Source organism: Nocardioides sp. WG-D5 (assembly GCF_054031175.1).
The window spans coordinates 1,441,780-1,499,059 of sequence record NZ_CM132928.1 but is presented as its reverse complement, the minus strand read 5'-3'; the positions used below and the strand labels follow the sequence as shown (position 1 = coordinate 1,499,059).

49 protein-coding genes, 1 tRNA gene and 1 pseudogene (2 of these 51 running past the window's edge) are annotated in these 57,280 nt (G+C 69.6%); 37 read left to right on the top strand and 14 right to left on the bottom strand.

Annotated features, from left to right (window positions below):
- The 3 genes in view from ACWZJV_RS07265 to ACWZJV_RS07255 are tightly spaced (at most 27 nt apart) and all read left to right on the top strand, a layout consistent with a single transcriptional unit that may run on beyond the window.
- Nucleotides 1-504 carry the 3' portion of a hypothetical protein gene (locus ACWZJV_RS07265; RefSeq protein ID WP_457180781.1) on the top strand. The gene continues 285 nt to the left of window position 1, outside the view, so 504 of the gene's 789 nt are visible here — the last part of the coding sequence; its start codon lies beyond the left edge, outside the window; the stop codon is at nt 502-504.
- A 17-nt stretch (nt 505-521) separates the two neighbouring features.
- Nucleotides 522-1,310, top strand: coding sequence for an alpha/beta fold hydrolase (locus ACWZJV_RS07260; RefSeq protein ID WP_457180779.1), 789 nt, complete (start codon nt 522-524; stop codon nt 1,308-1,310).
- A 27-nt stretch (nt 1,311-1,337) separates the two neighbouring features.
- A complete protein-coding gene (locus ACWZJV_RS07255; RefSeq protein WP_457180777.1) occupies nt 1,338-3,029 on the top strand; it encodes an FAD-dependent oxidoreductase in 1,692 nt (563 codons plus the stop codon).
- 12 nt (nt 3,030-3,041) lie between these two features.
- On the opposite strand, the gene ACWZJV_RS07250 is transcribed toward ACWZJV_RS07255, so the two are convergent.
- Nucleotides 3,042-3,704 carry a response regulator gene (locus ACWZJV_RS07250; protein ID WP_141795508.1) on the bottom strand — a complete coding sequence of 221 codons (663 nt, stop codon included), beginning with the start codon at nt 3,702-3,704 and terminating at the stop codon, nt 3,042-3,044.
- Nucleotides 3,701-4,648, bottom strand: a complete 948-nt coding sequence (locus tag ACWZJV_RS07245) for a sensor histidine kinase (RefSeq protein ID WP_457180775.1) — start codon at nt 4,646-4,648, stop codon at nt 3,701-3,703. The genes ACWZJV_RS07250 and ACWZJV_RS07245 overlap by 4 nt, the downstream gene beginning before the upstream one ends.
- Before the next feature lie 101 nt (nt 4,649-4,749).
- Between ACWZJV_RS07245 and ACWZJV_RS07240 the strand changes: the two genes are divergently transcribed.
- On the top strand, nt 4,750-6,039 hold the full coding sequence (locus tag ACWZJV_RS07240) for an SLC13 family permease (RefSeq protein ID WP_457180773.1): 1,290 nt from the start codon (nt 4,750-4,752) through the stop codon (nt 6,037-6,039).
- Here ACWZJV_RS07240 and ACWZJV_RS07235 read toward each other — a convergent pair.
- Entirely contained in the window at nt 6,018-6,572 is a 555-nt protein-coding gene (locus ACWZJV_RS07235; RefSeq protein WP_008362181.1) for a CGNR zinc finger domain-containing protein, read from the bottom strand. The genes ACWZJV_RS07240 and ACWZJV_RS07235 overlap by 22 nt on opposite strands.
- A gap of 38 nt (nt 6,573-6,610) precedes the next feature.
- Here ACWZJV_RS07235 and ACWZJV_RS07230 point away from each other — a divergent pair, with 38 nt between their 5' ends.
- Nucleotides 6,611-7,573: an EamA family transporter gene (locus ACWZJV_RS07230; protein ID WP_196873194.1), complete on the top strand. Its 963-nt coding sequence runs from the start codon at nt 6,611-6,613 to the stop codon at nt 7,571-7,573.
- A gap of 63 nt (nt 7,574-7,636) precedes the next feature.
- On the opposite strand, the gene ACWZJV_RS07225 is transcribed toward ACWZJV_RS07230, so the two are convergent.
- The 4 genes from ACWZJV_RS07225 to mce all read right to left on the bottom strand — a co-directional run bounded on the left by ACWZJV_RS07225 (nt 7,637) and on the right by mce (nt 12,240).
- Nucleotides 7,637-8,839 (bottom strand): AI-2E family transporter, encoded by a 1,203-nt coding sequence (locus ACWZJV_RS07225; protein ID WP_008362183.1) that lies wholly within the window; start codon nt 8,837-8,839, stop codon nt 7,637-7,639.
- On the bottom strand, nt 8,836-10,002 hold the full coding sequence (locus tag ACWZJV_RS07220; protein WP_196873195.1) for a flotillin family protein: 1,167 nt from the start codon (nt 10,000-10,002) through the stop codon (nt 8,836-8,838). The genes ACWZJV_RS07225 and ACWZJV_RS07220 overlap by 4 nt, the downstream gene beginning before the upstream one ends.
- A gap of 318 nt (nt 10,003-10,320) precedes the next feature.
- A complete protein-coding gene (gene ccrA / locus ACWZJV_RS07215; protein WP_008362188.1) occupies nt 10,321-11,661 on the bottom strand; it encodes a crotonyl-CoA carboxylase/reductase in 1,341 nt (446 codons plus the stop codon).
- 129 nt (nt 11,662-11,790) lie between these two features.
- Nucleotides 11,791-12,240: a methylmalonyl-CoA epimerase gene (gene mce, locus ACWZJV_RS07210; protein WP_008362190.1), complete on the bottom strand. Its 450-nt coding sequence runs from the start codon at nt 12,238-12,240 to the stop codon at nt 11,791-11,793.
- Between the two features lie 144 nt (nt 12,241-12,384).
- Between mce and ACWZJV_RS07205 the strand changes: the two genes are divergently transcribed.
- From ACWZJV_RS07205 to ACWZJV_RS07190, 4 genes are all read left to right on the top strand, one after another.
- Nucleotides 12,385-13,572, top strand: a complete 1,188-nt coding sequence (locus tag ACWZJV_RS07205) for an acetyl-CoA C-acetyltransferase (RefSeq protein ID WP_196873196.1) — start codon at nt 12,385-12,387, stop codon at nt 13,570-13,572.
- A gap of 12 nt (nt 13,573-13,584) precedes the next feature.
- A complete protein-coding gene (meaB, locus tag ACWZJV_RS07200; protein WP_457180768.1) occupies nt 13,585-14,529 on the top strand; it encodes a methylmalonyl Co-A mutase-associated GTPase MeaB in 945 nt (314 codons plus the stop codon).
- Nucleotides 14,530-14,616: 87 nt separating this feature from the next.
- Complete coding sequence (locus tag ACWZJV_RS07195; RefSeq protein WP_008362196.1) at nt 14,617-15,123, top strand: PH domain-containing protein; 507 nt, start codon at nt 14,617-14,619, stop codon at nt 15,121-15,123.
- A 23-nt stretch (nt 15,124-15,146) separates the two neighbouring features.
- Nucleotides 15,147-16,100 (top strand): co-chaperone YbbN, encoded by a 954-nt coding sequence (locus ACWZJV_RS07190; RefSeq protein ID WP_457180766.1) that lies wholly within the window; start codon nt 15,147-15,149, stop codon nt 16,098-16,100.
- Here the strand turns inward: ACWZJV_RS07190 and ACWZJV_RS07185 are convergent.
- Complete coding sequence (locus tag ACWZJV_RS07185) at nt 16,073-16,999, bottom strand: LysR family transcriptional regulator (RefSeq protein WP_457180764.1); 927 nt, start codon at nt 16,997-16,999, stop codon at nt 16,073-16,075. The genes ACWZJV_RS07190 and ACWZJV_RS07185 overlap by 28 nt on opposite strands.
- A gap of 46 nt (nt 17,000-17,045) precedes the next feature.
- Here ACWZJV_RS07185 and ACWZJV_RS07180 point away from each other — a divergent pair.
- Nucleotides 17,046-17,909, top strand: a pseudogene (locus tag ACWZJV_RS07180) (EamA family transporter); the annotation flags it as partial.
- Between the two features lie 24 nt (nt 17,910-17,933).
- On the opposite strand, the gene ACWZJV_RS07175 reads toward ACWZJV_RS07180, so the two are convergent.
- Nucleotides 17,934-18,677, bottom strand: coding sequence for an NUDIX domain-containing protein (locus ACWZJV_RS07175; protein WP_196873200.1), 744 nt, complete (start codon nt 18,675-18,677; stop codon nt 17,934-17,936).
- Nucleotides 18,678-18,824: 147 nt separating this feature from the next.
- Here ACWZJV_RS07175 and ACWZJV_RS07170 point away from each other — a divergent pair, with 147 nt between their 5' ends.
- Nucleotides 18,825-19,706 carry an RNA polymerase sigma-70 factor gene (locus ACWZJV_RS07170; protein WP_008362203.1) on the top strand — a complete coding sequence of 294 codons (882 nt, stop codon included), beginning with the start codon at nt 18,825-18,827 and terminating at the stop codon, nt 19,704-19,706.
- A 28-nt stretch (nt 19,707-19,734) separates the two neighbouring features.
- Nucleotides 19,735-20,889: an MFS transporter gene (locus ACWZJV_RS07165; RefSeq protein ID WP_457180761.1), complete on the top strand. Its 1,155-nt coding sequence runs from the start codon at nt 19,735-19,737 to the stop codon at nt 20,887-20,889.
- Between the two features lie 60 nt (nt 20,890-20,949).
- Here ACWZJV_RS07165 and ACWZJV_RS07160 read toward each other — a convergent pair whose 3' ends face one another.
- Nucleotides 20,950-24,369: a M36 family metallopeptidase gene (locus ACWZJV_RS07160; RefSeq protein WP_457180759.1), complete on the bottom strand. Its 3,420-nt coding sequence runs from the start codon at nt 24,367-24,369 to the stop codon at nt 20,950-20,952.
- Between the two features lie 140 nt (nt 24,370-24,509).
- Here ACWZJV_RS07160 and ACWZJV_RS07155 point away from each other — a divergent pair, with 140 nt between their 5' ends.
- The 6 genes from ACWZJV_RS07155 (at nt 24,510) to ACWZJV_RS07130 (ending at nt 29,855) form a co-directional block, all read left to right on the top strand.
- Nucleotides 24,510-25,289 carry an enoyl-CoA hydratase/isomerase family protein gene (locus tag ACWZJV_RS07155; protein ID WP_457180757.1) on the top strand — a complete coding sequence of 260 codons (780 nt, stop codon included), beginning with the start codon at nt 24,510-24,512 and terminating at the stop codon, nt 25,287-25,289.
- 5 nt (nt 25,290-25,294) lie between these two features.
- Nucleotides 25,295-25,630, top strand: coding sequence for a hypothetical protein (locus tag ACWZJV_RS07150; RefSeq protein WP_457180755.1), 336 nt, complete (start codon nt 25,295-25,297; stop codon nt 25,628-25,630).
- 111 nt (nt 25,631-25,741) lie between these two features.
- The gene (locus ACWZJV_RS07145; protein WP_196873205.1) at nt 25,742-26,533 is read left to right on the top strand and encodes an electron transfer flavoprotein subunit beta/FixA family protein; all 792 of its coding nucleotides are present in this window, start codon (nt 25,742-25,744) and stop codon (nt 26,531-26,533) included.
- 23 nt (nt 26,534-26,556) lie between these two features.
- Complete coding sequence (locus ACWZJV_RS07140; RefSeq protein WP_008362213.1) at nt 26,557-27,510, top strand: electron transfer flavoprotein subunit alpha/FixB family protein; 954 nt, start codon at nt 26,557-26,559, stop codon at nt 27,508-27,510.
- 213 nt (nt 27,511-27,723) lie between these two features.
- Entirely contained in the window at nt 27,724-28,926 is a 1,203-nt protein-coding gene (locus tag ACWZJV_RS07135) for a phospholipase D-like domain-containing protein (RefSeq protein ID WP_457180753.1), read from the top strand.
- Nucleotides 28,927-28,949: 23 nt separating this feature from the next.
- Nucleotides 28,950-29,855: a phosphotransferase family protein gene (locus ACWZJV_RS07130; protein ID WP_457180751.1), complete on the top strand. Its 906-nt coding sequence runs from the start codon at nt 28,950-28,952 to the stop codon at nt 29,853-29,855.
- 201 nt (nt 29,856-30,056) lie between these two features.
- Here ACWZJV_RS07130 and ACWZJV_RS07125 read toward each other — a convergent pair whose 3' ends face one another.
- Nucleotides 30,057-30,482 (bottom strand): endo-1,4-beta-xylanase, encoded by a 426-nt coding sequence (locus tag ACWZJV_RS07125; RefSeq protein ID WP_457180749.1) that lies wholly within the window; start codon nt 30,480-30,482, stop codon nt 30,057-30,059.
- Nucleotides 30,483-30,530: 48 nt separating this feature from the next.
- Between ACWZJV_RS07125 and ACWZJV_RS07120 the strand changes: the two genes are divergently transcribed.
- From ACWZJV_RS07120 to ACWZJV_RS07095, 6 genes are all read left to right on the top strand, one after another.
- Nucleotides 30,531-31,781 carry a glutamate-5-semialdehyde dehydrogenase gene (locus tag ACWZJV_RS07120; RefSeq protein WP_008362217.1) on the top strand — a complete coding sequence of 417 codons (1,251 nt, stop codon included), beginning with the start codon at nt 30,531-30,533 and terminating at the stop codon, nt 31,779-31,781.
- A 30-nt stretch (nt 31,782-31,811) separates the two neighbouring features.
- Complete coding sequence (locus ACWZJV_RS07115) at nt 31,812-31,973, top strand: hypothetical protein (RefSeq protein ID WP_196873210.1); 162 nt, start codon at nt 31,812-31,814, stop codon at nt 31,971-31,973.
- An 11-nt stretch (nt 31,974-31,984) separates the two neighbouring features.
- Nucleotides 31,985-32,665, top strand: a complete 681-nt coding sequence (nadD, locus tag ACWZJV_RS07110) for a nicotinate-nucleotide adenylyltransferase (RefSeq protein ID WP_457180746.1) — start codon at nt 31,985-31,987, stop codon at nt 32,663-32,665.
- Complete coding sequence (gene rsfS, locus ACWZJV_RS07105; RefSeq protein ID WP_008362220.1) at nt 32,662-33,036, top strand: ribosome silencing factor; 375 nt, start codon at nt 32,662-32,664, stop codon at nt 33,034-33,036. The genes nadD and rsfS overlap by 4 nt, the downstream gene beginning before the upstream one ends.
- Nucleotides 33,037-33,043: 7 nt before the next feature.
- Nucleotides 33,044-33,682, top strand: a complete 639-nt coding sequence (locus ACWZJV_RS07100) for a histidine phosphatase family protein (RefSeq protein ID WP_457180744.1) — start codon at nt 33,044-33,046, stop codon at nt 33,680-33,682.
- A 63-nt stretch (nt 33,683-33,745) separates the two neighbouring features.
- Nucleotides 33,746-33,818, top strand: a tRNA-Ala gene (locus tag ACWZJV_RS07095).
- Nucleotides 33,819-33,946: 128 nt separating this feature from the next.
- On the opposite strand, the gene ACWZJV_RS07090 is transcribed toward ACWZJV_RS07095, so the two are convergent.
- Complete coding sequence (locus ACWZJV_RS07090; protein WP_457180742.1) at nt 33,947-35,389, bottom strand: amidase; 1,443 nt, start codon at nt 35,387-35,389, stop codon at nt 33,947-33,949.
- Nucleotides 35,390-35,578: 189 nt separating this feature from the next.
- Here ACWZJV_RS07090 and ACWZJV_RS07085 point away from each other — a divergent pair, with 189 nt between their 5' ends.
- Nucleotides 35,579-37,126 (top strand): AbgT family transporter, encoded by a 1,548-nt coding sequence (locus tag ACWZJV_RS07085; protein WP_457180740.1) that lies wholly within the window; start codon nt 35,579-35,581, stop codon nt 37,124-37,126.
- A gap of 14 nt (nt 37,127-37,140) precedes the next feature.
- Here ACWZJV_RS07085 and ACWZJV_RS07080 read toward each other — a convergent pair whose 3' ends face one another.
- Nucleotides 37,141-38,124 (bottom strand): Lrp/AsnC family transcriptional regulator, encoded by a 984-nt coding sequence (locus tag ACWZJV_RS07080; RefSeq protein WP_457180738.1) that lies wholly within the window; start codon nt 38,122-38,124, stop codon nt 37,141-37,143.
- A gap of 72 nt (nt 38,125-38,196) precedes the next feature.
- Here ACWZJV_RS07080 and ACWZJV_RS07075 point away from each other — a divergent pair, with 72 nt between their 5' ends.
- From ACWZJV_RS07075 to ACWZJV_RS07050, 6 genes are all read left to right on the top strand, one after another.
- Nucleotides 38,197-39,204, top strand: coding sequence for a 1-aminocyclopropane-1-carboxylate deaminase (locus tag ACWZJV_RS07075; protein WP_008362227.1), 1,008 nt, complete (start codon nt 38,197-38,199; stop codon nt 39,202-39,204).
- 52 nt (nt 39,205-39,256) lie between these two features.
- Nucleotides 39,257-41,605, top strand: a complete 2,349-nt coding sequence (locus ACWZJV_RS07070; RefSeq protein ID WP_457180735.1) for a transketolase-like TK C-terminal-containing protein — start codon at nt 39,257-39,259, stop codon at nt 41,603-41,605.
- A gap of 186 nt (nt 41,606-41,791) precedes the next feature.
- Complete coding sequence (locus tag ACWZJV_RS07065) at nt 41,792-42,919, top strand: sugar phosphate isomerase/epimerase family protein (RefSeq protein WP_008362229.1); 1,128 nt, start codon at nt 41,792-41,794, stop codon at nt 42,917-42,919.
- A 124-nt stretch (nt 42,920-43,043) separates the two neighbouring features.
- A complete protein-coding gene (locus ACWZJV_RS07060; RefSeq protein ID WP_457180733.1) occupies nt 43,044-46,412 on the top strand; it encodes a PQQ-dependent sugar dehydrogenase in 3,369 nt (1,122 codons plus the stop codon).
- Between the two features lie 149 nt (nt 46,413-46,561).
- Nucleotides 46,562-47,464 carry a formyltetrahydrofolate deformylase gene (gene purU / locus ACWZJV_RS07055; protein ID WP_008362231.1) on the top strand — a complete coding sequence of 301 codons (903 nt, stop codon included), beginning with the start codon at nt 46,562-46,564 and terminating at the stop codon, nt 47,462-47,464.
- Between the two features lie 30 nt (nt 47,465-47,494).
- Nucleotides 47,495-49,999, top strand: a complete 2,505-nt coding sequence (locus tag ACWZJV_RS07050) for a GcvT family protein (RefSeq protein ID WP_457180730.1) — start codon at nt 47,495-47,497, stop codon at nt 49,997-49,999.
- Between the two features lie 70 nt (nt 50,000-50,069).
- On the opposite strand, the gene ACWZJV_RS07045 is transcribed toward ACWZJV_RS07050, so the two are convergent.
- Entirely contained in the window at nt 50,070-50,747 is a 678-nt protein-coding gene (locus ACWZJV_RS07045) for a GntR family transcriptional regulator (RefSeq protein ID WP_457180728.1), read from the bottom strand.
- Nucleotides 50,748-50,873: 126 nt separating this feature from the next.
- Between ACWZJV_RS07045 and glyA the strand changes: the two genes are divergently transcribed.
- The 6 genes in view from glyA to ACWZJV_RS07015 are tightly spaced (at most 12 nt apart) and all read left to right on the top strand, a layout consistent with a single transcriptional unit that may run on beyond the window.
- Nucleotides 50,874-52,169, top strand: coding sequence for a serine hydroxymethyltransferase (glyA, locus tag ACWZJV_RS07040; RefSeq protein ID WP_457180726.1), 1,296 nt, complete (start codon nt 50,874-50,876; stop codon nt 52,167-52,169).
- Entirely contained in the window at nt 52,169-53,386 is a 1,218-nt protein-coding gene (locus ACWZJV_RS07035) for a sarcosine oxidase subunit beta family protein (protein WP_196873217.1), read from the top strand. The genes glyA and ACWZJV_RS07035 overlap by 1 nt, the downstream gene beginning before the upstream one ends.
- Before the next feature lie 12 nt (nt 53,387-53,398).
- A complete protein-coding gene (locus ACWZJV_RS07030) occupies nt 53,399-53,689 on the top strand; it encodes a sarcosine oxidase subunit delta (RefSeq protein ID WP_457180724.1) in 291 nt (96 codons plus the stop codon).
- Nucleotides 53,686-56,595, top strand: coding sequence for a sarcosine oxidase subunit alpha family protein (locus ACWZJV_RS07025; protein WP_457180722.1), 2,910 nt, complete (start codon nt 53,686-53,688; stop codon nt 56,593-56,595). The genes ACWZJV_RS07030 and ACWZJV_RS07025 overlap by 4 nt, the downstream gene beginning before the upstream one ends.
- Nucleotides 56,588-57,220, top strand: a complete 633-nt coding sequence (locus ACWZJV_RS07020) for a sarcosine oxidase subunit gamma (RefSeq protein ID WP_457180720.1) — start codon at nt 56,588-56,590, stop codon at nt 57,218-57,220. Before ACWZJV_RS07025 ends, ACWZJV_RS07020 begins: the two co-directional genes overlap by 8 nt.
- On the top strand, nt 57,220-57,280 hold the start of the coding sequence (locus ACWZJV_RS07015) for an L-serine ammonia-lyase (protein ID WP_457180718.1). The gene runs 1,313 nt beyond the window's last position; 61 of the gene's 1,374 nt are visible here — the first part of the coding sequence; the start codon lies at nt 57,220-57,222; the stop codon falls past the right edge of the window. The genes ACWZJV_RS07020 and ACWZJV_RS07015 overlap by 1 nt, the downstream gene beginning before the upstream one ends.

Below are 57,280 nucleotides of genomic sequence, written 5' to 3'. Positions count from 1 at the left end.
GACGTCAAGCAGATCACGACGATCGTCGAGGACGGTCGCTACGCGATCGCGTGCGTCAAGGCGCGGGTCGCCGGGGAACCGCTGCCCAAGCGCCGCCCGCCGTGCTTCTTCGACCCCCGCCACGGCCTCTCGGTCGAGGACGTGGCCTGGGCGCCGCCGGGCGGCACCACTCGTGACGTACCTGCCTGCGCGCTCGACGCCGAGCGCGTCAAGGCCGGCGCCGAGCCCGACACCCGCAAGGTGATGGTCGGCAACGAGCGGGTCCCCTACTGGCAGGGTGGCCCGGCCTACCGGCCCTACGCCGCCGGCTACTTCGGCGCCTTCTCGCCGATGGACTGGATGTTCGCCGGGCTGATGTTCAGCGCGTTCGGCGGCTTCGACGCCTTCGGTGAGATCGGTGAGGGCATGGGCGACGCGATCGGCGGGATCGGCGAGGGCATGGGGGACATGTTCGGCGGGATCGGCGACGGCATCGGAGACATGTTCGACGGCTTCGATTTCTGAGCCCTTACGATCCTCCGGTGACACTTCATACGCTCGAGCTCGGCGAGTCCGGCAGCCGCGTCGTCTTCCTGCACGGACTCTTCGGCCAGGGCCGCAACTGGAACACGCTCGGGAAGCAGCTGGCGGACAAGCATCGGGTCACGCTCGTCGACCTGCCCCACCACGGCCGCTCGCCGCAGCCCGACACCTTCGACTACCTCGACGTGACCGCGGCCGTCGCCGAGCTCCTCTCTGCTGATGACGGAGCCGACGACCCCGCGACCGTGGTCGGCCACTCGATGGGTGGCAAGGTGGCGATGCTGCTCGCGATCACCCGCCCCGAGCTGGTCGCGAAGCTGGTCGTGGCCGACATGTCCCCGGTCGTCTACGAGCGCGTCGGCGCCTTCAAGACGTACGTCGACGCGATGCAGGCGCTCGAACTGAGCCGCATCACCCGGCGCGAGGAGGCGGACGCGGGGATGCAGGAGGCCGTCCCGGACCCGACGATCCGCGGCTTCCTGCTGCAGAACCTGCGCCGCGATGGCGACGGCTGGCGCTGGGCGATGAACCTGGACGTGCTCGGGCGCGACCTCGACCGCATCGGCGCCTGGCCGGCCGAGGAGCTGAAGGCGTACGAGCCCTACGACGGGCCCGTGCTGTGGGTGGCCGGCGAGCTGTCGAACTACGTCACCGACGACTACGCGCCGGCGATGAAGGAATGGTTCCCGCGCTACCGCAAGGTGACCATCAAGGGCGCCGGTCACTGGGTCCACTCCGAGAAGCCGGAGACCTTCCTCGCCGCCCTGCGTCAGTTCCTCGGCGACTGAGCCGCCGCGGCGTCTACGCTGTGCGGCATGGAGCGCGACAGGCCCGTCATCGTGCTGGTCGGCGGCGAGCACGCCGACCTCATCGAGCAGGAGTTCAGGGCACGCTACGACCGTGACTACCGGATCGAGCCGGTGGTGGGCTTCGCCGCGGGCCTGGACAGAACGCGCGAGCTCGTGGCCGAGGGCGCGCAGATCGCGATGGTCGCCGCCGAGCACGTGCTCGACGAGGGCACCTCGATCGAGCTGCTGCACCGCATCCCGGGCATCGTGGCGACGGCACGCCGGGTCGCGCTGGTCTCGTGGGAGGACTTCTCCGATGCACTCGACGACCTGCGTGCCGCCGCGCTCGAGCGCGAGATGGACACCTTCGTCCTCATCCCGCGCGGCCCGCGGGACGAGGAGTTCCACACCGCGCTGATCGAGCTCCTCTCGGAGTGGGGATGGTCGGTGGGCAGGCCTCTGGTGACCGTGACCGATGTCGTCGCCGAGCCGGGCGACCGCGACGCGGCGGCGATCCGGGACCTGCTCGAACGGATGGGCTTCCCGAACCGACTGCTCGAACCGGGCGATGACGAGGCGCAGGAGCTCATCGAGGCCGCCGGCCCGGGGGCACAGCTGCCTCTGGTCCGTACGTTCCGGGGCCAGGTGGTCTCCGGGGCGACCGCGGCGACGGCGGCCGAGGCCATCTACGGCGGGTTCGACGAGATTCCCGAAGGTGTGATCGCCGACGTCGCCATCGTGGGCGGCGGACCGGCGGGCCTCGCTGCGGCCGTCTACGCGGCGTCGGAGGGCTTGGCGACGGTCGTCGTCGAGCGCGACGCGATCGGCGGCCAGGCGGGGTCGAGCTCCATGATCCGCAACTACCTCGGCTTCCCCCGCGGCATCTCGGGGATGCGTCTCGCCCAGCGATCCCGCATCCAGGCCAGCCGGTTCGGGGCACGCTTCTTCTCCGGGCGGCCGGTGACCGGGATCGAGCCCGGCCCGGCCGACGAGCCGGAGCACCAGCACGTGCACGTGCGCGGCGCCCAGTTCTGCGCGCGAACGGTCGTGCTCGCGATGGGCGTGACCTACCGGCGGCTCGGGGTCGCCGGCGTGGACGACCTGGTGGGTGCGGGCGTCTACTACGGCGCCGCGACGTCGATGGCGCGCGAGATGCAGGGCCGTGAGGTCTTCGTGGTGGGCGGCGGCAACTCGGCCGGACAGGCGGCCATCCACCTCGCCAAGTTCGCGAAGGCCGTGACGATCCTGGTCCGGCGGCACGACCTCGCGGAGACCATGTCGGCCTATCTGGTGCGGGAGATCGACGCGACCTCGAACATCCAGGTCCGGCCCCGCACGATCGTCGCCGACGGTGGGGGAGATGGCCAGCTGGAGTGGCTCCTGCTGGAAAACCTGGACACCGGCGAGGACACCAAGACCTCCGCCGACGGCCTCTTCTGCCTGCTCGGAGCCGAACCCGACTGTGCGTGGCTGGCGGAGGGGGTGGCCCTCGACGAGCACGGGTTCGTCCTGACCGGCCGCGACGTGCCGCGCGAGGAGTGGGTCGACGGCAGCCCGCCCGCGAGCCTGGAGACGACGGTGCCGGGTGTCTTCGCCGTCGGCGACGTACGCGCCGGGTCGATGAAGCGGGTCGCCTCCGCGAGCGGCGAGGGTGCGTCCGTGCTCCCGCTGGTGCACGCCCACCTGGCGCGACTGCGCGCCCGGGAGTTCGGCGCCTGAGCCGGTGAGACCTCAGGGCTCGATGAGGCCTGCCCTGATCGCGTACCGGGTCACCTGGGTGCGGTCGCGCAGGCCCAGCTTGGCGAGGATGTTCTCGCGGTGCCGCTCGACGGTCTTGTAGGAGATCGTCAGCTCGCGGGCGATCTCGCGGGTCGAGTGGCCCTCGGCGATGAGCTTGAGCACCTCGTCCTCGCGCTCCGTCAGCACCGTGCGTGGAAGGCTCTCGCCCCGGTTGAGGCGGTCGAGGTAGTCGCGGACGAGCGCGCTCATCGCGCCGGGGTAGACGAAGGCCTGGCCGCTCATCGCGGTGCGGCACGCCTTGACCAGGTCCTCGTCGGCGACCGACTTGAGGACGTAGCCGCTGGCGCCGACCTTGAGCGCCTCGAAGAAGTACTGCTCGTTGTCGTGCATCGAGAGCATCAGCATCTTCGGTGGCGTACGCATCCGGACGATGCTGCGAGCGGCCTGCAGCCCGGTCATCCGGGGCATCGCGACGTCGAGGATCACCAGGTCGACCTCGACGTCGCGCAGCGCGGCGACGGCCTCGGCGCCGTCGGCCGCCTCGGCGACCACCTCGAGGTCGGGCTCGGCGTCGAGGATGAGGCGTACGCCGCGGCGTACCAGGGTGTGGTCGTCGGCCAGCAGGATCCGGATCTTCGCAGGCGTCGGGGTCACAGCGGCACCTCCAGGACGACGGTGGTGCCGCGGCCGGGAGCGCTGGTCACCCGGAGGTCGGCACCGACGAGCAGGGCCCGCTCCCGCATGCCGCTGATCCCGGCGCCGGCGACGAGGTCGGTGCTGCCGCGGCCGTCGTCGGACACGGTGAGGACGACCTTGTCGCCGACCTTGCACAGGGACAGCTCGGCGGTGGCGGCGTGGGCGTGGCGGACGACGTTGGTGAGCGCCTCCTGGGCGACCCGGTAGATCACCAGCTCGCGGTCCTGGGGCAGCTCGGGCAGTCCGCGCCCCACGGTGCGGCGTACGCTCGTGCGGCCGAGCGCGCCGACGTCGGTGGCCAGCGCAGCCAGGGCGGCGTGCAGGCCGAGGTCCTCGAGCACGCCCGGTCGCAGCTGCCGCGCCACCCGGCGTACGTCGTCGATACCCGTGCGCGCGGACTCGCGCACCGCGGCCAGATCGGGTCGCACCGACTCGGGCACCTGTCGCTCCAGACCCTTGAGCCCCAGGAGCACGACGGTCAGCGACTGGCCGACCTCGTCGTGGAGCTCCTGGGCGATCCGGTGCCGCTCGGCCTCCTGGGCGGCGAGCGCCTTGGCGTTGCTGGTGCTCCGCTCGGTCTCCAGCCGGTCGAGCATCGCGTTGTAGCTGGCCACCAGGCGGGCGCCGGCACCCTTGCCCTGCGTCGTCAGGCGCTGGTCGGGGGAGAGGTGGTCCACCGAGTCCATCGTGCGGATCACCCGGTCGATCGGGGCCAGGCTGCGCAACAGCAGGAGCGCGTTGAGGGTCGCCATCAGGACCAGCCCGACCGCCAGCACCACCGCCTCCGAGGCCAGGACGCGCTCCGAGACCCGGGCCGGGGACAGCGCCAGGACCAGCGTGCCGACGCAGAACACCGCCCAGTTGGTCAGGCAGACCCGCCAGTAGAGGGGTAGATCGCTCATGCCCCAACCCTGACATGCTCTCTGGCCTGGACTTATGGGTGGCAGCACCCATTCGGATCCGGCGGGCGGTCGCGGAGAGTCGAGAGCATGGAGCTCAACGCATGATCGTGTACGCAGCGGTGGCCGTCTTCATCATCACCTACGGCCTCATCGCCACCGAGCGCGTTCACCGCGTCGCCGCCGCCCTGGGTGGCGTCGCCGCGATGGTCGCGCTCGGGATCATCAGCGCCGAGTCGGCCTTCTTCAGTCATGAGACCGGGGTCGACTGGGACGTCATCTTCCTGCTCTTCGGGATGATGGTGATCGTCGGCGTCCTCAAGCAGACGGGCCTGTTCGAGTTCCTCGCGCTGTGGGCGGTCAAGCAGTCCGGTGGCCGCCCGGCGCGCCTGGCGACGCTGCTGATCCTGGTCACCGCTGCGCTCTCGCCGATCCTCGACAACGTGACCACCGTGCTGCTGGTCACGCCGGTGACGCTGTCGGTCTGCGAGCGGCTGGGACTGCGGCCGATGCCCTACCTGATCTCGCTCATCCTGGCCGCCAACGTCGGTGGCACCTCGACCCTGATCGCCGACCCGCCCAACATCATCGTGGCCAGCCGGGCCAACCTGACCTTCGACGACTTCCTGATCCACTCGCTGCCACTGTGCCTGATCCTGCTGGTGGTCCTGATCGGGCTGGTCCGGGTGCTCTTCCGGCACGACTTCCGTGGCCGCGTCGACCTGGACGGCCTCATCGAGCCGCCCGCTTCGGCGATCCCGGACCGGGGGCTGCTCTACCGCTGCCTGGCCGTCCTGGCCCTGGTGATGCTCGCCTTCGGGCTGCACACCGAGCTCCACCTCGACCCCTCGCTCGTCGCCATGCTCGGCGCCGGCGCGATGGTGGTCGTCTCCCGGACCAGGACCGAGGCGTTCCTGGAGGAGGTCGAGTGGTCGACCCTGGCCTTCTTCATGGCCCTGTTCGTGCTGGTCGGCGGCCTGGTCGAGGTCGGCGTGATCGGCTCCCTGGGCACCTTCGCCGCCGACCTGATGGGCGACAACGAGCTCGCCGGGGTCACCGGGCTGATGATCGGCTCGGCCGTCGTCGGCGGGTTCGTCGACAACATCCCCTACACCGCGGCGATGGTGCCGATCGTGGAGGAGATGGTGGCCGCGACGCCGTCCTCGGGGGCCGACAGCCCGCTGTGGTGGGCCCTCGTCTTCGGCGCGGACCTCGGCGGCAACACGACGGCGGTCGCCGCGGGTGCCAACGTGGTCGTGCTCGGCCTCGCCGCCAAGGCCGGCCATCCGATCAGCTTCTGGAAGTTCACCAGGTACGGCATCGTGGTGACGATCGTGACCCTGGCCGTCGCCTGGGTCTACGTCGCACTGCGCTACTTCGTGCTCGCCGCCTGACGCTCCCGGTAGGCGGCCACCGCGTTGCGGTTGGTGCAGGTCGGCGAGCAGTAGCGCTTCGACCGGTTGCGGGAGAGGTCGACGACCACCCCCGCGCAGCCGTCGTCGGCGCAGATCGAGAGCCGGGACAGCTCATCGGCGCGGATCACGTCGACCATCGCCATCGCGGTCTCCACGGCGATCCGCGTCGCCAGCGGGGCGTCGGGCTCGGTGGCGTGGATGTGCCAGTCGTACGTCGTGTGGCGGACGAGCTGGGGCGTGGCCCGGTGCTCGGCGAGCAGCGCGTTGGTCAGCCGCACGGCCTCGTCGCCCTCGGCGGTGAGCAGATCGCGCAGCCGGATGCGCAGGGCACGGACCTCGTCGAGCTCGGCGCGGTCGCGGTCGTGCCGCCCCGTGTAGTCGTACGTCACGAAGAACTCGTCGAGCGCCGCCACGGTCCTCAGCTCGTCGACCGAGCCGGGGGAGAGGGCGAGGGTGTTCGCCAGCGCCGCGGCCGCCTGGAGGCCTACCTCGGTGTCATGGGTGAAAACCATGTTGACACATTACCGCGTCGCTGGGATCGTCATGTGTCATGACGACTTTGACCAATGACGAGGCGGTGCCGCAGAGCACGACGAAGACGCCGCTGGTGGCGGCCGGACTGCTCTTGGCGGTCGTCTCGGCGGTCACGTTCAGCCTGTCCGGGCCGCTGGGACGCGGCCTCTTCGACACCGGCTGGTCGACCGGCGGCGTGCTGGTCTTCCGCGTCGGTATCGGCGCCCTCGTGCTGGCCCCGTTCGCGGTGCGCTCGCTGGCTGGCCGGTGGCGGAACATCGCCGCGAGCTGGCGGGTCGTGGTGGCGTACGCACTGCTGGCGATCGTGGTGCCGCAGTTCGCGTTCTTCTCGGCGGTGCAGTGGATGGCGGTCGGGCCGGCGCTGCTGCTCGAGTACATGGGGGTCGTGCTCGTCGTCGCCTGGATGTGGCTGCGGCACGGCGAGCGGCCCTCGCGGCTGACGATGGTGGGCGCGCTGGTCGCGATCGCCGGGCTCGTGCTGGTCCTCGACCTCGTCAGCGGCGCGAACGTGCACCCGCTCGGTGTCCTGTGGGGCTCGGCGGCCGCCGTCGGTCTGGCCGGTTACTACGTGCTCAACGCCCACTCCAGCACCACGCTGCCGCCGCTCGCGCTGGCCTGGCTCGGCCTGACCGGTGCCACGATCCTGCTCGCGCTGCTCTGCCTGGTCGGGGCGATCCCGTTCGCGATGGAGACCACGCCGGTCGTCCTGGCGGGCCTGGAGATGCCCTGGTGGGGGCCGCTGATCGGCCTCGGCGTGCTGACCTGCTCGGTCGCGTACGCCGCCGGCATCGCCGCCACCCGCACCCTCGGGTCGCGCCTGTCGTCCTTCGTCGGACTTCTCGAGGTCGTCTCGGCCGTCGTCTTCGCCTGGCTGCTGCTCGGCGAGGCGCCCGGCCTCATCCAGCTCGTCGGCGGCCTGGTCGTGCTGGCCGGCATCATCGCGGTCCAGCAGGGCGAGCAGTCGACGAGCGCCTCCTGACAGCCCGAAGCGCCGCATGCCTCAGCTGATCAGCTGAGGCATGCGGCGCTTCGAAGGGTCCTGCTAGCGCTCGTCCTGAGCTCTGACGTAGACCTCGCGGATCAGCATCAGGATGGCCGCCGCGGTCGGGATCGCCAGCAGCGCGCCGACGACACCGAGCAGCGAGGCGCCGATGAGGGCCGCGATCACGGTGACCACGCCGGGGATGTCGACCGAGCGGGACATGACCCGCGGGTAGACGACGTAGTTCTCGAACTGCTGGTAGGCGATGTAGAAGACGACCGCGATGAGGCCCGTCTTCACGTCGGTCGTCGCGAAGGTGATCGCGCAGACGATGACCGCGCCGATGGTGGCCCCGATCATCGGGATCACGTCGGTGATCATGACGACGAAGGCCAGCGCCACCGCGTACTCGCCCATGCCGATGACGAAGAGCAGCACCAGCGTCGACAGACCGGCGCACAGGGCGACGATGAAGGCGCCGGAGACATAGCCGCCGATGCCGTCGAAGACCCGGTCACCGAGCTTGCTGACCCGGTCGCGGCGCGAGGCCGGGGCAAGCCGGTAGATCGCGTTCTTCGTCTGGTCGTAGGCGGCGATGAAGTAGAGCGTCAGGACGATGACGATGAACGCCGTGACGAGCACGTTGATCACCGCCAGGCCCACGCCGAGCGCACCACCGAAGGCGCTGCTGACGAAGTCGCCGCTGGCGACGTACTCCTGCACCTTGTCGAGGATCTGGTAGTCCTCGTTGAGCTGCTGGATGCGCTGGTTGCGCTGGAGCTCCTCGATCCAGTCGGGCACGTTGGCCGAGATCTTGGCGACCTGGTCGCTGATCACCGGCACCAGCGCCACGAAGAAGAGCGCGAGCGCGCCCAGCACGCCGAGGATGACGGTCAGGACCGCCCACGGGCGCGCGAAGCCACGCCTCTGCAGGAAGACGACCATCGGATTGATCCCTGCCGCGATGAAGAGCGAGACCACCACCTGGAGGATCACGCTCCCCATCGTGGTGAGGAGGTTGCCTGCCGCGTACGCGGTCAGCAGGCCGAAGCCGAGGAGCAGCCCGAAGAGGTAGGGCGAGTTGCGGTCGAACCGCGGTCCGGGCTTGCCGTACCGCTTGTCGCGCTCGCTCTCCTCCTCGGGCTCCGGCTCCTCGACGTCGATCGCGGTCTCGCTGTCGACCGCTGGGTCCTCGTTCGAGCCGTTTTCGGCAGACGTCGACTCAGGACCGTCCGTGGGACGGTCGGCAGCGGCCGCGTTCACCGGCTTTCGGACTTCGCAGTCTCGGGCTCGCGGATCGCGGTCTTCTCCGAGGGCTCGTCGTAGTCGTCGTAGTCGTCGGAGAGGTCGTCGTCGGAGTCGACCAGGGTGACGCTCTCGTCGACCACGAGCTCGCCGTCGACGATGTCCTCCTCCTCGGCGCGCGGCTTCGGCGCCTCCAGCTCGGCCGGGTCCTCGGTCTTGCCGAACCCGGAGACCAGGTCGGTGAGCGAGGAGAGCTGAGCGGCGATGGCGTCGCGGCGCTTGGTGAGACGGTCGACCTCGGCCTTGATGATCGCGAGGCCCTTCTCGGCCTCGACGGTCGCGGTGGAGGCGAGGTGGTCGGCCTCGGCGCGAGCCTTGGACAGGATCGCCTCGGCGTCGCGGCGGGCGCGCGAGATGATCCCCTCGGACTCCTTGGCCAGCTCGGCGCGCTGGTCGGCGACGTGCTGGGCGGCGATCCGGGCGCGCTCCTCGGCGTCGGCGGCGCGGGTCTCGCCCTCGGCGACGATACGGGCGGTCTCGGCCATCGCCTGGTCGTGGTGGTCGGCGGCCTCGCGGGCGAGGCGCTCGCGCTCGACGGCGAGCATCCGCCGGGCCTCCTGGACCTCACGGTCCGCTCCGGCACGGGCCTTCTCGACCTCGCGCTGGGTCGACGTACGCAGCTGGGTGACCTCCTGCTGCACGGCGAGCCGGATCTGGTCGGCCTCGCGCTTGGCGGCGGCGAGCATCTCGTCGCTCTCGGCCTGCACCATCGAGCGAGCCTGCTGGACCTCCGACATCACCTTCTCGCGGTGGTCGTCGATCTCCTTGTAGTGAGTCGTACGCAGCGACTCGATGTCACGCTGGGCGGACGCCTTCGTCGCGGCGGCCTCGCGCTGGGCGGCCTCGCGGATGACCGCGGCCTCCTTCTCGGCGGACTCCTTGACGGCGGCGGCCTCTTCCTCGGCCAGCCGGAGCATCGCGCTGGCGCGGCCACCGAGCGAGGCGTAGGAGGGGGCCTCGTTGCTCTGGGCGGCTGCTGCCTTGAGGTCGTTGACCTTGCGCTCGAGCTCGGCGATGCGCCGCTGCGCGTTGCGCAGGGCCGACTGACCCTGGCCGTTGGCCTGGAGCAGCTGCTGGACCCGCGCGTTCACGGTGCCGGGGTCGTATCCGCCACGACGCACGACCGGGAAGGCTGGGAGCGAGCCTGGAGCCGGTGGTGGCGAGTTGTGGCCGGAGCTGGGTGAACCAGATGCGCCGGGGACCCTGGGGAGGACCTGTGTCTCGGTCGAGTCCTGCTCGGGCTTCTGCCGAGGCTCTGAAGCCTCGTTGAAGATGGACAGTCCCTCATTCGTCATTTGTGGCGGATTCCTCACACTGTAGGTCGTCTACGAGCTGCCTCTGCTCCCAAAGGGCAAGACTACGGCCGGTCGCCCCTCGCGCAAGGGGAGACCGGCCGTGAATCCAGTCTCAAACGGTTCTATTTACTGAGACTACGGGTCTCAGATTCCCCGGAAGAGGTTGATCTTGTCGATGTGCGCCGCGCGCTTCTCCTCGTCGAGGACGCCGAGCCCCTCCTCGGGGGCCAGGCAGAGCACGCCGACCTTGCCCTGGTGCTTGTTGTGGTGCACGTCGAGCGAGGCCTGGCCGACCTCCTCCAGGGTGTAGGTGCGGGAGAGGGTCGGGTGGATCTTGCCCTGCGCGATGAGGCGGTTGGCCTCCCACGACTCGCGGTAGTTGGCGAAGTGGCTGGAGATGATCCGCTTGAGGTTCATCCACAGGTAGCGGTTGTCGTACTCGTGCATGTAGCCCGAGGTCGACGCGCAGGTGGTGATGGTGCCGCCCTTGCGGGTGACGAAGACCGAGGCGCCGAAGGTCTCACGGCCCGGGTGCTCGAAGACGATGTCGATGTCCTCGCCGCCGGTGAGCTCGCGGATGGCCTTGCCCAGGCGCAGCCACTCCTTCGGGTTCTGCTGGGTGCCGTCCTCGTTCCAGAACTTGAAGTCCATCTCGGAGCGGTTGATGACCATCTCGGCGCCCATGTTGCGCACGATCTTGGCCTTCTCCTCGTTGGAGACCACGCAGACCGGGTTGGCGCCGCCGTTGAGGGCGTACTGCGTCGCGAAGCCGCCGAGGCCACCGGAGGCACCCCAGATCAGGACGTTGTCGCCCTGCTTCATGTTGCCGCCGTTGGCGGAGACGAGCTGACGGTAGGCGGTGCAGTTGACCAGGCCGGGGGAGGCGGCCTCCTCCCAGGTGAGGTGCTCCGGCTTCGGCATCAGCTGGTTGGCCTTGACCATCGCGACGTCGGCGAGGCCGCCGAAGTTGGTCTCGAAGCCCCAGATGCGCTGGGAGGGGTCCATCATCGTGTCGTTGTGGCCGTCGGGAGCCTCGAGCTCGACCGAGAGGCAGTGGGCCACGACCCGGTCGCCCGGCTTCCACTTGGTCACGCCCGCGCCGACCTTCAGCACGACGCCGGACAGGTCGGAGCCGACGATGTGGTAGTCGAGGTTGTGGCGGGCACCGAGCTCGGACTCCTTGCCGTAGCGCTCCAGGAACCCGAAGGTGGAGACCGGCTCGAAGATCGAGGTCCACACGGTGTTGTAGTTGATCGCCGAGGCCATCACCGCGACGAAGGCCTCGCCCGGGCCGAGCTCGGGAAGGGCGACGTCCTCGACGTGGAGGGACTTCCGGGGGTCCTTCTCCTTGGTCGCGACGCCCTCGAACATGTCGACCTCGTCCTTGTGGACGGTGGCGGCACGGTAGTGGTCGGGGATCTCGAGGTTCGCGAACTCCTCGCTGGGCGTGTCGCCCGCAAGGATCGCGTCGAGGATTTTCTGCATGGTCGGCTCCTGCGTCGTCGTAGGGGTCGCGGTTGGCTCTATTTCGCTGGACATTACTGGTGAGTAACCGTTAACGCCAGCCTGATGTGACACATGACTCTTGGATCGTTCACGTGCCGTGGTGGGTTCTCAGTGGGCGGGGTTCGCGGCCGGCTCGACGAGCTCGACCAGGACGCCGCCGGCGTCCTTCGGGTGGATGAAGTTGATCCGCGAGTCGGCGGTGCCGCGCCGCGGTGCGTCGTAGAGAAGACGTACGCCGCGCTCCCGGAGGATCGCCGAGACCTGCTCCACGTCGGTGACCCGGTAGGCCAGCTGCTGCATGCCCGGGCCGTTGCGGTCGAGGAACTTGGCGATGGTGCTGTTCTCGTTGAGCGGGGCGAGCAGCTGCAGCTTGTTGTCGGAGTCGCCGATGGCGATCATCGCCTCCTCGACGCCCTGCTCCTCGTTGGTCTCCCGGTGGGCGAGCTTCATGCCGAAGGTCTTCTCGTAGAAGTCGATCGCCGCGTCCAGATCGGCGACGGCGAGGCCGACGTGGTCGATCTGGGTGAACAGGTGCGGCGGGATGTCAACGGTAGTCATGGGCCTACTCTCCTTGAGGTCGGGCCTAAGAGGCACAATGTGTGATGACAGCCACACCCAGCTGCTGTCATCTCTCTTCCCACTGAGGTTACTAATAAGTAACCTCAGTGGCAGATCAGCACCACCAACATCCTTGGAGGACCCATGTCCAACGTCATCGTCGCCGGGGCGCGTACGCCGATCGGCCGCCTGCTCGGCGGGCTCAAGAGCCTGTCCGCGGCCGATCTGGGCGGCGTCGCCATCAAGGGCGCCCTGGAGAAGGCAGGCGTCTCGCCGGAGCAGGTCGACTACCTGATCATGGGTCAGGTCATCCAGGCCGGCGCAGGTCAGAACCCGGCTCGCGCGGCCGGCATCGCCGGCGGGCTGCCGATGAACATCCCGTCGATCACCATCAACAAGGTGTGCCTCTCCGGCCTCAACACCATCGCCATGGCCGACCAGATGATCCGCGCCGGCGAGGCCGAGATCATCGTCGCGGGCGGCATGGAGTCGATGACCAACGCGCCGCACCTGCTTCCGAAGTCCCGCGAGGGCTTCAAGTACGGCGACACCACCCTGGTGGACTCGATGGCCTACGACGCGCTCTACGACCAGCTCACCCAGCAGGCGATGGGCGGGCTCACCGAGCAGGTCAACGCCGAGGGCGTGAAGCTCACCCGCGAGGAGCAGGACGCCTTCGCCGCCACGTCGCACCAGCGCGCCGCCGCGGCCCAGAAGAACGGCGTCTTCGACGACGAGATCGTCCCGGTCTCGATCCCGCAGCGCAAGGGCGAGCCGATCGTCGTCAGCGCCGACGAGGGCGTACGCGGCGACACCACTGCCGAGTCGCTGGCCAAGCTCCGCCCGGCGTTCTCCAAGGAGGGCACCATCACCGCCGGCTCCGCCTCGCAGATCTCCGACGGTGCCGCTGCCGTCGTCGTGATGAGCAAGGAGAAGGCCGAGGAGCTCGGTCTGGAGTGGCTCGCCGAGATCGGCGCCCACGGCATGGTCGCCGGCCCCGACTCCTCGCTGCAGCTGCAGCCGGCCAACGCCACGGCCAAGGCCCTCGAGAAGGAGGGCATCACCGCCGCCGACCTCGACCTGGTCGAGTTCAACGAGGCGTTCGCTGCCGTCGGCATCGAGTCCACCAAGAAGCTCGGTCTCGACCCGGAGATCGTCAACGTCAACGGCGGCGCGATCGCGCTCGGCCACCCCGTCGGCATGTCCGGCACGCGCGTCGTGCTCCACCTGGCGCACGAGCTCAAGCGTCGCGGTGGCGGCACCGGTGCGGCCGCGCTGTGCGGTGGTGGCGGTCAGGGTGACGCACTGATCGTGCGTGTGCCCAAGGCGTGAGCCATCGCTGAAGTGAGCGACCTGGTCGCGCGCGCCCGGGGCGGTGAGCCCCGGGCGGTCGCGCGGCTGGTGTCGTACGTAGAGAACGCCCCCGTCGGCGGGGGAGAGCGCCTCCGCGAGGTGATGGCCGCGCTCGCGCCGCACGGTGGGAACGCCCAGATCGTGGGGCTCACCGGTGCCCCGGGCGTCGGGAAGTCGACGACCACCTCAGCGCTGGTCCGCGAGCTGCGCTCCGCCGGGCGGACCGTGGCCGTGCTGGCGGTCGACCCGTCGTCCCCGTTCTCGGGTGGTGCGCTGCTCGGTGACCGGATCCGGATGACCGACCACGCCACCGACCCGGGTGTCTTCATCCGGTCGATGGCCTCCCGGGGCCATCTCGGCGGTCTGGCCTGGTCGGCGCCGCAGGCGATCCGGGTGCTGGACGCCGCCGGTTTCGACGTGGTGCTGGTCGAGACCGTCGGTGTGGGCCAGTCGGAGGTGGAGATCGCCGGCCTCGCCGACACCACCGTGGTCCTGCTCGCGCCCGGGATGGGCGACGGCATCCAGGCGGCGAAGGCCGGAATCCTGGAGATCGGCGACCTCTACGTCGTCAACAAGGCCGACCGGGAGGGGGCGACCAAGGTGCAGCGCGACCTGCGCGGGATGCTCCGCCTGGCCGACCGCCCGGCGGAGGCCTGGACCCCGCCGGTCCTCACCGCCGTCGCCCAGTCCGGCAAGGGCCTGGCCGAGGTGGTCGCCGCGCTCGACGAGCACCGGGCCTGGCTCGAGTCCAGCGGCACGCTGGCGCTGCGGCGTACGCGACGGGCACGGGCCGAGATCGAGGCCATCGCCGTCGAGACGCTGCGGGCCAGGTGGACGACGGTGGGGTCGTCGAGCGACCTGGACGCCCTCGCGGAGAAGGTGGTCACGGGGGAGAAGGACCCCTACGCCGCCGCCGACACGCTCCTCGCCGAGTAGCCGGTCGCCGGTCTTTCGGCAGGAGTTGTCCCGGCGTACGGCTTGTTCTGTCGACTCTCGCTTCGCGGAGTCACTATCGTTGCTGGTGTGAACCTCTTCGGTGTCGACATCTCCAAGCACCTTCTGCGAGACGAAGGTGAGGTCGTCGTCGACGAGGTCACCCATCACTGGGTGTCCTACATCAGGCCGGTGGCGGAGGCGATCCTCGGTCTGGCGCTGATGATCGTCGCCGCGACGATCGACATGAACGTCGCCTGGATCATCGTGCTGCTCGCGTTCGCGCTGGTCGGGCACGCGTTCTGGCGGTCGCTGGTGGTCAGCCGGGACCGGTTCGTGGTCACCAACATGCGCATCTTCCGTGTCCACGGCGTGCTCTCGAGCGAGTTGGCGACCATGCCGCTGGCCCGAGTCCTCGACATCACCGTGAAGCAGTCCTTCACGGGCCAGATCTTCAACTACGGCCACTTCGTCTTCGAGTCGGCCGCCCAGGAGCAGGGCCTCAACAACATCTACTTCGTCGGACGGCCGAACGAGCGTGACCTGACCATCCAGCGCGTCGTCCAGCGTGCGGGCCTCCGTGGCAGCGTCGGTTAGACCGTCCTCATAGGATTGGCGACATGACGCAGCAGCCGTTCTCCCGTCCCGGAGCCGTCGACCTCTCCGGGCTCGCCAGCACCCCCGCACAGGACGCCCCCTTCGGCGGTCCGGCCGATGCGGCTCCCGCCCAGGGGCGGAGCGCCGGCTCCTACACCGTCGAGGTCGACGAGCAGATCTTCCAGTCGGTGCTCGAGGCGTCGATGACCGCCCCGGTCGTCCTGGTCTTCTACTCCGCCTCCCGCGCTCCCGAGAGCGTCACCTACGCGCGCGACGTCTCGACGGTCGTGGAGGAGTACGACGGCCGGTTCCTGGTCGGCCTGGTCGACATCGACAAGAACCCGCAGATCGCGCAGGCGCTGCAGGTGCCCCAGGTGCCGCTCCTCTACATCCTGCTCGACGGCCGGCCGGTCACCCAGCCGATCCCGGGCGCGCTCAACCTCGAGGAGCTGCGTACGGTCTTCCAGCAGCTCGGGCAGCAGCTCACCACCCAGGGCATCGGCGGGCGGCACAAGCCCAACGCCATCGGCGGTGGCGCGACCGAGGAGGGCGCCGAGCCGGCGCTCGACCCGCGCTACGCACCGGCCCAGGACGCGCTGGAGCGCGGTGACATCGACGCGGCCGTGGCCGAGTACGAGAAGCTGATCGCCTCCAACCCCGCCGACTCCGAGGCCGCCGCCGGGCTGGCGATGGCCAAGGTCCTGCAGCGTACGCAGGGGGTCGACCTCAACGCCGCCCGTGCCGCCGCCGCGGCCGCGCCCGAGGACGTCGACGCGCAGACCCTCGTCGCCGACCTGGACCTGCTCGGCGGCCACGTGGAGGACTCCTTCATCCGGCTGGTCGAGCTGGTGCGGCGTACGTCGGGGGACGAGCGCAACAAGGCGCGCGAGCACCTGCTGGGGCTCTTCGCCGCGGTCGGCAACGACGACGAGCGCGTGCTCAAGGGCCGTCAGTCGCTGGCCTCGGCACTGTTCTGATCCGCGCTGTTCTGATCCGCTAGGGCCGCGAGCACGGCGGTGACCGCCGGCGAGGCGGTCATCGTGCGCCGGTGCAGCGCGAGGATCTCGCGGGTGGGGACCGGGTCGACGACGCGTACGGCGACCAGGTCCTCACCCAGCGCCGCCCGTCCCAGGCGCGGGACGAGCGCGATCCCGAGGCCGGCCCGCACCAGCGCCAGATGGCTGTCGAACTCCATCGAGACGTGCGCGATCCGCGGCAGCCGGCCGGTGCCGGCGTACATCCGGTTCAGCCACTGCCGGCAGATCGTGCCCTCCGGTGTCGCGATCCAGTCCTCGGCGACCAGGTCGTGCGGGGTCACCTTGGCGAGCTGGGCGAGCGGGTGGTCGCGATGGGCGATCACGTCGGCGACGTCGCGGAGGAGCTCGGTGGTGACGAGGTGGTCGGGGATGGAGAGCGGCACGTCGCCCCAGGAGTGCACCACGCCGATCTCGCTGTGACCGGTCGCCACCAGGTCGACGGTGTCCCACGGCTCTCGCTCGGAGAGGGTGAGCACGAGGTCGGGATGGACCGTGCGGAGCTCGCCGGCGACCGGCGCGATCAGCCCGCGCATCGCGGTGGAGAAGGCGGTCAGCCGCAGTCGCCCGGCGACGGTCGTGGCCTGCTCGTGCAGCCCGGACTCCAGCGACTCCATGTCGGCGAGCAGCCGCGAGCCCTCGTCGACCAGGTGCCGCCCGGCATGGGTGAGCATGACGCCGCGCCCGATCCGCTCCAGGAGCGGTACGCCGACCTGCCGCTCGAGCCGCTTGACCTGCTGCGACACCGCGCTCGGTGTGAAGCCCAGGGCGTCGGCGGCCGCCACCACCGAACCGTGGCTGTCGACGGCACGGAGAGCGACGAGCGCGGACAGATCGATCATAAAGTGATGCTACGTCATTCGATGAAGAATCATTCGCTGGTGCTTCATGATCTTTGCCTTCATCCTGGTGGATGTGACTCGCCGTGACTCGCTGCTCGCCGTCCTCGTCGCCGTCCTGTGGGGCTTCAACTTCGTCGTCATCGACTGGGGCCTCGAGACGCGTGACGGGCACTCGGTGCCGCCGCTGCTGCTGCTTGCCGTGCGCTTCGTGCTGGTCGCGTTCCCGGCCGTCTTCCTGCTGCCTCGCCCGAAGGCGTCGTGGAAGGTGGTCGCGGCGGTCGGGGCCTTCATGAGCCTGGGTCAGTTCGGCCTGCTCTACACCAGCATGGCCGCGGGGATGCCGCCCGGCCTGGCGGGGCTCGTGCTCCAGGCGCAGGTCGTGCTCACCATCGTCATCGCGGCCGGCGTGCTGCGTGAGCGGCCGACGCTGATGCAGGTGGTCGGCGTCGTCGCCGGTGCGCTCGGCCTGGTCGTGGTGGCGCTGGGACGCGGTGGCCACGTGCCGGTCGTGGCGCTGGTGCTGTGCCTGCTCGCGGCGCTGTCGTGGGCGATCGGCAACGTGATCTCCCGCGCGGCCAAGGTGCCCGGCGGCCTCTCGCTGACGGTCTGGTCGGCGCTGGTCGTGCCGCTCCCGCTGCTCGCGCTCTCGTTGGTTCTCGACGGACCCGAGGGGGTCCGCGACGGGGTGGCCGCCTTCGGCTGGGAGGCGCTGGTCTCCACGGCCTACACGGTCGTGCTCGCCTCGTTCGTCGGCTACGGCATCTTCAACTCGTTGCTCGCGCGGCACCCGGCCTCCTCGGTGGTGCCGTGGATCCTGCTGGTGCCTCCGGTGGCCATCGGGTCCGCATGGCTGCTGCTCGGCGAGGTGCCGAGCGCCGGCGAGCTCGCCGGTGGTGCCCTGCTGGTGCTCGGTGCGCTCGTCGCGCAGGGAGTGCTACGCGCGCCCCGACTCGGTGTAACCCGGGCCGCCCCGCAGCGCGGCCAGAGCGGCCTCGACCCGGCGGGCGGTGAAGTCGGCGGCCCGCTCGCGGACCTCGTCGAGGGTGCAGAACGCCACTGAGCGGATCTCGCGGGGCTGGAGGGTGGTCTGCTCGAGGACCGAGGAGGGGTGGACGCCCCCGTCGAAGACCAGGCAGACGGCGTCGTCCCAGCCGCCCCACGGGGGCAGCCAGTCGGTGAGCAGCAGGTCGCCGGCGGGGAGGACGAGGGCGAGCTCCTCCTCGATCTCGCGGGTGGTCGCCAGCTTGGGCGACTCGCCCACCTCCACGATGCCGCCGGGCAGGTCCCAGTCCTTCTTGTAGGTCAGCTGGCACATCAGCACGCGGTCCTCGGGGTCGCGCACCAGCATCTGGCCGATCGCGCGCTTGCGCGGGAGGAAGGAGTTGAGCAGGGCCCGGAAGCCCTCGGGGGCCTCGACCGGAGCGTCGCTCGCCACCCGGGCGTAGAGCATCCGGTCCTTGCCACCCGTCACGCCTCGGAGCAGGCCCTCGCGGTGGAGCCCCGCCCAGGTCGCGGTGCGCTGCTCGACGGTGTCGTCCGGGTCGACCAGCGCCTCCACCCGATGGTGGGTGAGCAGCGCGGCGGCCACCTCGCGGCGTACGACATCGACGGCCTCGCCCGCGGCCCACTCGATCCGGGCAACACCCTCCGCCACCGTTGTCGTCTCTGGCTCGCTCACGCCCCAACCCTAGTGTCACAACCTGATGGTTGTCGGTGTCTGGATGGTGACGAGACGCACGAGACGACACAGGAGGGCGACGATGCCCAGTATGTTCAGGATCCCGCCGGCCTCCGCGCCGGTCGAGCCGCCGGTAGGGTCGCGGGCATGAGCGATGATGCCGCGACGGAGGTCTTTGTCGCCCACCGCAACCTGCTCTTCACCGTCGCCTACGAGATGCTCGGCTCGGCCGCCGACGCCGAGGACGTCCTCCAGGAGACCTGGCTGCGCTGGGCCGACGTGCCGCTGGAGGAGGTGCGCGACCAGCGCGCCTATCTGGTGCGGATCACGACCCGGCTCGCGCTCAACCGCATCCGGACGCTGTCGCGCCGCAAGGAGACGTACGTCGGTCCGTGGCTGCCCGAGCCGCTGCTGACCGCGCCGGACGTCGCTGAGGACGCCGAGCTGGCCGACTCGCTCTCGACTGCGGTGCTGCTGGTGCTGGAGACGCTCTCGCCGACCGAGCGGGCCGTCTTCGTGCTGCGCGAGGTCTTCGCGCTGGGCTACGACGAGATCGCCGCGGCGGTCGACAAGTCGCCGGCCGCGGTGCGCCAGATCGCGCACCGGGCACGCGACCACGTCGCGGAGCGCCGGCCGCGCGAGTCGGTCTCGTCGGCCGAGGCGCGTCACGCCCTGGAACGGTTCCGCGACGCCGCGACCGGCGGCGACCTGCAGTCGCTGCTCGACGTGCTGGCGCCCGATGTCGTGCTCTTCTCCGACGGTGGCGGCGTGGTCCAGGCGGCCCGCAAGCCGATCCACGGCGCCGAGAAGGTGCTGCGGTTCTTCGCGGGGCTGGCGACGAAGTACGGCGTCCCCCGGTTCGAGATGGCCAGCGTCAACAGCGCCCCCGGCATGCTGCTCTACTTCGGCGACGAGGTCGACGGCGTGGTCACGCTGCACGTCGAGGACGGTCTGGTGACCGGCCTCTACTACGTACGCAACCCGTCCAAGCTCAGCGGTGTCCTCGAGCAGGTTCATCTGGAACGCTGACAGGGTGGGGAGTCGGTCGCTTCGCGGGGTGCTGGTCACGCTCTGCGTGACCGTCACGGCGGCGTACGGCGTCCTCTACTACGCCTTCACCGTGCTGCAGCCGCGGATCGTCGACGACACCGGGTGGTCGGCGGCCGCGATCACCACCGCCTTCTCCGCGGGCACGCTCGTGGGGGCGGTCGCGGGCATCCCCGTCGGGCGGGTCATCCAGCGCTTCGGGCCTCGGTGGGTGATGGCGGGCGCCAGCCTGCTGGGCACGCTGGCGCTGCTCGTGGTCGCCGCCGCGCCTTCGTACTGGATCTTCGCCCTCGGCTGGCTGGTCGTCGGGCTCTCGTCGGCGGGGACCTTCTACCCGCCGGCGTTCGCGGCGCTGACGCACTGGTTCGGTACGCGGCGCGTGGATGCGATCACGACGCTCACCCTCGCCGGTGGGTTCGCCTCGACGATCTTCGCGCCGCTCACCGAAGCGCTGGCGGCGCGGGTGGAGTGGCGCTGGACGTACGTCGTCCTGGCCGGCGCCTTCGTCGTGCTGACGTTCCTGCCGAGCGTCGTGGTGCTCGACCTGGCCTGGGAGCCGGCCGCTCCGGACGAGGACGGTCGGCCGGTGCGGGACCGCGACGTGCTGCGGAGCCGCCGGTTCGTGCTGCTCACGCTCGCGGGCACGCTGGTCACGATGGTCGTGTTCGCCTCGATCGTGCACCTGGTGCCGTTCCTCGTCGAGCACGGGCTCAGCCCGGCCACGGCCGCCTGGGCGCTCGGGCTCAGCGGCGCCGGCCAGGTCGCCGGGAGGGCGTTCTATCCGCTGCTGGCCCGGCGCTTCGGCGTCCGCGCCCGGATGACCGGGGGAGTGCTGTGGTTCGCCACCTCGGTCGCGCTGCTGCCGCTGCTGCCCGCGGTGGGCTGGGTGATGATCGTCGTCGCGGTGCTCACCGGGACCGCCCGCGGGCTCTACACGCTCATCGCGGCGACCGTCGTCAGCGACGTATGGGGACCCGAGAGGTACGCCGCCCTCAACGGGGTCTACTCCGCGCCGGCCGGGGTCGCGGGTGCGCTCGCCCCGGCGGTCGGGGCTGCGCTCGCCGCCGTCATGGGTGGGTACGACGCGCTCTACTGGCTCCTCGCCGGGACCGTGCTGGTGGCCGGCCTGCTGGCGTGGGGTGCGTTGGCGTCGTTCGAGCGGTGAGGCTCTTCGCCCGCACGAGCGTCTCGGTGCCCTGCCCCGCAGGGCACCGAGACGCCACGGTCACTGACCGAAGACCTGCAGCTCGGCGGCGTGGACGATCGTCCCGCGGTCGGAGCCGGTCTTGCAGTCGGTCGTGGTGGTGGGGTCGGCGTCCTGCTCGCCGGCGTAGCCGTCGAAGCCCGTGCACTGGTTCTCCAGCGCCACCAGACGTACCGCGGCGGCGGTGGTGTCGGGGACGTCGAAGGTGCGCAGGTTCAGGTTGGGCGCGACCGGCCTCGGGCGCTTTCCGGGGAAGGCGTCGTCGGCCGAGGTGTAGAAGCGCTTCCAGACCGCGCCGGAGGTGGTGCACGCGGAGACGCACGCCTCCAGCGCGAACTTCCGCAGCGCGGTGAAGCGCGACCCCGAGTCCGCGTCCGTGTCGGTGGCGGGGGAGAGGTAGGCGCTCACGTTCACCTTGGTCACCGTGTGGGTTCCGCCGGCCAGGTCGACGGCGACGGACGGCGTGGTCGCGTCCACGTTGTCCGCGGTGACGCCGCCCCAGTTGGTGCCCTCGGTGCCGTCGATCAACGCGTCCGGGTTGCGCGAGCCCTCGGTCGAGGCGATGACCGTCGCGCCCTTGGCGGCCGCGGCGAGGTTGGTGCTCGCTGCGAAGGAGACGGTCTTGGTGATCTCCGAGGAGGAGATCGTGACCGTCTTACGCTGGGCGCCCCCGGTCTTGGTGACGTAGAGGAACTCGTACGTCCCCGGGACGAAGTGCGCCACCGACCCCATCGCGGTGTCGACCAGCGTGTCGGCGATCGGCGTGGCCCGAGCCTCGAAACGGCCGACGTACACCTTCCCCGGCGTGCCGGAGGGCGCGCTGAAGGTGACCTTGACGTTGCGCGAGGCCGGTGAGGCGAAGCTCGGGGTCGGCTCGTGGTCGTCGGCGGTCGTGGTGGCGTACTGGCCCATGCCGCGTCGTGCGAACGCGTCCGCGATCACCTGGCGGTTGGCACCGCCGAAGCGCATCTGGTCGGCGGCGAGGAAGGCGTCGCGGGCGTCCAGCATCGAGGTCGCGCCCTGCTGGAGCAGGAACGAGTCGAAGACCAGTTGGATCCAGCGGCGGTTGCCGGGGCACTTGTCGGCGGCGAGCGGCGAGGCCGTCGTCGTCCCGACCGAGCAGCGCCGCTGCAGGGCCTTGTCGGCGTAGGGATAGGTCGCGTTGAACTTGTCGACCAGCGCCTGCCGCACCGACCACATCGTGCCGTTCCAGATCTCGCCGTCGGCGTGGACCTCGGGACCGGTGGAGTCGAACCCGTAGTCGGAGAAGTTGAGCGGGTTCCTGTCGATCGCGAAGTCGCGGATGGCGACGTCGGTGTTGCCGGTGGCGTAGGAGCCGACGGCCCACGGGCTGCCGCCGTTGTAGAGGTCGTGGGCGAACATGTGCTCGGCCGCGGCCAGGTCGCTCCAGGACTCGCCCATCGCGCCACCCTGCTCCGAGGTCAGTCCGTCGTCGGGGCCGCCGACCATCCGGTTGGAGATGGCGTGGGTGTACTCGTGGCCCACGATCCCGAAGTCCAGCGAGCCGTCGGTGCAGGGCGCGTAGAAGGCGCCGGCGGCGGGCTGGAAGAGGTACTGGTTGGTGACGCCCGGCACGCCGTCCATCAGGGTGAGCTGGTTGGCGTTGTTACGGCCGGTCAGGATGCCCGTCTGCTCGATCACCTGCGAGTCGAGCGCGGCGGCCTGCGCGTTGCCGACCTCGGCGTCGAGGCCACGGCCGCCACGCGCGAGGTTGTCGGTCTGCAGGTTGTAGTTCTCCTCGGTGAAGCCGAGGAAGTAGGACCAGTCGTGCATCCGGTTGTGGCTGGCGAACAGATTGCCGACCACGTAGTTGACGTCGTTGCCGCCCGGCACCAGGTTGGTGGGCGCGCACTGCGCGTTGTTCCAGGCATCGGTGAACGTGCCCGAGTAGTCACGCACCGGCGAGACCGGAGCCTGCTCCAGGCCACCCGCGGCCAGCGGGGAGAGCCAGCCCTCGTGGGTGTTGGCGTTGTTGCCGATCGTGGTCAGGCTCGGCACCCCGACGGTCGTGTTGAGCAGCGTGTCCCAGGGGCCGGCGTTGGCCAGGCTCTTCAGCTCGGGCCCGGTGCACTCGGCGACCTTGGTCCAGCACGCGATCACGTCGTTGGTGGGAACCGCTTCGCCGCCGGTCGAGGCGGCGTCGGGGGTGCCGGGGAAGTAGGACCAGCGCGGGTTGCTGCCCGGCAGGTCACCCGACTCCGCGCCGGCGTCGGAGGATGCCACGGTCACCGTGTAGCTGCCGACCAGGAGCGAGTCGTCGAAGGGACAGACCTGGACCGCGTACGTCCCCGGGTCGATCTTCTCGGCGGTGTAGGTCGCCGTCTCGGGGCTGGTGAGCAGGTCACCCTCCACGAGCAGCCGCCCGTCGGGGGCGAAGAGCTTCACGGTGAAGTCGTCGGTCGGCAGCCCGACCGCGACCGCGGCGATCGTGCGGGTCTTGTCGTCGGTGATCTCGAAGGTGTGCTTCGGCCCGCAGGCGCCGAGCGCGGTGCCGGTGAACGGCCCCTCGACGTCGTTCTCGTGGTCGACGTTGTCGTGGCGCCAGAGCACCTCGCCGGTGACCGCGTCGACCAGTGCCGTCTGCCCCAGCAGGGTGGCGGCGGCGGAGTCGACGACGGTGGCCTGGAAGACGGGGCGTACGCCCTCGCCGGGGACCGGGAACGCCCGCAGCCGCACCAGCTGGTCGGTCGCCAGGCCCGGCACGGTCAGCTTCGTCCAGTCGGTCAGCTTCGCGGCGGCGTCGGTGACGATCTCGCCGACCTTCGATCCTGTGATCGGACGTCCGGCCGAGGCGGCCGCCTTCAGCCATGCCTCGGTGGGAGTGAGCTCCGCCTTCGCGGGCGTGCCGGTCACCTTCGAGAGCGAGGAGGAGACATAGGTGATGTCGCCGTCGGCCACCCCCACGGTGACCAGGCCCTCGGTGGCGGCGGACAGACCGTCGTAGGTCTGCCGGAAGAGCACCGCATGACCGCCGCCGTCGGCCAGCTTCTGGTCGCTGACCAGCTCGAGGTCGCCCAGCTGGGCCGCGGTGAGTCCGAAGACCGCCGCGTTGTCGGCGAGGAAGCCCCGGGCCGCGGTGACCGGGTCGGAGGAGCCGGCCGGAGCCAGCACGCCGTCCGCCGTGATCAGCGAGGTCGGCGTCCCGTGGGCGTTCCAGCGGATGTCGACGGCCTCCAGGGCCTGAGCCGCGGACTCCTGGGTGGAGGTGGGAAGCACGCGGTCGCGTACGTCCAGGCCGGAATCGGCCTCGTGACCGAGAAGCCCGCCGGAGCGGGCCACGTCAGCCGTGGTGGTGGCAGTGTCATCAGTAGTGGAGAGCGCGGCACCCGAGACCGGCGTCACCAGCACGAATGCGCCGAGGGCGATGCTCAGCGCGGCACCGAGGCTCACCCTGGCGCGACTGGAACGAATATCGGTCATGTTATTGAAACGGCCCTTTACCGGCCCGGGTTACGCGATACACGCAACGCCTGTACCGCGAACCCGCACACGAGAGGTGGAAGGCACCCGATAGTGTTCCGGACACATGTAACCGCCTTCACAGACAGGGGAGCGCCACGATGGGTGACTTCGTCAACCTCACCGTCGAGGACGGCATCGGCACGATCCGGCTCGACCGGCCGAAGATGAACGCGATCAGCTTCCAGGTGCAGGGGGAGCTGCTCGCGGTCGCGACCGAGGCGGCAGCCGACGACGACGTACGCGCGGTGGTCGTCTACGGAGGCGAGAAGCTCTTCGCCGCCGGCAACGACGTCAAGGAGATGGCCGGCCTCTCCTACTCCGAGATGGCCAAGCGGGTCGCCGGCGTGCAGGCCGCGGTGACCGCGGTCGCGGAGATCCCCAAGCCGGTGGTCGCCGCGGTGACCGGCTACGCGCTGGGTGGTGGTTGCGAGCTGGCGCTCGCCGCCGACTTCCGGATCGCCGCCGACGACGCCACCTTCGGTCAGCCGGAGGTGCTGCTCGGCATCATCCCCGGCGCCGGCGGCACCCAGCGGCTGGCACGACTGGTCGGGCCGTCCAAGGCCAAGGACCTGATCTTCTCGGGCCGCTTCGTCAAGGCAGACGAGGCGCTTGCAATCGGCTTGGCCGACCGGCTCGTGCCGGCGGCCTCGGTCTATGAGGAGGCGCTCGCGTGGGCGAGCCAGTTCACGAAGGCGGCCCCGTACGCCCTGGCGGCGGCGAAGACGGCGATCGACAAGGGGCTCGGGGTGGACCTCGCCACCGGGCTAGCCATCGAGCAGCAGCAGTTCGCCGGCGTGTTCGCGACCCAGGACTCCCAGACCGGGATGACATCGTTCCTGGAGAACGGCCCCGGCAAAGCCAACTTCGAAGGGAAGTGAACCCCGTGTCCGACACCAAGACGTCCAACGGCCCCGGCGTGGTCCACACCGTCCGGTCCTACGCCTCCAGGGTGGTCTGGGTGATCGCGCTGATCGCTGCGCTGGCGCTCGCCATCGGAGCTCTGCTGATCGCGCTCAAGGCCAACCAGGACAACTCTCTGGTCGACTTCGTGCTCAACGCCGCCGACACCGCCGATCTCGGCCTCTTCTCGCGGGAGAACGGCATCAAGCAGTTCGGCGGAGAGGACGCGGAGATCAAGAACGCCCTCTTCAACTGGGGCATCGGCGCGCTGGCCTGGCTGATCGTCGGTCGGATCGTGGCTGGTTTCATCAGGCCCTGAGGCCATGTGACATTCTCAACGCGTAGGCACCTGTCATCCCTATGTGACTGACGGGTAACATCGCTGGCGAACTACGACCATTCCAGGAGGGGCCGGCAAGGCCGCACCATCATGAACATTGTTGTGCTTGTGAAGTACGTGCCGGACGCGACCGCGGACCGGCAGTTCGAGGACGACTTCACCGTCGACCGCGTGAACGTCGACGGTCTGCTCTCCGAGCTCGATGAGTACGCGGTTGAGCAGTCGTTGCAGATCAAGGAGAAGCGTGACGGCGAGGAGATCACCGTCACCGCGCTGACCGTTGGTCCCGAGGCGGCCGAGGCGGCTGTGCGCAAGGCGCTGCAGATGGGTGCCGACAAGGGCGTCCACGTCGTCGACGACGCCATCGCCGGCTCCGACTCCATCGCCACCTCGCTGGTGCTCGCCAAGGCGATCGAGAAGCTCGGCCCGGTCGACCTCGTCGTCGGCGGTCTGGCCTCGACCGACGCCGGCATGAGCGTCGTCCCGGCGATGCTGGCCGAGCGTCTCGGCCTGCCGCAGGTCACCCTGGCCTCGGTCGTGGAGACCCAGGGCGACCAGGTCCGCATCAAGCGTGACGGCGACGTGGCCACCGAGGTCATCGGCGGCACGCTGCCGCTGGTCCTCTCGGTCACCGACCAGTCCGGCGAGGCTCGCTACCCGTCCTTCAAGGGCATCATGGCGGCCAAGAAGAAGCCGCTGGAGACGTGGTCGCTGGCCGACCTCGGCGTCGACGCCTCCCAGGTGGGTCTGGCCGCTGCGTACACCGCGGTCGAGGAGACGGCGGCCCGCCCGCCGCGCACCGCCGGTGAGATCGTCACCGACGAGGACGGCTCGGGCGCCAAGGCGCTGGCCGAGTTCCTCGCGTCCAAGAAGTTCATCTGAGGCCGAGAAGGGATATCTGAATCATGGCTGAAGTTCTCGTTCTCATCGACCACGTGGCTGGTCAGGTCAAGAAGCCGACCTACGAGCTGCTCACCCTGGCCGCCAAGCTCGGCGAGCCGTCCGCGGTCTACATCGGTGGCGCCGACGGTGCCGCTGGTGCCGCGGAGGCCGTGAAGGGCTACGGCGCCGAGAAGGTCTACGTCATCGACGACGCCCAGATCAAGGGCTACCTGGTGGCGCCGAAGGCCGAGGCGCTCGCGCAGCTGGCCGGCTCGGCCTCCCCGGCGGCGATCCTGCTGCCGTCCTCCGCGGAGAACAAGGAGGTCGCCGCCCGTCTGGCGATCAAGCTCGACTCCGGTCTGATCACCGACGCCGTCGACCTCGACGAGTCCGGTGTGGCGACCCAGTCCGTGTTCGCCGGCAACTTCACGGTCAAGGGCAAGGTCACCAAGGGCACCCCGATCATCACGGTCAAGCCCAACTCGGCCGCTCCCGTCGAGAAGGCCGGCGCCGCCGCGGTCACCCCGTTCGAGGTGACCATCTCCGACGCCGCCAAGACCGCGCAGATCGTGGCCTCCCAGCCGCGTAAGGCCTCCGGTCGTCCCGAGCTCACCGAGGCCGCGATCGTGGTCTCCGGTGGTCGTGGCACCGGCGGCGACTTCTCTGCCGTCGAGGGTCTCGCCGACGCTCTGGGTGCCGCTGTCGGTGCCTCGCGTGCCGCGGTCGACTCCGGCTGGATGCCGCACACCTTCCAGGTCGGCCAGACCGGTAAGACCGTCTCCCCGCAGCTCTACGTGGCCAACGGGATCTCCGGTGCGATCCAGCACCGTGCCGGTATGCAGACCTCGAAGACCATCGTCGCGGTCAACAAGGACGAGGAGGCACCGATCTTCGAGCTCGTCGACTTCGGTGTGGTGGGCGACCTGCACACCGTCCTCCCGGCCGTCACCGAGGCCGTCAAGGCTGCGAAGGGCTGAGCCTGGCCTGGGATGTACGTCACAGAACCCGCCTCCGAGCACGGCTCGGAGGCGGGTTTGTTTCTGTTCGGCATCTTGTTCTCGGAATTGTCGTTGCGGCGCATACGTCGCTGGGTATAGTCCGGCCGCATGTGGGGGAATGTGCTCAGGTCGAGAACGACCCGGAAGATCTCGATCGCTTCGGCTGTGGCCGGCTGTGTGGCGGCTCTGGTGATGGCGACGATGTCCGTGGTCTCGACATCGGCGACTGCGGCGACCTGGGCGCCGCCGGCGGGGCCGTTCTTCAACAACCCGACCGGTGACTTCGCCCAGCGCAACGCCGTCGTGAGCCGGATCAACAACAGCATCCGCTACGCGCGCGCGGGCTCCTACATTCGGTTCGTCACCTACAACCTGGACCGCGCCGACAGCGTGGACCAGCTCATCGCCGCCCACAAGCGTGGTGTGCACGTGCAGATCCTGGTCAACCGCAAGATGTGGAGCAGTGGGGAGCGGAAGCTGGCCGACCGCCTCGGCACCAGGCGCTCCCGGCCGAGCTTCATCTACGGCTGCGCCGGCGCCTGCCGTGGCTACGACACCGGCAACCTGCACATCAAGATCCACTCCTTCACCCAGGTCGGCGACAAGCGCAACATCATCATCAACAGCTCCGGCAACCTCGGTGGCGGAGCGGCCGGCTCGCAGTGGAACGACGCCCAGACGATCTACGCCAACGACGGCCTCTGGAAGACCTGGCTGCGGATGTTCAACGAGCTCAAGGCCGACAGGAAGGCCACCCCGCGCTACGTGTCGTGGTCCGGTGGTGGCACCTCCGTCGGCTTCCAGCGCCAGCACACGGGCACGACCAGCGACGAGGTCTACGCCCGCGGCACCGGTGACCGGGTGATCGACCGGTTGCGGCTGATCGGCTGCAGCGCGCCGAGGGGATACGGCACCAAGGGCAAGACGATCCTGCGGATCCACATGTACGCGTGGTACGGCCGCCGTGGCGAGCGCATCGCCGACGAGGTCGTCCGGCTGAAGAAGCGCGGCTGCGTGGTCCGGGTGATCGGCTCGGTCACCAACAACGCGGTCTACCGCAAGCTGAGGGCGGTCGGCATCCCGGCGCGCGACGCCGCCTGGGACTGGGGCCAGAAGAAGTCGACCAGCGGCGACGAGATCGTCTACGGCTCGCGCTGCTACTCCCACTACAAGTGGATGAGCGTCAACGGCCGCTACGCGGACCGTGGCACCCACAGCGTCTGGACCGGCTCGGAGAACTGGTCGCCGCCGTCGTTCAGCAACGACGAGGTCACCTTCCGGTTCACCTCGAAGAGCTACTACGACGCCTACACCGCCCGGTTCAACAAGATGTGGGACAGCCCGCGGGCGACCCACCGGATCTACCTGCAGCCGACGACCCGTCCCTGCGCCTGACCGCGGGGCGCTAGTCTCGCCGGATGAGTTTTGGTGAACTCGGTGGGGACCTCCGGCCGCTCGACGGCGGCTGGTCCGGGGAGACGTTCCTGGCGGAGGCCGGTGGGGAGAGGTCGGTCGTGCGGGTCTTCGCCGACCCCCGCCACCACCCGCAGGCCGCCGAGATCCACGAGGCCCTGCACCGACTGGTGAGGGGCCTCGTCCCGGTCCCCGGTGTCCTGGAGGTACGCCACGCCGACCCGGCGATGGGCACGCCGGCGCTCCTGGTGACCGAGTTCGTCGAGGGCGTACGCGGCGACCTGCTGCTCCCGGACCTGGACGAGGCGGACCGGGGCAGGCTCGGGCGTGCCCTCGGGGAGATCGCGGCCACCCTGGCGGGGATGCCGTTCCTCACCGCGGGGACCTTCGCCGACAAGGAGCTGCGGATCGAGCCGTTCGCCCTGGACCTGCCCGAGTGGGTCGAGTCGCTCGCCGAGCGTCTCGCCTGGTCACCGGCCGACCTGGAGGGTCTGCGCGACGTGGCCGCCGACGCCCAGGACCTGCTCGACACGGTCGGCAGGGTGAGCCTGGTGCACAGCGATCTCAACCCCAAGAACCTCATCGTCGACCCGGAGACGCTGCAGGTGCGAGCGGTGCTCGACTGGGAGTTCGCCCACGCCGGCTCACCGTTCGCCGACCTCGGCAACCTGCTGCGGTTCGAGCGGGACGCGGCGTACGTCTCGGGGGTGCTGGCGGGCTACGTCGCGATGCGCGGCGGCAGCACCACGGACGCCCTCGATCTGGCCCGCTCCGCGGACCTGGTCGCCCTGGTCGAGCTGGGGGCGCGGCGTACGGACAATCCGGTGGCCGCCCGGGCGCACGACCTCCTGCTCGAGATCGCCCGATCCGGGGATGTGCACTCCGCCCCGGAGGGCTCCGTTCGCCGCTAGGATTCGGAGCGCGCCGGGGCGGCGCCGCGCAACATGGGGGATGGTTGTGGGAGTGAGCGATCTCGACGGGGCTCGGGACCCTGCCGGAGCTTGGTGGCGTGGCTGGACGCCGTGGATCTCGGCACTGGTGCTGTCGGCGCTGTTCGCCGGTGCGACCTCCGGGATCACGTACGTGAGGAGGTCCTACGAGCCTCCGGTGGACTATCCGGCGATGAACGAGTCGGAGCTGGCGGAGAGCGCCGTGCGCTCCACTCCCGTGGAGCCGACGCGCAAGAAGGAGCGGCTCGAGTCGTCGCCGTCGACGCGGCCGACGGGGGAGCCGACACCGGCGAACGTGCCCCGGAAGGTCAGGCCGTCGGCCTCGAGCTCGGCGAGCACCGAGCCGATGGCGTCGGAGGAGCCGTCCGCGAGCCCGGCCGGCCCGTTCGCCGGTCGGGCGGCACGGAAGGCGGCCTCGATCCAGTCGTTGCCGGTGCGCTGCAGGTTGGAGTGGCGGCGAGCCCCCGAGGAGCCGTCCTCGAAGGCCTCGTTCACGACGTCCCAGGCGTAGATCTTGCCCCGGTAGTGGCCCTGGGTGAGCTGCTCGGTCTGGGTGGCGACGACTGACCCTCGCCGAGCGGTCCGCACGGCGAAAGGGTGGTGGCTGCGTACGCCTGACGGCATAGGCTTCTCGCCATGAGCGCTGAGGCAGTGATCCGTGAGGTGGCGGCGAAGGCACGAGAGGCGAGCTACGAGCTCGCGGTCGCGCCGCGCAGCGTGAAGGACGCGGCGCTGCACGCGATGGCCGACGCGCTCCTCGCCCGTGCCGAGGAGGTGCTGGAGGCCAACGCGACCGACGTCGCCCGCGCCGAGGCCTCGGGCAGCCCCGCCAACATCATCGACCGCCTCACCCTGACCCCGGAGCGGCTCGACGGCATCGCCGGCGCGCTCCGCGAGCTGGCCGCTCTCCCCGACCCCGTCGGAGACGTCGTACGCGGCAGCACCCTGGCCAACGGCCTCGAGCTGCGCCAGGTGCGGGTGCCCTTCGGCGTCGTCGGGATGATCTACGAGGCGCGTCCCAACGTGACCGTGGACGCCGCCGGGATCTGCCTGAAGTCCGGCAACGCGGCGCTCCTGCGCGGCTCCTCCAACATCGCGGCCAGCAACGACGCGATCGTCGCTGTGCTCCGCGACGCCGTCGCCTCCGTCGGCCTCCCGGCCGACGTGATCCAGGTGGTGCCGGGGGAGGGCCACGACCCGGTCAAGGCGCTCATGCGCGCCCGCGGCCTGGTCGACGTGCTCATCCCGCGCGGTGGCGCCGGCCTGATCCGCACGGTCGTCGAGGAGTCGACGGTGCCGGTCATCGAGACGGGGGTGGGCAACGTACACGTCTATGTGGACAAGGCCGCCGACCTCGACAAGGCGCTCTCGATCGTCATCAACTCCAAGACGCAGCGCACCAGCGTCTGCAACTCCGCCGAGTCGCTGCTCGTGCACGCCGACATCGCCAAGGAGTTCCTGCCCAAGGTGGTCCCGGCGCTGCAGGAGCGCGGTGTGCAGATCCACGGCGACGAGGCCTTCCAGGGCTACGACCTGGTCGAGCCGGTCACCGACGAGGACTACGCGGCCGAGTTCCTGGCGCTGAAGATCAGCGCCGCCGTCGTGCCCGACCTCGACGCCGCCGTCGCCCACATCCGGCGCTGGTCGAGCGGTCACACCGAGGCGATCGTGACCGAGGACCTGCGCGCGGCGCGGCGGTTCACGGCCGCCGTCGATTCCGCGGCGGTCATGGTCAACGCCTCGACGCGGTTCACCGACGGCGGTGAGTTCGGCTTCGGCGCGGAGATCGGCATCTCGACGCAGAAGCTGCACGCCCGGGGCCCGATGGGTCTGCCCGAGATGACCTCGACGAAGTATGTCGTCACCGGGGACGGGCACGTGCGCTGACCCGGCAACCGGCAAGGTAATCTGTCGCCCATGTCGAACTCTGTTGTGTCGAGCATCATCACCTCCGCTGAGCACGGGGCCGAGCACGGCACCTCCGGCGTCGAGTGGGTCATCGGTGGTGGCGCCCTGGCGATCCTCGTCTTCGCTCTGCTGGTCCTGGTCTGGTTCGCCGGCGGCCGTGAGCACTCCTGAGCGCTGATCAGATGGGCAGCCGGGGAGCGCCCGAGCCAGGCCTGGAGGGCCTGACCGGCAAGCGCCGCGTCGGGGTGATGGGTGGCACCTTCGATCCCATCCACCACGGCCACCTGGTGGCGGCCTCCGAGGTGCAGTCCTTCTTCGACCTCGACGAGGTCGTCTTCGTGCCCACCGGCGACCCGTGGCAGAAGGCCGACCGAGACGTCTCGCCGGCCGAGCACCGCTACCTGATGACGGTCATCGCGACCGCCGCCAACCCGCGCTTCACCGTGAGCAGGGTCGACATCGACCGGGCCGGCCGCACCTACACCCGCGACACGCTGCGCGACCTCGCCAAGGCCCTGCCCGACGCCGAGCTCTACTTCATCACCGGGGCCGACGCGCTCGCCGAGATCTTCACCTGGCGCGACACCGACGAGCTCTTCGAGCTCGCTCAGTTCGTGGGCTGCACGCGTCCGGGATACGCCATGGATCCCGAGGTCATCGCGAAGATCCCCTCCGACCGCATCACCATGCTCGAGATCCCGGCCCTGGCGATCTCCTCCTCCGACTGCCGCGAGCGGCGCCACCGGGGTGAGCCGGTCTGGTATCTCGTCCCCGACGGCGTGGTGCAGTACATCGGCAAGCACGACCTCTACCGATCCAAGACTCCGCACGACAAGACTCCCCAGAACGAAGAAGGCCTATGACCGCCACCGAGCACGCCATCGAGCTCACCATCACCGCCGCCCGCGCGGCCTCGGAGAAGAAGGCCGCGCACATCATGGCCTTCGACGTCAGCGACCAGCTGGCCATCACCGACGCCTTCGTGCTGGCCTCCGCGCCCAACGAGCGCCAGGTGCAGTCGATCGTCGACGAGGTCGAGCTGAAGCTGCGTGACCTCGGCTCCAAGCCGCTGCGCCGCGAGGGCCACAAGGAGGGCCGCTGGGTGCTGCTGGACTACGGCGAGATCGTCGTGCACGTCCAGCACGAGGAGGAGCGCCAGTTCTACGCCCTCGAGCGGCTCTGGCGCGACTGCCCCTCGATCTCGCTGCCCGCCGACGTCGTCTCCGAGAGCTGAGGTTTCGGTGGTCGAGCCTGTCGAGACCACTCGTCGCATCGTCCTGCTCCGTCACGGCGTGACTCCCTGGAACGCCGAGGGCCGCTACCAGGGCCAGACCGACATCGAGCTGGCCGAGACCGGCCACCAGCAGGCCAAGGCCGCCGCTCGTGCGCTCGGGACGACGTTCTCCATCACCCGCCTCGTCTCCTCGGACCTGATGCGGGCGCGGCAGACCGCTGCGTACGTCGCAGAGGAGACCGGATTGCAGGCTGCGTACGACCCTCGCCTGCGGGAGGTCTGCGCGGGCGAGGCCGAGGGGATGGACCGCGCTCAGATCTTCGAGCGCTTCGGTGAGATGCCGGCCAGCTGGGAGCCCTACGGCGGGGAGTCCTGGCCCACCGTGGCGGCGCGCTTCAGTGCTGCGCTCCACGACGTCGCGGAGACCGTCGCGCCCGGCGAGACCGTCGTGGTCGTCGCTCACGGCGGCGCCATCCGCCAGGGCCTGGCCGCCTTCCTCGGCTGGGACCCGGCCGTGGTCACCACTCTCGCCCCGCTGACGAACTGCTCCTGGATCGAGCTCGTGGCCCGGGAGTCCGCGCCCGGACTCATCCCCTCGGCGCCCTGGCGACTCGCGACGTACGGAATGGGGGCCCCGATTTCGTGATCGCGAGCGGGTTCCGCTACTGTTCTTCTCGTTGCCCGGGGTGATCAACCGGGACAACGCCACGGGGGTGTGGCGCAGCTGGTAGCGCATCTGCATGGCATGCAGAGGGTCAGGGGTTCGAGTCCCCTCACCTCCACCGAAACACCAGATCAGGGCGGTGTTTCAGGCCTTCGCCGAGGGTCTGAAACACCGCCCTGATCTTATTGGTGCAGCCTCTCTTGTTCAGAGAAGTCGAGCCGTTCCCCGGCGTCGATGGGCAGTTGTCTAACGGGCGCTCGCTGGCCGCGTAGTTCTTCGGTCGGGACGGATGTGGTGCTGCGGGTTGACGCGCTCGAAAGCTTCGGCCACCGCCATCAGGAGATCGTCGGACCCGTCCGCGCCCACCATCTGAAGACCTACGGGCAAACCGTCGATGTCGAAGCCGGCCGGCACCGACATGGCGGGCAGGCCCGTCGCCGAGATGAGTGTCGCCGCCCGCATCCAGTCCAGGTAGGTCTCCATCCGGACACCATCGATCTCGGTCGGGTACTCCAGCGAGGCATCGAAGGGCTGTACCTGCGTCGTCGGTGCAAGCAGCACGTCATACCGGTCGAAGAACGCCGTCGTGGACCGATGCAGGCGGGAACGGGCACGGGTCGCGGAGCGGAGATCGTCGGAGGTCAGCGCCAAGCCACACTCGATGTTCCACTGCAAGGCAGGTTTCAGCTCGTCGCGATGCTCGAGGTAGATCTGTTCGTAGGTGGTGGAGAAGTCGAGGGCACGGGTGGTGGAGAAGACCTCGTCCGCGTCCCGGAGATCCGGAGCGGCGACCTCGACATGGGCGCCCAGCGTCTCGAAGTGGCGTAGCTGCTCGGTGAGCACGGTCAGGACCGGTCCCGCGACCGGGATACCGAGGCCGAGGTCGGGGGTCCACGCCACGCGTAGGCCCGAGAGGTCGCCGGCCCGCACTCGGTCGCTCACCGGGTTCTGGCCCGGCGGATGGATCGCGGAGGACGGGTGCGAGCGCCCGATGACCGACATCATCAACCGCAGGTCGGCGACGGTGCGCGCCAGTGCGCCCTTGCGGGATATCCAGGCCCATGGGTCGTTCGCGTTGCCGAGCGGAACAAGCCCGGCCGACGGACGGAGACCGACCAGGTTGCAGAACGAAGCCGGCGTACGGATGGAGCCACCCATGTCACTGGCATCGCCGGCCGGCTGGATGCCCGCGGCCACCGCGGCGGCGACGCCACCGCTCGACCCTCCCGAGCTGCGGGTGGGATCGTACGGGTTGGTCGTCGTCCCGAAGATCGGGTTGAAGGTGTGGGAACCCGCGGCGAGCTCGGGAACATTCGTCTTGCCTGTCGTGATCACCCCGGCGCCCCGGAGCATCGCGACGATCGGTGCGTCGGTGGACGGGACTCTGTCGGCGAAGAGCGCAGACCCGAGAGTGGTACGCATCCCCGCGGTGTCGTGGGTGTCTTTGTGCGTCATCGGGACACCGTGCAGCACCGGAAGCGGTTGGCCGGCCGCGGCCCTGCGGTCGGCCTCGGCGGCCGCCTCGAGCGCGCGGTCGGCATCGAGCGTGCACACCGCGTTGATGACTCCGTTGACCTGGTCGATGCGTTCGAGATGGGCGGTCACCGCCTCCCGTGCGGACAACCGGCGTTCGCGAAGGAGGCGGGTCATCTCGAGGAGGCCGAGGTCGCAGAGTTCGGTGCTTTCCATGGGCCACATCGTCGGCGACGTTTGCTATCTCCGTCAGCAGAGCCGGTCGTCTACTGCTCATGTGATGCAGATTCGCCACGGTTGTGGCCGATTCCGCCAAACGGCGGGAAGGCGGTCTGAGGTGATGTGACTGACATCCGACGTTGCTAGCGTCCCGGCCACTACCTGACCCGGCTGAGGGAGTCCATCATGAGCACGACCAGCCCCGATGACATCAACGCCATGTCTCCTGCGATGCGACGGATCTTCTCTGTCCTCGCAGCAGTCGAACGAATCGGCAACAAGCTGCCGCACCCATTCTGGCTGTTCTGGATCCTCAGCGGAGTCCTCGCGGTGGCCAGCGCCGTCATGGCGGCCGCGAACGTGTCTGTGACCCTTCCCGGCACCGACGAGACCCAGCGAGTGCAGAACCTGCTGTCGCTGGACGGTCTCACCTACGCTCTCGACTCCGCGCTGGAGAACTTCGCCGGATTTCCCCCGCTGCCCGTCGTGGTCACCGTGCTCATGGGTGTGGCGGTCGCCGAACGAAGCGGTCTGACCGAAGCGGTGTTGCGGGCAACCATCGTGAGGCTGCCGGCTCGATGGGTGACATTCGCCGTCGCGTTCGCCGGGACCGTGGCTCACGTGACGTTCGACGCCGCGTTCGTCATCTTGATCCCCATGGCGGCGCTGGCATTCAAGGCGGCGGGACGGAACCCGGTCATCGGGGTGGTCACGGCCTACGTATCGATCTCCGCCGGGTACAACGCCAGCCCGCTGGTCACCCCCTCGGATGCGATCATCGGATCCCTGACCACCAGCGCCGCCCAGATCGTCGACCCGAGCTACGTGGTCACCCCGACCGCGAGCTACTTCTGGAACGCCGCTTCCTCCGTCCTGGTCGCGGTGGTGGTCACCGTGATGATCGAGTTCGTCCTCAACCGGCGCCCGGAGGCGGAGTCGGACGACCTGGCCGATGGCGAGCCGATGGATCTCACGCTGTCACCCCGCGACCGGCGCGCGATGTGGCAGGCGCTCGCCATCGGTGCGGCCATGCTGGCGGTCGCCTTCGCCCTCACGTTGCCGCCCGGCTCGCCGCTGCGGGGGGAGTCCGGCACCCTCTCGGAGTCGATCATCCTGCTCAACATGGCGGTCGTCGTCTCCCTGCTCTTCGCCACCATGGGGTTCGTCTACGGGCGGAAGACCGGCTCGATCGCGTCGCTGGGTGACCTGCCGGGGCTGATGGCCGAAGGCGTACGCCTGATCGCGCCGATCGTCGTCCTGTTCTTCTCCATCTCCCAGTTCCTCGCCTACTTCTCCTGGACCGGTATCGGCTCGGTGGTCGCGGTCGACGGCGCGGCGCTGCTCGAACGGCTGGATGCGCCGACGCTGGTGATCCTCGCGATCCTGGTGGTCGTGGTCAGTGCCGTGAACCTGATGGTCACGAGTGGATCGGCGATGTGGTCGCTGATCGCCCCGGTCGTGGTCCCGATGCTGATGTACGTCGACATCTCGCCAGAGGTGGCTCAGACGGTCTACCGCATCGGGGACTCGTGCACGAACGCTGTCACCCCGATGAGTGCGTACTTCATCCTCGCGCTGGGATACATGCAGCAGTACCGGCGCAGCGCGGGCATCGGCACCCTGGCTTCGTACACGTTGCCGATCGCGCTGGTGCTGCTGGTGGTCTGGACGCTCTTCTTCGCGCTCTGGTACGCAGCTGGTATCCCGCTGGGACCCGGAGTCCCGGTTCGATGACCCGGGTCACGGGATCAGGTCGCATGGGCGCCGAGAGGCAGACGCACCCCGGAGCGCTTCATCGCCTCGATGATGACCGAGATCTGCCGGCTCTGCACCATCTGACGCCATGGCGCGGTGTCGATCAGCTCGTAGAGGGAGGCCTGGTCCGCCACGGCGACGTTGATGGCCAAGTCGTACTCACCCGCCAGCGCACTCATCTGCCGCACTCGTGGCTCGGCGAGAACGTGCTTGACGAACGTGTCGAGGCGCCCCGGAAGGACACGCACCCAGATCATCGCCTCGAACGGGAAGCCCAGCAGGGCTGGTTCGACCACGGCCCGCGACCACACGCGCCGGTTGACCAGGAGCCACTCCAGCCGTCGCCGAGCGGTCGACTCACTGATCCCGGCTCCTCGGGCGATCTCGGTGGTGCTCGCACGACCATCTCGGCGCAGCACCTGGGTGATGGCGCGGTCGGTGGGCGTGAGGGGCTCCGGCTCGCTCCCGTCTGGTTGCTGCAGACCGAAGGGTGGTGCCTCGAGGGCAGCGATCTGGGCCGGGGTCAGGATCGGCGGGCGCCATTGACGTACGGACCGCAGGATGCGCAGCACCGGATCGGCGTGCGCCCGCGCCAGTCCGATCGTGGCGGGCAGCTCGTCGAGCACGAGCCGGGGCAGGTTCGCAGTGCTCACCCGGATCTCGGCGACACAGTCGACCCTGCCGGTGAGGGCATATGCGAACACGCAGTCGGGGCGCTGTGCCAACGCGGTCGCCGTGCTCCGCACGGCGCCGACCGCGCACTCGGCTCGCACCATCACGGCGGCGTTGTGACCATCGAGGCTGGATATCTGGATCAGCCGCTTGGCGAGGAGGTCGGTGCCACGCCTCGTGATGGTCCGCTCAGGTTCGTCCAACACCTCCGCGATCCGTCTCCAGCTGACCCGCCCGTCGACCTGCATCGCCGCCACGATCTTGCGATCCAGCTCGTCGAGCGGGGTCGCAACGGGCGTAGGCACAAGCCCATTGTTCCCCAAGAGTTATTTCCTTCGTATGACCTCAGCACGATCACTCCACCGAGAGGAACCATCATGTCGCTCGACGACTTCGACCGCTATCCGCTGCTGTTCGGCCCCAGCCCGATCCACCGGCTCGACCGGCTGACCAAGCACCTGGGCGGCGCACAGATCTGGGCCAAGCGCGAGGACTGCAACTCCGGGCTCGCCTACGGCGGTAACAAGACCCGCAAGCTGGAGTACATCGTCCCGGATGCCCTCGCCAGTGGGGCAGACACGCTGGTGTCGATCGGCGGGTACCAGTCCAATCACACCCGACAGGTGGCCGCGGTAGCCGCGAAGCTCGGGCTCAAGGCTCGGCTCGTTCAGGAGAAGTGGGTGGACTGGCCCGACGTCACGAACGACCGGGTCGGCAACATCATGCTCTCCCGGATCATGGGAGCCGACGTCAGACTGGACGCGAGCGGCTTCGACATCGGCATCAGGGACTCCTGGGAGCAGGCGATGAAGGAGGTACGCGACGCCGGCGGCACGCCGTACGGGATCCCGGCCGGCGCCTCCGAGCACCCACTGGGTGGTCTGGGCTTCGCAAACTGGGCACGTGAGGTCGAGCAGCAGGAGGCCGAGCTCGGCGTCTTCTTCGACACCATCGTCGTCTGCACCGTCACCGGGTCGACCCATGCCGGGATGATCGCCGGGTTCGCCGGGCAGGATCGCCCGCGGCGGATCATCGGTATCGACGCCTCGGCCACGCTCGAGAAGACCCGTGCCCAGGTCGAGCGGATCGCACGGCACACGGCCGAGCTGATCGGCCTGGGCCGCGAGCTGCGCGACGACGAGATCACCGTGCTCGAGGGCTGGGCAGGCGACCTCTACGGGATCCCGGTGGAGTCGACGATCGACGCGATCCGGCTCTCGGGTGCCCTGGAGGGCATGATCATCGACCCCGTGTACGAGGGCAAGTCGATGGCGGGACTGATCGACCTCGTCACCCAGGGTGAGATCGGGTCCGACTCGACCGTGCTCTACGCCCACCTCGGTGGGCAGCCGGCCCTCAACGCCTACGCTGGACTCTTCTCGTGATCAGGCAGGACGAACGCCAGGTCGAACGCCGGGCCAGGACAGGGGAGATCGCATGACCGATGCCGATGTCGTCCGCAGGACCGTCCCGACCGGCTCGCCCGAAACGATCGCTGCACTGCGGGACGTGGCACAACGCGTCCGCTGGCTCGCCACAGCAATCGTCGATGCGGCGAACCGTGGCCGCCCCAACCGATCCGGCGTCAAGGTCGGCGGACACCCGGCCTCATCTGCCTCGATCGTCGAGGTCATGGTCGCACTGTGGTTCCACGAGCTGACCCGTCACGACAGGGTGTCGGTCAAGCCTCACGCTTCGCCGGTGCTGCACGCGATCAACTATCTGCTGGGAGACCTCGACGAGACCTACCTGCCGACCTTGCGGGCCAAAGGGGGTCTGCAGAGCTACCCCAGCCGGCTGAAGGATCCGGACACGGTGGACTTCTCCACCGGCTCCGTGGGTATCGGCGCTACCGCAGCGCTGTGGGCGGCGATGTCGCATCGCTACCTTCGGTCGCATTTCGACACCGCGCCCGAGGCCGGTCGTTTCATCAGCCTGCTCGGTGACGCCGAGCTGGACGAGGGAGCGGTCTGGGAAGCGATCGCCGACCCCGCGGTCTCCCGCATGGGCGAGCTGATGTGGGTGGTCGACCTGAACCGCCAGTCCCTCGACCGAGTGATCCCCGACATCCAGATCGAACGCCTGCAGGGGATGTTCGCGGCTGCGGGATGGCAGGTCGTCACCCTCAAATGGGGACAGTCGATCTCACGACTGTTCGAGCAACCGGGCGGCGCCGACCTGCGTACTCGCCTCGAGCAGATGCCCAACGAGGAGTATCAGCGCATGTTGCGCGTGGACAGCTCCGAGATCGGTGAGCGCATCGTCGCCTCCGGGGCGAGCAGGGAGCTCCAGGACCTCGTCGATCGAACCGCTCCCGACGTACTCGCCGAGGCGGTTCGCGACCTGGGTGGACACGATCTTCCGCAGCTGATCGAGACTTTCGGATCCCTCGACACTCATCGGCCGAGCGTGGTGTTCGCGTACACGATCAAGGGACGAGGGCTCCCGACGGAGGGGCATCCCAACAACCACTCGGCGCTCCTCACCCAGTCCCAGATGGCTGCACTCGCGGAGAGCACGGGCAACAGCGTCGAGGACCCGTGGCGTCGCCCGGCGCCTGGCTCGGAGGCAGCCGAGCTCTGTGCCCGGCGCGCCGCCGCGCTTCGCCGCAGCCCGCACCAGGCAGCGCCGGCGCTACCGGTTCCGCCCTCGCTGGGTCACCCCTACCGCAAGCCGATCTCGACCCAGGCGGCGTTGGGGAGGCTGCTGGCCGACCTCCCGCGCGATGCTCCCCTGGCGGCATCACGGGTCGTGACCTGCAGCCCTGACGTCGCCTCTTCGACGAACCTCGGTGGATGGATCAACAAGACCGGCGTCTGGTCGGTCGAGGACCGGCGCGACTGGTTCGCCGATGATGCGGAGCGAGTCCTCAAGTGGTCGGAGGCGACCAGCGGCCGCCACATCGAGCTCGGGATCGCCGAGGTCAACCTGGTCGGTCTCCTGGGTGAGCTCGGGACGACCTGGAGCCGTTGGGGCGAACGGCTCATCCCGATCGCCACTCTCTATGACCCCTTCGTCTCCCGGGCCCTGGAACCCTGGTCCTACGGCATCTACGCCGGGGCGCAATCGATCCTGGTGGGTACGCCCTCGGGGGTCACGCTCGCTCCAGAAGGCGGAGCTCATCAGTCCATCACCACCCCGTCGATCGGCCTGGAGCAGCCTGGTTGTGTCGCCTGGGAGCCGTGCTTTCCCCAGGATCTGGAGTGGACGTTCCTGCACGCCATGAGCCAGATCGGAGTTCCCGGCGGAACCTCCGCGTACTTCCGCCTCTCCACGCGTCCCATCGACCCCGCCGAGGCGGCGCTCCCCGAGGATCCGGATCTGCTCGAACGACGCCGGCGACAGGCGATCGCCGGAGGCTACCGGCTCTCCGGCCATGATCCTCGAACCGAGGACGTCACGCTCGTTGGTGTTGGGGCGATCATGCCTGAGGTCCTGCGCGCCGCCGAGGTCTTGTCCGGTCAGGGTGTGGTGGCAGGAGTCGTCTGCCTGACGAGTCCCGACCTCCTGTTCCGCTCCTTCCAGCAGCGCTCTCGTCGAAAGCCCGGAGAAGGTAGCAACATCATCGACGATCTGTTTCCGCCGACATCGCCGGCACCTCTGGTCACAGTGCAGGACGGGCATCCCCACACTCTCTCGTTCCTGGCAGGAGCTCGAGGCGACGAGATCCGTTGCCTGGGCGTCTCCGATTTCGGGCAGTCCTCCGACCTCGACGACGCCTATCGGATCCACGGGATCGACACGGCGTCGATCTTGGACGCGGCATTGTCGTTGATGGGCCGATAACCGTCTGCGTTGGAAGTACGTGACTGAGGTGGCGCGGTAGGACTTTCGAAAGTCACTTTCTAACTTTCGGTAGTTCCATCTGAACTATTGACGGGTGCTTGGCTGAAACCGTAGGTTGACGAGCGCACAACGTGACACAGGTCACAGTTGCGGCTCACTTGGCTTCACCCTCCCGAAGGAGCATTGATGCGCAACCGTCCCACCCCTGCCGCGAACCACGAGGTTCCGGCTATCGCACGCAAGCTCGGGCTCAACCGTCGGCAGCTGCTGGCGGCCACGACAGGCATGGCCGCGGCGGGAATCGCCCTCGGCGGTGTCCCTCTCGCCGGTCCCGCCGCCGCCGACAACGCACTGCTGATCCCGCGGCCGCGGCGCGGGATCATCCTCTACACGGTGCGCGACGCGATCAGTCGCGACCCGGCCACCAGCCCGTACGCCTCGGGGTTCAAGGCGGTCCTCGAGGAGCTCTCGAAGATCGGCTACCGGCAGATCGAGTTCGCCGGCTTCAACCAGAATGCCAACGCGCCCGGCGGCAACGTCAACAACGTCGAGGGCGCGCACCTGCTGCGCATGTGGCTCGATGACAACGGTCTCGAGGCCGAGGGGAACCACGGGTCGGTGCCCTCCACGATCACCGATGCGTCCCTGGCTGCCTTCGACGCGGCGTGCGAGGTCGCGAACATCTTGGGGATGAGGCACATCGGGACCGGAAGCGATCCCACGGGGTCGGCCTACCTGGCCGACTGGCAGGCCGCGGCCGATCGCTGGAACATCCTCGGCGAGCGCGCAGCCGGACACGGGCTCAAGCTCTACACGCACAACCACGACATCGCGTACAGCTTCCTGCTGGACAGCGGGCCCAACGACGCGCTGGGCCGCCCGACGCGGTCGTCCGGGGTGCGCCGGCTGGAGTGGTTCCTGGCGAACACCGACCCGCGCTACGTGTCGCTGGAGATGGACATCTACTGGGCGCACGTCGCGCAGTACAAGCACCACACCTACACCGCCCCCGACGGCAGTCTCGTCGAGGACCGCTTCGACCCGCTCGAGGTCGTCAAGTCCGCGCCGATGCGCTTCCCGCTCTTCCACGCCAAGGACGGGAAGAAGGACGAGACGCAGGCCAACGGCTACGTGATGGCGCCGTTCGGGGAGGGCGACATCGACTACCAGGCCTTCTTCGGCGACATGCCGGCACGGGGCTACCACAACCCGATGTGGGAGCAGGACACCGCGCCCGGCGGTGCGGCCAACCCTGGCCAGTCCCTCGCCTTCGCCAAGCTGAGCTACCAGAACATGGACGAGCTCCGCGGCTGACCGGCCGCCACCTCTCCCTTCGCCAATCGCCGGAGCGCGCCCTCACCGGGTCGCGTTCCGGCCACCGGCGTGCTCGCACGCCCTTCTCCGGCTTTCTCTCGCTCTCGCACTCCAAGGAATCGTCATGCCCGAACACAGCACAGTCGGTGGGGTACCCCGCCGTCGTGCCCGGCGATCACTCCTCGCGGTGACCTCCGGGCTCGCGCTCGCTCTCACCTCCGGGATCGCCCTCGCGACGCCCGCTGCCGCCCACGACGGTGTCGACCACGGCACCGAACCCGGGGCCGGCCTCGCCCTGGACTGGTCCAACTACGAGAAGGTCACGCTCACCAAAGACACCGGTGAGCCGATCGACATGGCCGTCCTGCCGGACCGCCGCGTGCTCACCACGGCGCGCAACGGTGACGTCCGGCTCGTCGACCCCGATGCCGGTACGACACGCGTGGTCAACACGATCGCGACGTACAACAACTCCGAGGACGGTCTGCAGACGATCACCCTCGCGCCCGACTTCGAGGAGTCGGGCTGGGTCTACCTCTACTACGCGCCACGCACCATGACCGGCCCGTACCCGACGGCCACGCCGTCCGGCTCGGCACCCAACACGCTGCCCGCCGGTCAGACCGAGGCCTACTGGGACCAGTGGAAGGGCTACAACCAGCTCACCCGCGTGAAGTGGGACGAGGCCGCCGACAAGCTGGATCTCGCGACCGAGCAGGTGATCCTCAAGGTCGAGGTGCAGCGCGGTCAGTGCTGTCACGTGGCCGGCGACGTCGACTTCGACGACCAGGGCAACCTCTACCTGGCCACGGGTGACAACACCCCGGCCGGAACCCCGGGCGCGAACGGGTACGCCCCCAACAACGACGCCCCCGGCTTCAACCCCGGCTTCGACTCCCGCCGCGGTGCGGGCAACACGAACGACCTGCGCGGCAAGATCCTGCGCGTCGCGGTCCAGGAGGACGGCTCGTACACCATTCCCGAGGGCAACCTCTTCGCCCCCGGCACGGACGGGACGCGCCCGGAGATCTTCGCGATGGGTCTGCGCAACCCGTTCCGGATGGACGTCGACCCCGCGACGAACTCGGTGAGCTGGGGCGACTACGGCCCGGACGCCGGGGCGCCGAACCCGGATCGCGGCCCGATGGGGTACGTCGAGTGGCAGACGACCTCGATCGACGAGCCGATCAACGGCGGCTGGCCCTACTGCACCGGAGACCACTTCAACTACAACGAGTGGAACTTCGAGACGGCGACGCCGCGGGAGTTCTTCGACTGCGCCGCTGGTGCGGAGAACAACTCGCGGTGGAACACCGGACTCTCGACCCTTCCGCCGGCGACGGCCGCAACCCTCTACTACGGCGACAACAACACCCACCAGCCCTGGCCGGAGCTGACCGACTTCAGCCCCGCCGGCGGCCAGGGGCCCATGGGCGGTCCGGTGTACCACTACGACGCGGACAACCCCTCGCCGACGAAGTTCCCCGAGTACTGGGACGGCAAGGCGTTCTTCGCCGAGTTCTCCCAGGACTACCTGGCGGCGTTCACCGTCGACTGGCCCAGCGGCCCGGTGTCGCACATCGAGCAGTTCCTGCCCAACATCGATCTCGAGACGAACCGGCAGCCGATCACCGACAGCCCGATCGACATCGAGTTCGGGCCGGACGGGTCGCTCTACGTCCTCGACTACGGTGACGGCTTCTTCCGCGCCAACCCCGATGCCGGCCTCTACCGGATCGACTACAGCGTCGGCAACAAGGCACCGCGCGCGGACATCGTCGCCGACCCCATCTCCAGCAGCTCCGCACCGCTGACCGTCGAGTTCGACGGCTCGGGCTCGGTCGACCCCGAAGGCGGCGCGCTCACCTACGACTGGGACCTCGACGGCGACGGCACCTTCGACGCCACCGGGGCGACCACGTCGCACACCTACGACGAGCTCGGTCGCTACACCGCCCGGCTCCGGGTGACCGACGCCGAGGGACGTCGCGGCATCACGTCGACCTCGATCAGCGTGGGCAACGTCGCGCCGACGATCAAGGTGGCCACCCCGGCCGAGGGAGGCTTCTTCGACTGGGGTCAGGCGGTGCCCTTCGACGTGACGACCGACGACCCCGAGGACGGCAGTGCGACGGTGTGCTCGCGGGTGACCTGGACGTTCGGCCTCGGGCACGACGTCCACGCCCACCCGCTCAGCCAGGGGACCGGCTGCCGGTTCGCGATCCCGACGCCCGCCGACGCCACCGAGCACGGCGAGACGGAGAACATCTACGGAGTCGTCGTCATCGGCTACACCGACAACGGCGCCAACGGTGTGCCGGCGGCCCGGTCCGAGGTCTCGATGGTCCTCAACCCGAAGTCGCAGGAGGCCGAGTGGGCCGACGCCTCCGAGGGCGTCGCGATCGCTCCGGACGAGACGGCGAGCGGCCTGCGGAAGGTCACCTCGCTCGATGAGGGCGACTGGCTCTCCTGGAAGCCTGTGAACCTCGCCGGCATCACCTCGGCGAAGCTGCTCGCCAGCGGCACCGGCACCGTACAGCTGCGCTGGGGGTCGGCCGACGCGACGCCGTTCGCCTCGTTCGACGTCTCCAGCGAGGACTGGTCCGAGACCACGTCCGACCTGACCGGAGCGCCGTCGGGCAGCGGCGAGCTGTTCGTGACCTCCACCGGCGGAGTGACCCTGGACCGGATCAGGTTCGTCGGCGACGGCTTCGCCGACGTCACGCCTCCCACGGTCTCCGCGACGCTCGACCCGGCGCAGCCGACCGGGCAGAACGGCTGGTGGACGGGGAACGTGTCGGTGGCGGTCGTCGCGACCGACAACGGCACCGTCGCCTCCCGGCAGCGCTCGACCAACGGCGGTCAGACCTGGGAGAACGCGAACAACCCGCTCACGGTGTCCGCGGAAGGCGTCACGACCGTGCACTACCGGGCGACCGACAACGGCGGCAACGTCTCCGAGGTCGGGAAGGTCGTGGTGCGGATCGACAAGACCGCTCCGCAGGTCGCGGTCGACGGTGTCACCGACGGAGCCACCGTCGGCAACGCCGGGGATGCATCGTGGTCGGCCACCGACGCCACCTCCGGTGTCGGGTCCGTGACCGCGACCCTGGACGGTGCGGCGGTCACCGGTGACACGCTTCCCCTGTGGCGGCTCTCGCTCGGGTCGCACACCCTCAAGGTCACCGCGACCGACAAGGCGGGACACGCGACGACGAGAACGGTGACGTTCACGACCAGCACCTCGCTGGCCGAGCTCACCGCCCTGACCGAGCGGCTCGCCCGCTCCGGCGAGATCACCCCCGCCGGGGAGAGCGTCCTCGAGAAGCGGCTCAGCCAGGCCGCCAAGCACGTCGATGCCGGACGGTACGCCTCCGCGCGATCGCAGCTGCGGGAGTACGCCGACCTGGCGGCCAGCTCGCTCTACGTCGCCGACGCCGACGCTCGTGCCGCGCTGCAGCGCGACGCCCGGGCGGTGATCAGCCAGCTCTGAGGTACACCTCCGTGCGGGTCCAAGGGCATGCCCTTGGGCCCGCACGGCCGTTCCGGACGTACCGAAACCCTTGACGTCGCTCTGAGAGCCGTTCTACGATCGTTCTGATATATGAGTTGTGTATCATTACCGGCATCCAGGAGCCCAGCATGACCATCAGTCCTCCCAGCTCGACCGCTGTTGCGTCCGTGGCGACCGCCCCCACAGCGACGACCAACGTGCTCACGCTCTCGTGCCAGGAGCGCCCGGGGATCATGCACGCGGTCACGAGCTTCCTGTACGACCGCGGCTTCGACATCCTCGAGCACCAGCAGCACGACGACCGGATGGGGGAGCTGTTCTTCCTCCGGACCGCGTTCGCCTCTGCCGACGGGGCCGACGTCGATGAGCTCACCGCCGCGTTCGGGCCGATCGCTGACCGGTTCGGGATGTCGTTCACTTTCCACGACGAGCGCAAGCCGCGGCTGCTGGTGATGGTCTCCAAGTTCGGCCACTGCCTCAACGACCTCATCTTCCGGTGGCGGGGCGGGACCCTGGGCGGCGAGATCGCGGTGGTGGCGTCCAACCACGAGGACCTCCGCCCGATGGCGGAGGCGGCCGGGCTGGACTTCGTCCACATCCCGATCACGGCCGAGACCAAGCCGCAGGCCGAGCAGCGCATGCTCGACCTGGTCGACGAGTACGAGATCGACCTGGTCGTGCTCGCCCGCTACATGCAGATCCTCTCCGACGGCCTGTGCCGTCAGCTCGAGGGGCGCGCGATCAACATCCACCACTCGTTCCTGCCGGGCTTCAAGGGCGCCAAGCCCTACCACCAGGCGCACGATCGTGGCGTGAAGCTCGTCGGTGCCACCGCCCACTACGTCACCGCAGACCTTGACGAGGGGCCCATCATCGAGCAGGAGGTCAACCGGGTCGACCACACCTACACCCCGCAGGCTCTGGCCAACGTCGGTCAGGACGCCGAGTGCCTCGCACTCTCGCGTGCCGTCCGCTGGCACTGCGAGCACCGCGTCCTCATGCACGGCTCCAGCACCGTCGTGTTCCGCTGACCACCCACCCCGAAATCTCAGGAGTTGCTCATGCCATCGTCCCGCAGCACCGTCTCGCCCCGCACAGTCATCATCGGCGCCGGCATCGTCGGCACGAACCTCGCGGACGAACTCGTGTCGCGCGGGTGGTCCGACATCACGGTCATCGAACAGGGCCCGCTCAGCCTGCCCGGCGGCTCGACCTCGCACGCCCCCGGTCTCGTCTTCCAGATCAACCCCTCGAAGACGATGACCCTGTTCGCCAAGTACACCGTCGAGAAGTTCATGGGCCTGGAGAAGGACGGCCTGAACTGCTTCAACCAGGTCGGCGGCCTCGAGGTCGCGACGACCGAGGCCCGCGTCGCGGAGCTCTACCGCAAGCTCGGCTACGCCAAGTCCTGGGGGATCGATGCCCGGGTCGTCGGCCCTGCCGAGTGCAAGGAGCTCTACCCGCACATCGACGAGTCGCAGGTCCTCGCCGGCCTGCACATCCCCACCGACGGTCTGGCCCGGGCGGCTCGTGCCGTCGACCTGCTCGTCGAGCGTACGCGTGAGGCGGGGGTCACCTACCTCGAGCACACCACGGTGACCGGAGTGCTGCAGGAGGGCGGCCACGTCACGGGCGTGGAGACCACGAACGGTGTGGTCGAGGCCGACATCGTCGTCTCCTGCGCCGGGTTCTGGGGCGTCGAGGTGGGGAAGATGGCGGGCACCGACGTGCCGCTCCTCCCGCTGGCCCACCAGTTCGTCAAGACCACACCCGTCCCGGTCCTGGCCGGCAAGCACGAGCTGGCCGACGGCGCGACCCTGCCGATCCTGCGTCACCAGGACCAGGACCTCTACTTCCGGGAGTGGGGCGAGGTCTACGGGATCGGCTCCTACGCCCACAAGCCGATGCCGTACGCCGCCTCCGACCTCGGTCCGACCCCGGAGCACGTCGACCACGACAACATGCCGTCCCGGCTCGACTTCACGCCCGAGGACTTCGAGGGCCCCTGGGACGAGTGCCGCAAGCTGCTCCCGTGCCTGCAGGAGGCGGAGATCGCGGAGTCGTCGTTCAACGGCATCTTCTCGTTCACGCCCGACGGCGGGTCGCTCGTCGGTGAGTCCCGCGACCTCGACGGCTTCTGGGTGGCCGAGGCGGTCTGGGTCACCCACTCGGCCGGCGTCGCCCGGGCGGTGGCGGAGGTGCTGACCACCGGGCGGTCGCAGTACGACCTCGCCGACCTCGAGCTCAACCGGTTCGAGGAGACGCAGCTGGCCCCGGCGTACGTCAGCGAGACCTCGCAGCAGAACTTCGTCGAGATCTACGACATCCTGCACCCGCTGCAGCCGAAGGAGTCGCCGCGCAACATCCGGGTCAGCCCGTTCCACGCCCGCCAGGTCGAGCTCGGCGCCTTCTTCCTCGAGGCCGGGACCTGGGAGCGGCCGCACTGGTACGAGGCCAACGCCGCTCTGCTGGACGAGCTGCCGGAGGAGTGGAAGTCGCCGACCCGCGACGACTGGTCGGCCCGCTACTACTCGCCGATCGCAGCGGTCGAGGCGTGGAAGACCCGCACCGCGGTCGCGATGTACGACATGACGCCGCTGCGCCGTCTCGAGGTCTCCGGTCCCGGCGCCGAGGCGCTGCTGCAGCGGCTCACCACCGGTGACGTGAGCAAGAAGCCCGGTGCGGTGACCTACACCCTCTTCCTGGACGAGCAGGGCGGGATCAAGAGCGACATCACCGTCGCGCGCCTGGAGGACGAGGTCTTCCAGGTCGGCGCCAACGGCCCGGTCGACCTGGCCTACCTCCGCCGGGAGGCCCGCAAGCTGCGGGCCGAGGATCCCGCGCTCGCCGCCCACGTCCGCGACATCACCGGCGGCACCTGCTGCATCGGGCTGTGGGGTCCGCTGGCCCGGGACCTGATCGGCAAGGTCAGCGCCGACGACTTCACCAACGACGGTCTGAAGTACTTCCGCGGCAAGCGGGCCACCATCGGCGGGATCCCGGTCACCGCGCTGCGGCTGTCCTACGTCGGTGAGCTCGGCTGGGAGATCTACGCCTCCGCCGAGAACGGCCAGAAGCTGTGGGACGTCCTGTGGGAGGCGGGCCAGGAGCACGGCGTCATCGCCGCCGGGCGGGCCGCGTTCGGTGCGCTCCGCCTGGAGAAGGGCTACCGGTCCTGGGGTGCCGACATGACCACCGAGCACGACCCGTACGAGGCGGGTGTCGGGTTCGCGGTCAAGACCGCGAAGGAGGACTTCGTCGGCAAGGCCGCGCTCGAGGGCCGCTCGGTGGAGACCTCGGCCCGCCGCCTTCGCTGCCTCACCATCGACGACGGCAAGTCCATGGTGCTCGGCAAGGAGCCCGTGCTGTCGGGGGAGACCTCGGTCGGCTACGTCACCAGCGCTGCGTACGGGTTCACGATCGGCAAGCCGATCGCCTACGCCTACCTCCCGGCCGAGATCGGGGAGGGGGACCAGGTCGAGATCGAGTACTTCGGCCAGCGGATCCCGGCGACGGTCACCCCGGAGCCGCTCTTCGACCCGAGCATGAGCCGCCTGCGGGGCTGATCCGACGGGTCCAGATCGGGCGCCGGCCGGGTGGGCCGGCGCCCGATCGCATGTGGTGGGGAGCCCGCGTTCAGAGAACGCGGCGGATCTCGGTCGCGAAGCTGTCGACGTGCTCGCGGGTCAGCCGCTCGGCACGCTCGGCGTCGCCGTCGGCGATGGCGTCGAGGAGCTGCGCGTGCTCGGCGATGTGGGAGGCCAGGTCCGGGACCTTGTCGACGACCAGGCACCAGATCCGGGTGGCCAGGTTGTCGTACCTGATCAGGACGTCCTCGAGATGCTTGTTGCCCGTCGCCCGGTAGATCATCCGGTGCACCGACATGTCGAGCCGCATCAGCGTGGGCCGGTCGTCGCCCGCCCCGTCGAGCCCTCGAACCCGGTCGGCCATGGCGCGCAGCTCGGCGCGCATGCTGTCGGTCGCGGCCGTCGCCGCGCGGTGGGCGGCGAACGGCTCGAGCTGCTCGCGCAGGTCGGAGATGGCACCCAGCTCGGTGACGTCGACGGGCGCCGCGAACGTGCCACGGCGCGGGTAGGAGACGACCAGGTGGTCGGTCTCCAGGCGCTTGAGGGCCTCGCGCACGGGAGTGCGGCCGAAGCCGAGGGAGTCCGCGAGCCGGCCGTCGTTGATCGGCTCGCCCGGCCTGATGTCGAGCATGATCAGCCGGTCGCGGATGCGCTCGTAGGCGGCGTACGCCAGGGAGGTCGGCGGCGCTCCGACCGTCGGCCGGACGGGCGCCTGAACGTCGGTCATTCGATGTCACCACTTTCTTTGATCTGAACCGTCTGGTCTGGACCGTTGACAGGTGTCTTCGTCACCAGCATACTGGTGATCCGGAACTGATATATCAATCGTACTTCAAGAGTTTGGGAGCTCACCGTGGTTGACGTCCTGACTGCCTCGCTCGCGGACCTCGATCCGGAGGTCCGCGAGCAGATCGACGCCGAGCTGAGCCGCCAGCAGACGACGCTGGAGATGATCGCCTCGGAGAACTTCGCCCCCGCCGCCGTCATGGAGGCCCAGGGGTCGGTTCTCACCAACAAGTACGCCGAGGGCTACCCCGGCCGTCGCTACTACGGCGGCTGCGAGCACGTCGACGTCATCGAGCAGCTCGCCATCGACCGCCTCAAGGCGCTCTTCTCCGCGGAGTACGCCAACGTGCAGCCGCACTCGGGCGCCCAGGCCAACGCCGCCGCGATGTTCGCCCTCCTCGAGCCGGGTGACACCATCCTCGGCCTCTCGCTGGCCCACGGCGGCCACCTCACCCACGGTATGAAGATCAACTTCTCCGGCCGCCTCTACCAGGTCGTGCCGTACGAGGTCAGCCGCGAGGACTTCCTGATCGACATGGCCGAGGTCGAGCGCCTCGCCCTCGAGCACCGGCCCAAGCTGATCGTCGCGGGCTGGTCGGCCTACCCGCGCCAGCTCGACTTCGCGGAGTTCCGCCGGATCGCCGATCTGGTCGGCGCCCGGCTCATGGTCGACATGGCCCACTTCGCCGGCCTGGTCGCCACCGGCCTGCACCCGAACCCGGTGCCGTTCGCCGACGTCGTCACCTCGACGACCCACAAGACCCTGGGCGGCCCGCGCGGCGGCGTCATCCTCACCAACGACCCCGCCATCGCCAAGAAGATCAACTCCTCGGTCTTCCCCGGCCAGCAGGGCGGGCCGCTCGAGCACGTCATCGCCGGCAAGGCCGTCGCCTTCAAGGTCGCCGCGGAGCCGGAGTTCCGCGAGCGCCAGGAGCGTACGCTGCGGGGCGCCCGCATCATCGCCGAGCGACTGCTCGCCGACGACGTCGCAGCCGCCGGTGTCTCGGTGGTCAGCGGCGGCACCGACGTCCACCTCGTGCTGGTCGACCTGCGCGACTCCCAGCTCAACGGCCAGGACGGCGAGGACCGGCTGCACCGCATCGGCATCACCGTCAACCGCAACGCCGTCCCGTTCGACCCGCGTCCGCCGATGGTCTCCTCCGGTCTGCGGATCGGCACCCCGGCGCTCGCCACCCGTGGCTTCGGCGACACCGACTTCCATGAGGTGGCCGACATCATCGCGGCCGCGCTGAAGGACGACTTCACCGAGGAGACGGCCGACGCGCTGCGCGCACGGGTCACGAATCTCGCCGAGAAGCACCCGCTCTACCCCCACCTCATCGAGTCGAACGGAGCCGAGTGATGGCAGACCTGCTGCCCGAGCACCCCGACTTCCTCTGGCGCAACCCGGAGCCGAAGTCCTCCTACGACGTCGTGATCATCGGCGGCGGTGGCCACGGCCTGGCGACGGCGTACTACCTGGCGAAGAACCACGGCATCACGAACGTGGCCGTCCTGGAGCGCGGCTGGCTGGCCGGCGGCAACATGGCGCGGAACACGACGATCATCCGGTCCAACTACCTGTGGGACGAGTCGGCGGCGATCTACGAGCACTCCCTCAAGCAGTGGGAGGTGCTCCCCGACGAGCTCGACTACGACTTCCTCTTCAGCCAGCGCGGCGTGCTCAACCTCGCCCACACGCTGCAGGACGTACGCGACTCGGTGCGGCGCTGCGAGGCCAACCGCCTCAACGGGATCGACGCCGAGTGGCTCGACGCCGACCAGGTGAAGGAGGTCTGCCCGATCATCAACACCAGCGACAACATCCGCTACCCGGTCCTCGGTGGGACCTACCAGCCCCGCGCCGGCATCGCCAAGCACGACCACGTCGCCTGGGCGTTCGCCCGCAAGGCCGACGAGCTCGGTGTCGACCTCATCCAGGACTGCGAGGTGACCGGGATCGTCAAGGACGGCAACCGGGTGGTCGGCGTGCAGACCAGCCGCGGCACGATCGCGGCCGGGAAGGTCGCGCTCTGCGCGGCGGGGCACTCCAGCGTCCTCGCCGAGATGGCCGGCTTCGACCTGCCGATCCAGTCGCACCCGCTCCAGGCGCTCGTCTCCGAGCTCCACCAGCCCGTCCACCCGACCGTGGTGATGTCGAACCACGTCCACGTCTACGTCTCCCAGGCCCACAAGGGCGAGCTGGTCATGGGCGCGGGTGTCGATGCGTACAACGGCTACGGGCAGCGCGGCGGGTTCCACGTGATCGAGGAGCAGATGGCGGCCGCCGTCGAGCTGTTCCCGATCTTCGCCCGCGCGCACCTGCTCCGGACCTGGGGTGGCATCGTCGACGTCACGCCGGATGCCTCCCCGGTGGTGGGCAAGACGCCGATCGACCAGCTCTACGTGAACTGCGGCTGGGGGACCGGTGGCTTCAAGGGCACCCCCGGTGCGGGCTGGACGATGGCGCACACGATCGCCCACGACGAGCCCCACGAGTACAACGCCCCGTTCGCACTGGAGCGCTTCAGCACCGGTGCCCTCATCGACGAGCACGGCGCCGCCGCCGTGGCCCACTGAAAGGAGCCGACGATGATCCTCATCAGCTGCCCCAACTGCGGGTCCCGCGACGAGACCGAGTTCCACTACGGCGGTCAGGCGCACGTCCCGTACCCGGAGGACCCGAACGCCCTCAGCGACGAGGAGTGGGGTCGCTACCTCTTCTACCGCGAGAACACCAAGGGCATCTTCGCCGAGCGCTGGGTCCACAGCGCCGGGTGCCGCAAGTGGTTCAACGTCCTGCGCGACACCGTCACCTACCGCATCGCCGCCGTCTACCGCTCCGGCGAACCACGCCCCACCCTGGATGGAGGACAGCAGTGAGCACGACGTCGCACCGCCTCGCAGACGGCGGCCGCATCGACCGGTCGACCCGTCTCACCTTCAGCGTCGACGGCCAGGAGTACGCCGGCCACGCCGGTGACACCCTCGCCTCGGCACTGATCGCCAACGGAGTGCTCGAGTGCGGGCCCTCGCTCTACCGGCAGCGCCCCCGCGGCGTCCTCGCCGCCGGGGTCGAGGAGGCCAACGCGCTGGTCAGGCTGCGTCGCCCGGGTGACGCGGTCGCCGAGTCGATGCTGCCGGCCACGGCCGTCGAGCTCGTCGACGGGCTCCAGGCCGACTACCTCAGTGGTCTCGGCGAGCTCGACCCCGCCGACGACACCGCGATCTACGACAAGAAGTACGTCCACACCGACGTGCTCGTCATCGGCGCCGGCCCGACCGGGCTGGCCGCGGCGCGCACCGCGGCGGCCTCCGGCGCACGCGTGATCCTCGTCGACGACCAGCCCGAGCTCGGTGGCTCGCTCCTCTCGGCCCGCGACCTCGAGATCGACGACGTCGACAGCGACACCTGGCTGCGCGACGTCGCCGAGGAGCTCGCCGCCGCTCCGGAGGTCACCGTCCTCACCCGGACCAACGCCTTCGGCAGCTACGACGCCAACTATGTGATCGCCCTCGAGAGCCGGCTGGACCACCTCGACGGGCCGGCCAAGGAGGCGCTCGCCGGACTGTCGCGGCAGCGCCTGTGGCACATCCGCGCCCAGCAGGTCATCATCGCGACCGGCGCTCACGAGCGCCCGCTCGTGTTCGGCAACAACGACCGCCCCGGCGTCATGCTCGCCTCGGCGGTCCGCACCTACCTGAACCGCTACGGCGTCGCCGCCGGCTCCAACGTGCTGCTCGCGACGACCAACGACAGCGCCTACGAGGTCGCCGCCGACCTGGCTGGTGCCGGAGTCGCCGTGGCGGCCGTGGTCGACGCCCGCGCCGAGCGGTCCGAGGCCGCGCGCCGGGCCGAGGAGGCCGGCATCGAGGTCGTCCTCGGCTCCGCCGTCCTCGACACCGCCGGAGACCCGCGGGTCACGGCCGCGACGGTGTCGGCCATCGACGCCGACGGTGTCGCGGTCGGCGAGCGGCGGGAGATCGCCTGCGACGTTGTCGCCGTCGCCGGCGGCTGGAGCCCCGTCGTCCACCTGCACAGCCAGCGGCAGGGCAAGGTCCGCTGGGACGAGGACCTGGCCGGGTTCGTCCCCGACGGCGAGGTCGCCGACCAGCAGATCGTGGGGTCGGCCCGGGGCAGCTACACCCTCGACGCCTGTCTCGCGGAGGGCCGCCACGCGGCAGCCACCGCGCTGCTCGCCACGGGCTTCATCGGCGCGGCCGAGGCCCCGGCAACCGCGCTCCCCGCGGCGTCCGGCAACGGCACCACCCGAGCCCTGTGGCTCGTCGCCGAGGACGGCGTCGCGCTCGACGATCTGGTCGACCACTTCGTCGACCTCCAGCGCGACCAGACGGTGCACGACGTACTGCGTGCGACCGGCGCCGGCATGCGCAGCGTCGAGCACGTCAAGCGCTACACCTCGATCAGCACCGCCAACGACCAGGGCAAGACCTCCGGCGTCAACGCCATCGGGGTCATCGCGGCCGCGCTCAACGACGGTCGCAGCCCCGGCGAGATCGGCACCACGACGTACCGCGCGCCGTACGCTCCGGTCCCGTTCGTCGCGCTCGCCGGCCGTGAGCGGGGCGACCTGTTCGACCCGGCGCGGCTGACCTCGATCCACCCGTGGCACGTCGCGCACGGCGCCGAGATGGAGATCGTGGGGCAGTGGCTGCGGCCCTGGTACTACCCGCAGGACGGTGAGTCGCTGGACGAGGCCGTGCTCCGCGAGTGCGCCGCGGTCCGCGAGTCCGTCGGCATGATGGACGCGACCACGCTGGGCAAGATCGAGGTGTGGGGGAGCGACGCCGGTGAGTTCCTCAACCGGATCTACACCAACGCCTTCAAGAAGCTCGCCCCCGGCTCCGCCCGCTACGGCGTCATGTGCACGCCCGACGGGATGATGTTCGACGACGGCGTCACCCTCCGCATCGACGAGGGCCGCTACTTCATGACGACCACCACCGGCGGCGCCGCCAAGGTCCTCGACTGGCTCGAGGAGTGGCACCAGACCGAGTGGCCGACCCTGGACGTCAGCTTCACCTCGGTCACCGAGCAGTGGGCCACCGTCGCCGTGGTCGGTCCGAGGTCGCGCGAGGTGATCGCCAAGATCGCGCCGGACCTGGACGTCAGCAACGAGGCGTTCCCGTTCATGACGTTCCGCGAGACCACGCTCGCCTCGGGCATCCCGGCGCGGGTGTGCCGGATCTCGTTCTCCGGCGAGCTCGCCTTCGAGGTCAACGTCGAGACCTGGTTCGGTCCGCAGGTGTGGAAGGAGATCCACGCCGCCGGTCAGGAATGGGCGATCACCCCGTACGGCACCGAGACCATGCACGTGCTCCGAGCCGAGAAGGGCTACCCGATCGTCGGCCAGGACACCGACGGCACGGTCACGCCGCAGGACGCCGGCATGGAGTGGATCGTCTCCAAGGCGAAGGACTTCGTCGGCAAGCGGTCCTACAGCCGGGCCGACACCTCCCGCACCGACCGCAAGCACTTCGTCTCGGTGCTGCCCGTCGACAAGTCCTTCCGGCTGCCCGAGGGCACCCAGCTCGTCGAGGCCGGTACGCCGATCACCCCTGCCGACGGGCCGGTGCCGATGCTCGGCCACGTGACGTCGAGCTACCACAGTGCCGCGCTCGGACGCTCGTTCGCCCTGGCACTCATCAAGGATGGCCGCAACCGCATCGGCCAGACCCTCGTCGCGCCGGTCGGGGACCGACTGGTCGACGTCGTCGTCGCTGAAACCGTCCTCTACGACCCGGAAGGAAGCCGCCGCGATGGTTGAGACCACGATCGAGCCGCTCGACAAGACGATCTCCGGTCTGCGCGTCAGCCCGGCCCACCACCTCCACGGCGCCTTCGTCGACGCCGGCGTCACCGGAGCCTTCGGGGTGCGGGTGCGCGAGGAGCAGTTCCTCACCATGGTCGGCCTGCGGGTGCCGGTCGGCTCGCCCGACCGGGCGCGCCTGGCCAAGATCCTCGGTGCCGAGCTCCCCGACGGATGCGGCGAGGTCGCCACCGGCCACGACGTGGTCGTCCTGTGGCTCTCGCCCGACGAGTTCCTGGTCATCTCGCAGAGCGTGGCCGGCTCCACCCTGGTGTCCTACCTGCGCGCGGGCGTCTCCGAAGGTGGTGCCGCGGTCGTCGACCTGTCGGCCAACCGCACCACCCTCCGGCTCGAGGGGCCGTCCGCGCGGGCCGTCCTGGAGAAGGGCTGCCCGCTCGACCTCCACCCGCGGTCCTTCGCGGAGGGCACCGCGGTCGTCACCAACATCGGCCGGGTCCCGGTGATCCTGTGGAAGGTCGAGGCCGACTCCTACCGGATCCTGCCGCGGGCCTCGTACGCCGACTTCCTGGGCCGCTGGCTGATCGACGCCATGGCCGAGTTCAAGGTGTTGGGATCCGGCTGATGGCACTCAGCGTCTTCGACATGTTCTCGGTCGGCATCGGGCCGTCGTCGTCCCACACGG

Bases quoted from the DNA above. Each gene is read 5' to 3' on its own strand.
- ACWZJV_RS07255 (WP_457180777.1), top strand. From the start codon at position 1,338: ATGGAGCGCGACAGGCCCGTCATCGTGCTGGTCGGCGGCGAGCACGCC.
- ACWZJV_RS07245 (WP_457180775.1), bottom strand. From the start codon at position 4,648: ATGAGCGATCTACCCCTCTACTGGCGGGTCTGCCTGACCAACTGGGCG.
- ACWZJV_RS07240 (WP_457180773.1), top strand. From the start codon at position 4,750: ATGATCGTGTACGCAGCGGTGGCCGTCTTCATCATCACCTACGGCCTC.
- ACWZJV_RS07235 (WP_008362181.1), bottom strand. From the start codon at position 6,572: ATGGTTTTCACCCATGACACCGAGGTAGGCCTCCAGGCGGCCGCGGCG.
- ACWZJV_RS07230 (WP_196873194.1), top strand. From the start codon at position 6,611: ATGACGACTTTGACCAATGACGAGGCGGTGCCGCAGAGCACGACGAAG.
- ccrA (WP_008362188.1), bottom strand. From the start codon at position 11,661: ATGCAGAAAATCCTCGACGCGATCCTTGCGGGCGACACGCCCAGCGAG.
- mce (WP_008362190.1), bottom strand. From the start codon at position 12,240: ATGACTACCGTTGACATCCCGCCGCACCTGTTCACCCAGATCGACCAC.
- ACWZJV_RS07205 (WP_196873196.1), top strand. From the start codon at position 12,385: ATGTCCAACGTCATCGTCGCCGGGGCGCGTACGCCGATCGGCCGCCTG.
- ACWZJV_RS07190 (WP_457180766.1), top strand. From the start codon at position 15,147: ATGACGCAGCAGCCGTTCTCCCGTCCCGGAGCCGTCGACCTCTCCGGG.
- ACWZJV_RS07185 (WP_457180764.1), bottom strand. From the start codon at position 16,999: ATGATCGATCTGTCCGCGCTCGTCGCTCTCCGTGCCGTCGACAGCCAC.
- ACWZJV_RS07170 (WP_008362203.1), top strand. From the start codon at position 18,825: ATGAGCGATGATGCCGCGACGGAGGTCTTTGTCGCCCACCGCAACCTG.
- ACWZJV_RS07160 (WP_457180759.1), bottom strand. From the start codon at position 24,369: ATGACCGATATTCGTTCCAGTCGCGCCAGGGTGAGCCTCGGTGCCGCG.
- ACWZJV_RS07155 (WP_457180757.1), top strand. From the start codon at position 24,510: ATGGGTGACTTCGTCAACCTCACCGTCGAGGACGGCATCGGCACGATC.
- ACWZJV_RS07145 (WP_196873205.1), top strand. From the start codon at position 25,742: ATGAACATTGTTGTGCTTGTGAAGTACGTGCCGGACGCGACCGCGGAC.
- ACWZJV_RS07140 (WP_008362213.1), top strand. From the start codon at position 26,557: ATGGCTGAAGTTCTCGTTCTCATCGACCACGTGGCTGGTCAGGTCAAG.
- ACWZJV_RS07135 (WP_457180753.1), top strand. From the start codon at position 27,724: ATGGCGACGATGTCCGTGGTCTCGACATCGGCGACTGCGGCGACCTGG.
- ACWZJV_RS07130 (WP_457180751.1), top strand. From the start codon at position 28,950: ATGAGTTTTGGTGAACTCGGTGGGGACCTCCGGCCGCTCGACGGCGGC.
- ACWZJV_RS07120 (WP_008362217.1), top strand. From the start codon at position 30,531: ATGAGCGCTGAGGCAGTGATCCGTGAGGTGGCGGCGAAGGCACGAGAG.
- ACWZJV_RS07115 (WP_196873210.1), top strand. From the start codon at position 31,812: ATGTCGAACTCTGTTGTGTCGAGCATCATCACCTCCGCTGAGCACGGG.
- nadD (WP_457180746.1), top strand. From the start codon at position 31,985: ATGGGCAGCCGGGGAGCGCCCGAGCCAGGCCTGGAGGGCCTGACCGGC.
- rsfS (WP_008362220.1), top strand. From the start codon at position 32,662: ATGACCGCCACCGAGCACGCCATCGAGCTCACCATCACCGCCGCCCGC.
- ACWZJV_RS07090 (WP_457180742.1), bottom strand. From the start codon at position 35,389: ATGGAAAGCACCGAACTCTGCGACCTCGGCCTCCTCGAGATGACCCGC.
- ACWZJV_RS07085 (WP_457180740.1), top strand. From the start codon at position 35,579: ATGAGCACGACCAGCCCCGATGACATCAACGCCATGTCTCCTGCGATG.
- ACWZJV_RS07075 (WP_008362227.1), top strand. From the start codon at position 38,197: ATGTCGCTCGACGACTTCGACCGCTATCCGCTGCTGTTCGGCCCCAGC.
- ACWZJV_RS07070 (WP_457180735.1), top strand. From the start codon at position 39,257: ATGACCGATGCCGATGTCGTCCGCAGGACCGTCCCGACCGGCTCGCCC.
- ACWZJV_RS07065 (WP_008362229.1), top strand. From the start codon at position 41,792: ATGCGCAACCGTCCCACCCCTGCCGCGAACCACGAGGTTCCGGCTATC.
- ACWZJV_RS07060 (WP_457180733.1), top strand. From the start codon at position 43,044: ATGCCCGAACACAGCACAGTCGGTGGGGTACCCCGCCGTCGTGCCCGG.
- purU (WP_008362231.1), top strand. From the start codon at position 46,562: ATGACCATCAGTCCTCCCAGCTCGACCGCTGTTGCGTCCGTGGCGACC.
- ACWZJV_RS07050 (WP_457180730.1), top strand. From the start codon at position 47,495: ATGCCATCGTCCCGCAGCACCGTCTCGCCCCGCACAGTCATCATCGGC.
- ACWZJV_RS07045 (WP_457180728.1), bottom strand. From the start codon at position 50,747: ATGACCGACGTTCAGGCGCCCGTCCGGCCGACGGTCGGAGCGCCGCCG.
- ACWZJV_RS07035 (WP_196873217.1), top strand. From the start codon at position 52,169: ATGGCAGACCTGCTGCCCGAGCACCCCGACTTCCTCTGGCGCAACCCG.
- ACWZJV_RS07030 (WP_457180724.1), top strand. From the start codon at position 53,399: ATGATCCTCATCAGCTGCCCCAACTGCGGGTCCCGCGACGAGACCGAG.
- ACWZJV_RS07020 (WP_457180720.1), top strand. From the start codon at position 56,588: ATGGTTGAGACCACGATCGAGCCGCTCGACAAGACGATCTCCGGTCTG.